The sequence below is a fragment of the Streptomyces sp. NPDC002926 genome, from assembly GCF_053591755.1.
Map to the genome: position 1 here is coordinate 336,429 of NZ_JBSFUK010000004.1, position 56,865 is coordinate 393,293.

Genomic DNA, 56,865 nt, shown 5'->3' on the forward strand with positions numbered 1-56,865 from the left:
CCGGCGTCCCAGTTCTGGAACGGGGTGTAGCCGAGCGCGCCCAGCAGCCATCCGAAGGAAGTGAGAGACCGCTCGAGGTCGGGGACCCAGATCTCGATGTGGTGCAGCGTCCCGCTGACCGGCCGCCTCACGGGCCGGCGCTCCTGGCCGGAGCCGGGGTGAGTCCGGCGTCGAGCCGGGCATGCCTGTGCCTCTCGTGGCCTCCGCCGGTCCCGCCCGAAGCGGGCGGCACCGCGAGCAGCGTGACCCCGGTCGGGCTCAACCGCGTCCTCCAGGTCCACTCGGCACAGCTGACAGCTGCTCAGATTCGCCGGTTCCAAAAAAAACCAGCTGGTCTCCGGTGCGAAATCCGCCCGGAGACCAGCTGCTCTGCTCACACCGCGTGAACGACGTCCTTCTCCTCGGCGAAGTGGCACGCCGATTCGTGCGCCACCGGGGAGTCCACGCCCTTGAAGCGTTCCGGGACCGCCAGCAGCGGGACATCGGTGGCGCACTTGTCCTGCGCCTTCCAGCACCGCGTACGGAACCGGCAGCCTGACGGCGGGTTCGCCGGAGACGGCACGTCGCCGGTGAGGATGATCCGCTCGCGGCCCTCGCGGGCCTCCGGGTCCGGCACCGGGACCGCCGACAGCAGCGCCTGGGTGTAGGGGTGCGTCGGGTGGTCGTAGATCTGCGTGTCCGTACCGATCTCGGCCATCTTGCCGAGGTACATCACGCCGACCCGGTCCGAGATGTGCCGGACGATCGACAGGTCGTGGGCGATGAAGATGTAGGAGAGGTTGAACTCGTCCTGCAGCTTCTCCATCAGGTTGATGACCTGCGCCTGGACGGACACGTCCAGAGCCGAGACCGGCTCGTCGCAGATGATGATCTCCGGGTTGAGCGCCAGGCCGCGGGCGATGCCGATGCGCTGCCGCTGACCGCCGGAGAACTGGTGCGGATAGCGGTTGATGTACTCCGGGTTGAGACCGACGACGTCCAGCAGCTCCTGCACCTTGCGGCGCCGGTCGCCCTTCGGAGCCACCTCCGGGTGGATCTCGTACGGCTCACCGATGATGTCGCCGACCGTCATCCGCGGGTTCAGCGAGGTGTACGGGTCCTGGAACACCATCTGGATGTTGCGGCGGACCGCCTTCAGCGCGCGCCCGGACAGCCTGGTGATGTCCTGGCCCTTGTAGAAGACCTCGCCCGCGGTGGCGGTCTCGAGCATCATCAGCAGCCTGGCGACGGTGGACTTGCCACAGCCGGACTCGCCGACGATGCCGAGCGTCTCACCCTGGTAGAGATCGAAAGAGATCCCGTCCACGGCCTTGACCGCGCCGATCTGCCGCTTGAACAGAATGCCCTGGGTCAGCGGAAAGTGCTTGACCAGGTTGCGCACCTGAAGAATCGGCTCGCCCTGGTCGACCGGGGCCTCGATGGCAGCTACGGCCTCGGCCTCGGTGGCCGCGTCGGCCGTCTCGACCTCGACGATGTTCGGAGTGGCGTCCACGGCCTCGTCCTTGTTGAGCTCAGCCATGGATCTGCTCCTCCCAGAAGTGGCACGCGCTGCCGCGGCCGGGCAGCTCGGAACCGTCCCGCTCCGACACCGGTACCAGTACCGGCGCGTCCGTACGGCAGATGTCCTGCGCCTTCGGGCAGCGCGGGTTGAACGGACAGCCGGCCGGCGCCTTCAGCAGGTTGGGCGGCAGGCCCTTGATTGCGTAGAGCTCCTGGCCCTTCTGGTCCAGGCGCGGGATCGAGTCCAGCAGACCACGGGTGTACGGGTGCGCGGGGCGCTTGTACAGCTCGTGGACCGGAGCGGTCTCGACGATGCGGCCCGCGTACATGACCGCGATCTTGTCGGCGACGTCGGCGACGACGCCGAGGTCGTGGGTGATCAGGATCAGGCCCATCTGGTACTCGCGCTGCAACTCCGCGAGGAGCTCCATGACCTGGGCCTGGACGGTGACGTCCAGCGCGGTCGTGGGCTCGTCCGCGATGATCAGGTCGGGCTCCAGGGCCATCGCCATCGCGATCATGATGCGCTGGCGCATACCGCCGGAGAACTGGTGGGGGTAGTCGTTGACCCGGGCCGCGGCGGCCGGAATCTTGACCTGGTCCATCAGCTCGATGGCCTTGGCCTTGGCGGCCTTCTTGGACATGCCCTGGTGGACGCGGAACATCTCGCCCAGCTGGTTGCCGACGGAGAACACGGGGTTCAGCGCCGACAGGGCGTCCTGGAAGATCATGGCCATCTTGGGGCCGCGCAGCTTGCGGCGCTCGCTCTCGGGGAGCGTGAGGATGTCCCGGCCCTGGAAGAGGATCTCTCCCTTGGCGACCCGCCCGGGAGGCGAGTCGAGGATGCCCATGATGGCCTGCGCGGTGACGGACTTACCGGAGCCCGACTCGCCGAGCACGGCGAGCGTCTCGCCGGACCTGACGCTGTAGTTGACGCCGTTGACCGCCCTGACCACGCCTTCGCGGGTCTTGAACTCGACGTGCAGATCGCGCACTTCGAGTACGGGGGTCTCCTCGTCGCCGGCCCGCTGGCGCGGCACATCGGCGGTGACGTGTGAAGTAGTCATAAGTGGTGCCGCCCTCCTCAGCGCAGCTTCGGGTCAAGGGCGTCACGCAGCCCGTCGCCGACGAAAACAAATCCGAGAACGGTCAGCACGATCGCGACACTCGGGTAGACCCACAGGTAGTCCTTGACTCCCAGGAAGTCCTTGGCGGACGCGAGCATGTTGCCCCACTCCGGAACCTCCGGGCTGACGCCGACGCCCAGGAAGGACAGCGACGCCTCGGCCACGATGGCGCCGCCGACGCTGAACGCGGCGTAAGCCATCACGGCGGCAATGGAGTTGGGGATGATGTGCCGGATGATGATCCGCGAGGTGCTCGCGCCCAGGGCGCGCGCGGCCAGCACATAGTCGGCTTCGCGGACCGAGAGTATCGAGCTGCGCAGCAGGCGGGAGACCGTCGGCCAGGAGAAGACGGCCAGCGAGATGATGACGGGCATCACGCCGCGGCCCATGGCGATGATGATCACGATGGCGCCGATGAGCAGGGGGAAGGCGAAGAAGACGTCGGCGATGCGCATCAGCACCGAGTCGGTGCCCTTGCCGAAGTAGCCGGCCAGCGCGCCGACGATGATGCCGATGAAGCAGGCCAGGAAGATCGACGCGAGGCCGACCTCGACGGCGATACGGGTGCCATAGATGATGCGCGAGAACTGGTCGCGGCCGAGCGCGTCGGTGCCCAGCCAGTGCGCGCCACCCGGGCTTTGCAGCGTGCTGTTGAGGTCCTGGTGGTACGGGTCCGCGGGGGCGATCAGCGGAGCGAAGATCGCGGTGAGGAAAAGCACGGTGACCAGCAGGAGGCCGACCACCGCGAGCCGGTTGGCCAGGAAGCGGTGGCGGATCTCGCCCCACTGGGTGACGCGTGCGATCGCGGGTTCGCCCTGTGTGGGACTGACCACCGATTGAGTGGCCGGTTCCCCCGCCCCCGCTGTGCTCTTGGTGAGCTCGGTCATGGGTGTAACTCCTAGAACGGGCTGCCTGGGATCAGGCGAGACGGATGCGCGGGTCGAGGACCGCGTACAACAGGTCGACCAGCAGGTTGAGCAGGACGAACACGGCGACACCGAAGGTCACCACGCCGATGATGATCGGGTTGTTCTGCTGCTGTACCGCTTGCACCAGAGCGAGCCCGATGCCGTCCCAGTTGAAGATCGCCTCAGTGATGAGGGCGCCGCCCAGCAGCGTGCCGAAGGAGATACCCAGGTAAGTGACCACCGGGATGATCGAGTTGCGCATCACATGCTTGAAGAGCACGGTCCGCCGCGGCAGCCCCTTCGCGATGGCCGTCTTGACGTAGTCGGCCTTCAGCACCTCGAGCATGGTGCCGCGCATGAGTCTCGCCACGAGCGCCGCGTCGAGGATCGCCAGAGTGAAGGCGGGCAGGATGAGCGAGTTGAACGAGCCGTCGGAGATCAGCGGGAACCAGTCCAGCTTCACCACGAAGGCGGACTGGAGGACCATTCCGATGACGAACGAGGGGAAGCCCACGGCCATCGTGGTGAGCAGGGTGATCAGCACGTCCCAGAACGAGTACCGGAAGAGCGCGGCGATCAGGCCCGCGAAGACACCGATGACGATGTCGATGACGATGGCGACGATGGCCAGTTCGGCCGTGTTCGCCAGCTTTGGCTTGAGGACCTCGGTCACCGGACGCCGCTGAGTGAAGTCCTCACCCAGATCGCCCTGTGCCAGGTTTTTGACGAAGTTTCCGTACTGCACGGGAAGCGGGTCATTGAGCCCGTACCGTTCCCTGAGCTGTTCGACGACCGCCGGATCGCGAGCCTTGTCGCCTCCGAGCGAGCCCACGGGGTCTCCCGGGAGAACGAAGAGACAGGCGAAGAGAACAACAGTCGCACCGAAGAGGACGACCACCATCTGCCCGAGCCGCCGGATCACGTATCTGCCCACGATGCCTCCTTCACATACTGAGCGTGGGGGTGGGCGGCATCATCCGATCGGGAGAGAGGCCGCGACCGGGCGCGGATCGAGGGGGCGCCCGGACCTGAGCAAAGGCCGTGGAGACCGAAGAAGATACTCCGACCTCCACGACCTTCGCTGAACTTGCTGTGAGAAGGCGCTACTTGAGCGTGATCTCGGCGAGGTTCGGGTCCTCGAAGAAGTTCATCGCAACGTTGCTGAACTTCGTGGTGTTGGCGAGGCGGTACTGGCTGCGCTTCCAGAGCGGGATGAGGCCCTGGTCGGTGTCGATCGCCAGCTTCTCGGCCTCCTGGTAGATCTTGGCGCGAGCAGCGGAGTCCTTGGTGGCGCGAGCCTTCTTCAGCAGCTCGTCGTACTTCGGGTTGCTGTAGCGGCCCCGGTTGTCACCGAGCGCCTTGCCTTCCTTGTCCTCGTTGATCGAGCCGGTCGCGAGCAGCGGGAACAGGAAGTTGTCCGCGGTCGGGTAGTCGGCACCCCAGGCGGAACGCCACAGACCGGCGGTCTTCTTGTCCTGCTGCTCGGCCAGGGCCTCCTTGAACGGCTTGCCGTTCAGCTTGACGTTGAGGCCGAGGACGTCCTTCAGCTGCTGCGCGATGGCCTGGACCCACTCCTCGTGGCCGGCACCGGTGTTGTAGCCGAAGTTGAGGACCGTGCCCGGCTTCAGGCCGGACTTGGCGGCCAGCTCCTTGGCCTTCACCTTGTCCTGCTTGGCGCAGGTGGTGCAGACGCCCTCCTGGTAAACCTCCGAGAACGACGGCGGCAGAACCGAGGTGGCGGGCTTCATCATGCCCTGGAAGACGCCCTTGGCGATCGCCTCACGGTCGATCGCGTACGAGATCGCCTTGCGCGCATCGGGCGTGTTCAGCGGAGCGTTCTGGTTGAAGGCCACCAGGTAGTTGACACCGCTGGAGTCCATCTCGAGCCACTGCTTCTTCGCCTCGTACTTCGCCTTGGCGACCGGAAGCTGCGGGGTGGGCATACGCGCCCAGTCGAACGTGCCCGACTGGAAGCCCTGGTACTCCAGGTTGGAGCTGTTGGCCGGGTTGAGGATGCTGATCTCAACCTTGTCGAGCTTGGCCTTGGTCAGACCGTAGTCGTCGTTGCGGACGAGCGTGATCGACTTGTTGTGCTGCCACGAGCCCTGCATCTTGAAGGGGCCGTTGCCGATGGGGGCGTCGTTGAACGCCTTGTTGTCGGCGGCGCCGGCCACCTTCGGGACGGGGCTGAAGACCGCGTGGACGGTCTTCTTGTCGAACTCGAAGTCGCCCTCGCTGAGCGTCACCTTGAGGGTGGTGGCGTCGGGCGCGGTGAGACCGGCGAACTTGGCGCTCTTGCCGGTGTTGAGGTCCTCGTAGCCCGCGATGCCGGCCATGTGGTACGCGACGTCGGAGGCCGAAGCCTTGGCGGCGACACGAGTCCAGCCACGGATGAACGACTCGGCGTCGACCGGCTCACCGTTGGTGAACTTGGTGCCGCTCTTGATCTTGAACGTCCAGGTCTTGCCGTCCTCGCTCGTGGTCGCGGACTCGGCGAGAGTCGGGACGAGCTTGCCGTCAACCTTCACGCCGTACAGGCCGGTGAAGAGGTTGTGGGCGACGAGCATGCCCTCCGATTCCTGCGCGTTGTACGGATCGATGGCCGTAGGCTCGGTGACGCCGAAGCGGAAAGTACCGCCGGCCTTACCCGCGCCCTTGTCGCCGTCCTTGTCTCCGCCACCGCAGGCAGTCGCAGCAAGGGCAATGATTGCCGCTCCCGCGACCCACTTGGCGCTCTTGGCACCACGCATGGGTTCCTCCTCATGAGTCCACTTGTCACAACAAGAGGGGCACATCTACGCGCGCTGACACCCCTGACAGCGCAATTCGTCAAGTGCCCCGAATGTGCTCGCGAGTCGGCACTCCCCACAGTGCATGACCCATTGACCCGAGCTCAACGGAGCCAACTATTGAGTACAGCCGGGCCGTAAACCACACTTAAAGGGTCTCGTTTTGACAACATCAGTCCTGGTCAACGGATCGAAATCCGGACAAACTGAGTGCAGACAGACACCCCCGAAACGGACCGTTAACACATCTTCCGGAGATCAGCGGCCGATAGTCGAACAGCACGCTCATGAAAACAACTTGACCCGGAAGGCACATCGCGCAGGTCATCGCGACGAACGGCCCGGCCCCCCGCAGTCGCTGCGGGGGGCCGGGCCGTCGTTACGGCATACTGCTGAGCTGACTCGATGTCAGTTGCGCTTGGCGCGGGAGGCGGTGCGGCCGCGCTCCTTCTGGTCCAGGACGACCTTGCGGATACGGACCGTCTCCGGGGTCACCTCGATGCACTCGTCGTCGCGGCAGAACTCCAGGGACTGCTCGAGCGACAGCTTGCGCGGCGGCACCACGTTCTCGGTGGTGTCCGCGGACGCGGCACGCATGTTGGTGAGCTTCTTCTCCTTGGTGATGTTCACGTCCATGTCGTCGGCACGCGAGTTCTCACCGATGATCATGCCCTCGTAGACCTCGGTGCCGGCCTCGGTGAAGATGACACCGCGCTCCTGAAGGTTGATCATCGCGAACGGCGTCACCGAGCCCGAACGGTCCGCCACCAGCGAGCCGTTGTTACGGGTGCGCAGCTCGCCGAACCAGGGCTCGTGGCCCTCGAAGATCGAGTGCGCGATGCCCGTGCCGCGGGTCTGGGTCAGGAACTCCGTACGGAACCCGATCAGGCCGCGGGACGGCACGATCCACTCCATACGGATCCAGCCGGACCCGTGGTTGGTCATGGTCTCCATACGGCCCTTGCGGGTCGCCATCAGCTGCGTGATGGCGCCGAGGTGCTCCTCGGGAGAGTCGATCGTCATGCGCTCGATCGGCTCGTACGTCTTGCCGTCGACCTGCTTGGTGACGACCTCGGGCTTGCCGACGGTCAGCTCGAAGCCCTCACGGCGCATCTGCTCGACCAGGATGGCCAGCGCGAGCTCACCGCGGCCCTGGACCTCCCAGGCGTCGGGGCGCTCGGTGTCCAGGACGCGCAGCGAGACGTTGCCGACCAGCTCCTTGTCCAGGCGGTCCTTCACCTGGCGGGCGGTGACCTTGTGGCCCTTGCCGCCCTTGCCGACCAGCGGCGAGGTGTTCGTACCGATGGTCATCGAGATCGCGGGCTCGTCGACCGTGATCAGCGGAAGCGCGATCGGGTTCTCGGTGTCGGCGAGGGTCTCACCGATCATGATGTCCGGGATACCGGCGATGGCGCAGATGTCGCCCGGGCCCGCCTTGTCGGCCGGCTTGCGGGTGAGCGCCTCGGTCATCAGCAGCTCGGTGATGCGGACGTTGGACATCGTGCCGTCACGCTTGATCCAGGTGACGGTCTGGCCCTTCTTCAGCTCACCCTGCTCGACACGGCAGAGGGCGATACGGCCGAGGAAGTTGTCGGCGTCCAGGTTGGTGACGTGGGCCTGGAGCGGCGCGGCCTCGTCGTACTCCGGGGCCGGGACGTGCTCGAGGATCGTGGTGAAGAACGGCTCCAGGTTCTCGCTGTCGGGCGGGACGGTGCCGTCCTCCGGCTTGGTCAGCGAGGCGACGCCGTCACGGGCGCAGGCGTAGACGATCGGGAACTCGATCTGCTCCTCGTCCGCGTCCAGGTCCAGGAACAGGTCGTAGGTCTCATTGACGACCTCGTCGATCCGGGAGTCCGGGCGGTCCGTCTTGTTGATGCAGAGGATGACGGGCATCCGGGCCTGGAGGGCCTTGCGGAGCACGAAGCGGGTCTGCGGGAGCGGGCCCTCGGAGGCGTCGACGAGGAGGACGACCGCGTCCACCATCGACAGACCGCGCTCCACCTCGCCACCGAAGTCGGCGTGGCCGGGGGTGTCGATGATGTTGATGGTGATCGGGGCCCCGCCGGCCTTGGGGTGGTACTTCACGGCGGTGTTCTTCGCCAGGATCGTGATGCCCTTCTCACGCTCCAGGTCGTTCGAGTCCATCATGCGGTCGTCGAGGTGCTCGGCGGCGTGCGCGGCGAAGGAGCCGGCCTGCTTCAGCATGGCGTCGACCAGGGTGGTCTTGCCATGGTCGACGTGGGCGACGATGGCAACGTTACGGATGTCGTGGCGCGTGGGCATGCTGGCTGGCGCTTCTCTCGATCGTGGGATGCGGCGTTGTTTTCCTCGTACGCCCGCCGGGCGGACACGCCACGGCTGGTCCCCATGGTACGGGGCCGTCGCGTCCGGGGCTTCCCGGGCCGATCGGGAGGGGGTTCTGGTGCGCTGGGGGTGCGAAAAAGCCTGGGTCAAGGGTTGGTACGAGCTTGCCCGCCGGCGCTGCCGGCGGGCAAGGGACTTGAGCCAGTTCTGAGGTTCTGACCTGCTACTTCTTAGTAGACTTCGAACTTTCCGCCTTCTTGAAACCAATGTCCTGGTACCTGGGTGCCGCGAAGCCGAAGGCTCCGGCGTTGACCACCTGAGGCTTGGCCGCCACCAGCTCGGGACGCTGGTAGAGCGGGATGGATCCCGCCGCGGCCCAGATCCGGGCGTCGGCCCGGCGTACCAGATCGCGTGACTCGTCCTGGTCCAGCTCGGCCGCGGCCTGGTCGAAGAGCTGGTCGATGTAGTCGCTGCCGACGCGGGTGTAGTTCTGCTCCACCAGGAGCGAGCCGTCACTGGCGGGCCTGGGCTTGGCGAAGATCGGCCGGGCGTCGGTCGCCGGGAAGGCGGTGGCGGGCCAGGAGTAGAGGGCCATGTCGTAGGCGCCCGAGGCGATGTGGTCCTTGAAGAAGGACTCGTCGGCGACCTTGGTGATCTCGGCGTGCACGCCGATGCGGTCGAGCATCTTGGAGATCTTGTCGCCTACGGTGCGCAGCGCCTCGGAGCCGGGCCCCGCGGGGAGGACGAAGCGCAGCGTGAGCGGCTTGCCGTTCTTGCCGAGCGGGCCGCCCGCGCGGGCCGGTGCGGCGGTGCCGAGCGGGGCGTACGCCCCGGCCACCCCGCCCTTCCGCTCCTGGGGCTTGATCCCACCCTTGTTCGCGAGGTCGTCGTGCAGGGCGTCGGCCCGCTGCCGCGGGGCTCCGCCCTGGAGGGCCGCGCCGGGGGCGGGGGCGAGGATGCGTGTACCGCCGGTGCCGGTCTCGGCGCGGTGGCCGCCATCGGCGGGCTTGTCGTCGCCGACGATGTACATCCCCTCGCTGGACGCCTTGTCCTCCTGCCCTTCCTCCGGCTTCGTCCTGAGCTCCGCCGAGCCCGGCGCTGCCTTCACGCTCGGTACTGCCTTCACACTCGGTACTGCCTTCACGCTCGGTGCTGACTTTGCCCCCGGCGCCGTCGTTGCGCTCGCGCTCGGCGCCGTCAGTGAGCCGGGTTCCGCTTTCTTGCTGCTGCCGCCCTCGCCGCCCGCCTTGGCCGGGTCGTGCTTCTCGAGCGCTCCGCCCCGGGTCCAGCCCGCGTCGGCCAGCAGCGCCTGCGCGTCCTGGGTGCTCTGCTTGCCGAGCGCGCCGCTGTTGTCGGCGTACGCCCGCTGGCCGGCCAGCGCCAGATGGCTGCCGGGCGGAACGGCGGGCAGCCCGAGCGGGGTCAGTACGGCCTCGGCGAGCTCCTTGCGGTTCAGAGCCCGGCCCACCGCGCGGCGCACCCGGTCGTCGGCGAGCGGGCCGGACTCACCGTTCAGCGCGAGCTGCGTGTACGCGGGCTCCAGCGACTTGCGGACCACGAAGCCGCGGAGGGCGGTCTGCTCATTTGCGTACACCTCGGCGGCCACGGCGCTCTGTCTGCGGGCTTCCCGAGCGGCCTGGGCCTTGCCGTCGTCGGAGCCGTTCGCCAGCGCCCAGGATTTGAGCGCGGCGGACGGGGTGATGTCGGCGCCCGGCCCGTGGGAGAGCGCCTTGCTGCCCGCGCCCTTGTCCCGCAGGGCGAGAGAGATACGGTCCGCCACGTGCCGGTCGACGGCCGCGAGGTCGAGACGGCCGGCGGCGAGCGCGGCGGCGCGGTTCTCGCGCGGCACCGCGGTCAGCACCAGCCGCTCCAGCTTGGCCGCCTGTCCCCACCAGCGGGGATTGCGTACGAGGGTGGCGGTGCCCGCCTTGGCGTCGGTCGACGCCAGCTGAAAGGGGCCGGCCATCGCCTTCAGCGTGGTGCGGGCTCCGTCGTTGAAGGAGTCCGGGGTCCCCGTCACTTCCTTGGGGTAGAGCGGGGTGAAAAGGGACTGCCAGTCCGCGTACGGCTTGTTGAAGGTGACTTTGACCTCAAGGTCGCTGGCACCCTTCTCGATCTTCTCGATCCGCTCGTAGCCGGAGTTGTGCGCGGTCCAGTACGCGGAGTCCCTGCCGTTCAGGGCGTGCCACTGGGCGACGAAGTCGGGCGCCCCGATCTCCCTGCCGTCGGTCCACACCGCCTGCTGATTGAGCTTGTAGAGCACGACCTGCTTGGGCTCGCGATCGATGATCTCGGCGGACTCGACGTAGTCGGGATTGCGCTGCGGGCGGCCGCGCCGGTCGAGCGTGAAGAGGGAGGGAAGTACCGCCCCGGCGATTCGGGTCGTGGTGGCGTCGGCATCGGCCTGGAAGGCGTTCAGGGTGGTGGGCAACGTGTCGACCGCCCAGCGCAGCGTGCCTCCGTCGGCGACCAGGTCCCGCGCGGCGGGGGCGATGTCCTGGGCTGCCGCCGGAGCATCGCTCTCGTCCTCGCCCGAGCTGCAGCCGGCCAGGACCGGCAGAGCGAGCATGCCGCTGGTCAGAAGCGCGACGGAGCGGAGCGTTCGGGAGCATGTCCTCCCGCGGGGGGCGTCGACCTGGGACATGGCATATACCTCTTTGTCCTGGTTCATGGAATTTAGAGATGATCACACCGATTCCCGTCCACTGAAGTGGACGGAACCGGACAGGCGACGGAGACACGGCGGCCCCACTCGCAAGGTCACCCGTGCAGCCCAATGCAAAATCCGACATATCTCATCGGAAAGGGAGAAAATGGGGGAGCAAAATACGAACTACGAGGGGCGCGCCACAAGCGCATGCGCCGGGAATCCCTGCACGTCCCTTCACAAGCGGGGATGTGACGCGCGACACTCGCAGGCGCATGAGCGATGCCACCGCACCCTGCGGAAGTGAGGGCAAGTCATGTCCGAGCAGGAAGAACTGACGGCGATCCAGCACCGTCTCGACGAGCTGCTTCAGCGCGTCGGGCAGCTGGAGCACACCGTCGATCAGCTGCGTGCCGCCGGCCCGGCCGCGCCGGCGCCCGCCCCGTTGAAATCACCGGGTCGCCCCGAGCTGGTCACCATCCCCGACACCCCGTACAACACCGCGCTGTGGACGGACACGGACGACGAGGGGCTCGGAGCGCGCGACCGGCACGCACCCTGACGGGCCCGGCCCGTAGGCAGACCGGAGCCCACACCCGACCCCACTCCATACGGAGCCTTCGTTGGCCACTGGTACCGAACCACCACAAATCAATACAGGCGTACACGGCGCCACGCGCGCCGCCATCGGCCCCCGCCATCTGCGGACGGACCGCTGGTGGCTCGCCCCGGCCCTGACTGCCGCCGGGCTGCTCGCGTTCATCGTCTACTCGACGTGGCGCGCATTCTCGAACGCCGACTACTACGCAGCGCCGTATGTCTCGCCGTTCTACTCGCCCTGCCTCGCCGAGAACTGCGAGCCCATGCGGGGCGGCCCCAACTGGGAGATCTTCGGGAGCTGGTGGGGCCTGTCCCCCGCGCTGCTGATCCTGATCTTCCCACTGGGCTTCCGGCTGACCTGCTACTACTACCGCAAGGCCTACTACCGGGGCTTCTGGGCGTCGCCCCCGGCCTGCGCGGTCGCCGAACCGCACAAGAAGTACACCGGCGAGACCCGCTTCCCGCTGATCCTGCAGAACATCCACCGGTACTTCTTCTACGCGGCGATCCCGGTCGCCGGAATCCTCACGTACGACACTGTGCTCGCCTTCCGCAACGAGCACTACGAGTGGGGCCATATGGGCCTCGGCACCCTCGTCCTCCTGGTCAACATCGTGCTGATCTGGGCGTACGCCTTCTCCTGCCACTCCTGCCGGCACATCATCGGCGGCCGGCTGAAACATTTCTCCGCACACCCGGTGCGCTACCGCCTGTGGGGCTGGGTCGGCAAGCTGAATGAACGCCACATGCTTCTCGCATGGACGTCGTTGTTCAGCGTCGCGCTCGCCGACTTCTACGTCTATCTCGTCGCGTCCGGTGCCTTCGACGATCCGAGGTTCTTCTGACATGACGCAACTCGAACGACAGCAGTGGGACGTCGTGGTGGTGGGTGCTGGCGGCGCGGGCCTGCGCGCCGCCATCGAGGCGCGCGAGCGGGGCGCCCGTACCGCGGTGATCTGCAAGTCCCTCTTCGGCAAGGCCCATACGGTGATGGCCGAGGGCGGCATCGCCGCCTCCATGGGCAATGTGAACTCCGGGGACAACTGGCAGGTGCACTTCCGCGACACCATGCGGGGCGGAAAGTTCCTCAACCAGTGGCGGATGGCGGAGCTGCACGCGCGCGAGGCGCCCGACCGGGTCTGGGAGCTGGAGACCTGGGGCGCGCTCTTCGACCGTACGGCCGACGGGAAGATCTCCCAGCGCAACTTCGGCGGGCACGAATACCCGCGCCTGGCGCACGTCGGGGACCGTACCGGCCTGGAGCTGATCCGGACCCTGCAGCAGAAGATCGTCTCGCTGCAGCAGGAGGACAAGGAAGAATTCGGGGACTACGAAGCCCGGTTGAAGGTCTTCCAGGAGTGCACGGTCACCCGCGTGCTGAAGGACGGGGACAGGGTCTCCGGCACCTTCTGCTACGAGCGCGAGTCCGGGCGCTTCTTCGTTCTCGAAGCGCCGTCCGTGGTGTTGTCCACCGGCGGCATCGGCAAGTCCTTCAAGGTGACGTCGAACTCCTGGGAGTACACCGGCGACGGGCACGCGCTCGCGCTGCTGGCCGGCGCGCCGCTGCTCAACATGGAGTTCGTGCAGTTCCATCCGACCGGCATGGTCTGGCCGCCCTCGGTGAAGGGCATCCTGGTCACCGAATCGGTGCGTGGCGACGGAGGGGTGCTTCGCAACTCCGAGGGCAAGCGGTTCATGTTCGACTACGTCCCGGACGTCTTCAAGGAGAAGTACGCGCAGTCGGAGGAGGAGGGTGACCGCTGGTACGAGGACCCGGACCACAACCGGCGTCCTCCCGAGCTGCTGCCGCGCGACGAGGTGGCCCGCGCCATCAACTCCGAGGTGAAGGCGGGCCGCGGCTCCCCGCACGGCGGGGTGTTCCTGGATGTCTCCACCCGTATGCCGGCCGAGGTGATCCGGCGCCGGCTGCCGTCGATGTACCACCAGTTCAAGGAGCTCGCGGACGTCGACATCACGGCCGAGGCGATGGAGGTCGGCCCGACGTGCCACTACGTGATGGGCGGCATCGCCGTCGAGTCCGACACCGCGGCGGCGGTCGGCGTCCCGGGCCTGTTCGCGGCGGGCGAGGTCGCGGGCGGGATGCACGGCTCCAACCGGCTCGGCGGGAATTCCCTGTCCGACCTGCTGGTCTTCGGCCGGCGGGCGGGGCTGCACGCCGCCGAGTACGCGCAGGGGCTCGGCGAGCGCCCGGCGCTGGAGGAGGCCCAGATCGACGAGGCCGCGGCGGAGGCACTGCGTCCGTTCAGCGCCGAGGGGCCGCAGCCGGGTGAGGAGAACGGGCGGCCGCCCGAGAATCCGTACACCCTCCACCAGGAGCTCCAGCAGACGATGAACGACCTGGTCGGCATCATCCGCCGCGAGGCAGAGATGCGGCAGGCCCTGGAGAAACTGGCCGACCTGCGGGTACGGGCCCGGCGGGCCGGAGTCGAGGGCCACCGGCAGTTCAATCCCGGCTGGCACCTGTCGCTGGACCTGCGCAACATGCTGATGGTCAGCGAGTGCATCGCGCGGGCGGCACTGGAGCGCACGGAGAGCCGCGGCGGACACACTCGCGAGGACTGCCCCACCATGGAGCGCGAGTGGCGGCGGGTCAATCTGCTGTGCCAACTGATCGATCCGACGGGAGGGTTGGCGGCCACCGATCCGGTGCGCGGCCAGATCTCGCTCGCACGGAAGACGACGGAGCCCATCCGACCCGACCTGCTCGCTCTCTTCGAGAAGGAGGAGCTGGTCAAGTACCTCGCCGAAGAGGAGCTCTACGAGTGAGCAGCTACGAAGCGGCCTTCAGGGTCTGGCGCGGTGATGCGGACGGCGGGGCGCTGGAGGACTTCACCGTCGAGGTGAACGACGGGGAGGTCGTCCTCGACATCATCCACCGCCTCCAGGCCACCCAGGCCTCCGACCTCGCGGTCCGCTGGAACTGCAAGGCGGGCAAGTGCGGTTCGTGCAGCGCCGAGATCAACGGCCGGCCGCGGCTGTTGTGCATGACCCGGATGTCGGTCTTCTCGCGGGAGGAGACGATCACGGTGACGCCGCTGCGGGCGTTCCCTGTGGTGCGGGACCTGGTGACGGATGTGTCCTTCAACTACGCGAAGGCGCGTGAGGTTCCCTCCTTCGTGCCGCCGCCCGGTGTGAAGGCCGGCGACTACCGGATGCAGCAGATGGATGTGGACCGCTCGCAGGAGTTCCGCAAGTGCATCGAGTGCTTCCTGTGCCAGGACACCTGTCATGTGGTGCGCGACCACGAGGAGAACAAGGCCGCGTTCGCGGGTCCGCGTTTCCTGATGCGGGTGGCGGAGCTGGACATGCATCCGCTGGACGCGGCGGCCGAAGCGGGCCTGGACCGCAAGAAGGCCGCCCAGGACGAGCACGGCCTCGGGTACTGCAACATCACGAAGTGCTGTACGGAGGTGTGCCCCGAGGGCATCAAGATCACGGACAACGCGCTGATCCCGCTGAAGGAACGGGCGGTGGACCGTAAGTACGACCCGCTGGTGTGGCTGGGCGACAAGATCAAGCGCCGCGGGGCGACCGACCGGGGGAGGGACTCCTAGGACACGCCCCGTCGAGGACCGGCGGCGGGGCTCCCCCATCCTTCCCGGTACGCCGTCCAGTCGCCCTCCTCCGCCGCGAAGTCGACATACAGCGCGACCCCGAACCGCTCACGGCCGCGGTCCGTGCGCCCCAGGCCCAGCCGGGTGCCACGGACCGCGGCCGCGACCGTCTCCGCGGACTCGTGGTGCCCGATGTCGTCCTCGTGGAAGAAGGGCAGCCCCATCAGCAAGTCGGTCTCCTGTGGGGTGACTTCCAGGGCGAGGCTGGTCTGCTGGGCGACATAGCCGCCGTACAGACTCTCCAGCGGCATGGAGGTGTCGTACGACATCACGGCGATCTGGTCGACCCGGCGGGCGACCTGGCCGAAGAACTCCTGCGACCACCACTTGGGGTGCCCTGTGAGCCCCCCGGCGACGGAGTGGAGCGCGGGCAGCGGGTCGATCTGGTGGGCCGCTATGGAGAGCGGGACCTTGCGGGCACGGGTGAGCTCGCGCAGATCGTCCAGCAGGGACAGATAGTCGCGGTCGCCCGAGTGCAGCGGCTCCAGGTCGTAGTGGATGCCGTCGAAGCCCGCGTCGAGGACCTGCCTGGTGGAGCGCACCACGGCGGCCCGGGTGCCGGCATCGGGCAGCCGCAGTCCGACCGGGCCCTCGCTCGCCAGCTTGTCGCCGAGCCAGGCCTGCACGCGTATACCAGGGAGCTTCCGGTGTACGGCGTCGATCAGCCACCGCGCACGTGCATAACGGTCGGCGGGAAGCGTCCCGTCGTGCTCGAGCGGCCCGGCGTGGACGTACAGGTCGCGTATCCCGGCGCCCCGTATACGTCGGGCGAAGGCGTCCAGGTCGGCGTCCTTCTTCCGGCCGTCCACCCAGGCGTGACCGAGCCAGATGGCGTCCTTGCCGCGCGTCCTGGTGCCTTCTTCGATGTCACCCGCGTAGTTGGCGCGCAGCGCGATCGCACCACCGAGGGCGGGGACAAGGAGGAGGAGGGCGAGGGCGAGCGCGATCCGCCTGGGCCACTTCAGGCGGGGGCTGCGCCACCCCCGTACGAGAGCACGCCCACCCGGAACGAGCGCACGCGCGCCCCGAGCCCCGCGCAGCGCCCGTACACGCTCGCGCATCCCCACCTGCTTGTTGATCCCCATGAGCCGCAAGGCTAGATCACGGGTCTGACAATCCGGGTGTCAGAACATGCTGAGCAGCTGCTCGACGGTGGGCTCGGCCGTCGAGTCACCATCGGGCAGGGCGAGTTCGAACCAGACCGTCTTGCCGCGTGGGGTCCGGCGCGAGCCCCAGGCAGCGCTCAGCAGTCCGACGAGCTGCAGTCCACGGCCGCCCTCGTCGGTGTCGCGGGCCCGTCGCCGTCTGGGCTGCACGAGGCCGGCGTCCCACACCTCGCAGACAAGGGTGCGGTCGCGCAGCAGCCGCAGCCGGATCTCGTCCTCGCCGTACCGCAGGGCGTTGGTGACCAGTTCGCTGACGAGCAGCTCGACCGTGTCCACCAGCGATTCGAGGTCCCAGGTGATCAGCTGGGCGCGGGCCAGCTCACGGGCCCGTCCCACCGATCGGGGCTCGCGCGGCAGCCGCCAGTCGCCCACCGCCTCCGTGGGCAACCCCTGGATGCGCGCCATCAGCAGCGCGATGTCGTCCTCGCCGTGCCGGGTGTCGAGAGTGTTCAGCACGTGGTCACAGACGTCTTCCAGGGAGCGTGAGGTATCGGCGCGCAGCGCCGTCGTCGAGGGGTGGAGGCCGGGCGACGGGCGGGAGGGATCGGTGAGCGCGGTCCGGAAGGCACGCAGGCCCTCGTCGAGCGGGTGGTCCCGGGATTCGACGAGCCCGTCGGTGTAGAGCGCGAGGAGCGCGCCCTCCGGGAGCTCGACCTCCACCTCCTCGAAGGGCTCGCCGCCCACACCGAGCGGCATCCCCGGCGGCACGTCGAGCAGCAGTGCCTCCTCGCCAGGTTCGACGAGGACGGGTGGCAGATGGCCGGCGTTGGCGAAGGTGCAGCGTCGGGTGACCGGGTCGTAGACGGCGTAGACGCAGGTCGCGAGATAGACCTCGGAGAGGTCGGCGTCACGGGACTTGTGGGCGACGCGCGAGGCCTGCTGGGTACCGCTGGGGCTGCCGAGGCCGCGGGCGATCTCGTCGAGCGCGGAGAGTACTTCCGCCGGCTCCAGGTCCAGCAGCGCCAAGGTCCGTACCGCTGTGCGCAGTTCACCCATGGCGACGGCGGCCCGCAGACCGCGGCCCATCACATCGCCCACGACCAAGGCTGTGCGGTGGCCGGGCAGTTCGATGACGTCGAACCAGTCCCCGCCGACCTCGGTGGCCGTATTGCCCGGGAGATAGCGGCAGGCGATGTCGAGTCCCGCGGCCTCCGGGTCGCCCGGCGGGAGCAGGCTGCGCTGGAGGATCAGCGCCCGCTCGTGCTCCCTGCGGTAGAGCCGGGCGTTGTCGATACAGACGGCGGCGCGGGCGGCGAGTTCGGTGGCGAGCGCCCGGTCCCGTTCCCCGAAGGGCTCGCTGCCCTTCGTACGGGAGAACTGGACAAGTCCGACGACGGTGTCGTGCGCGACCATCGGCACCGCGAGCGTGGACTGGACGAGGGTGCCTTCCTCGCCCGGGATCGACTGGACCCGGGCGGTGCGCACTGCGCTCGCACAGGGCGAGTTGAAGGGATAGCGGTGGACCTCGCCGACGGCGGTGGGGGTGCCGCCATCGGACCGGCAGCCGGGGGTGGTCACCAGCGGGGCGTCGGAGACGGCGCTGGCGAAGGCGACCCTGCGCAGCTCGGCGCTGCCGTCGGCCCGTCCGGGCGGGGCCTCGTCGCCGGTGAGGAGCCCCAGGAACAGGTCGACCGATGCGAGGTCGCAGAAGCCGGGGACGGCGACGTCGAGGAGTTCGCGGGCGGTGGTCTCCAGGTCGAGGGAGTTGCCGATGCGGGCGCTCGCCTCGTTGAGGAGCGCGAGATTCCGCCGGGCGTTCGCGGCCTCGCGGGCGGCGATGTTGCGGCGGGTGACATCGGTGCCCAGACCGGCGACGCCGATGGGCCGGCCGGTTCCGCTGTGCACCCGGTAGAGATTGATCGACCAGTGCCTGCGGTCCGCGCTGCCCGGGGCGCTCCCGACGATCTGGAGATCGATGGCGGATTCGCCGGTCTCCAGTACGCGGCGCAGTGAGGCGTTCATCCGCTCCGCCTCGGGGCGGGCGAGATAGTCGTGGACGGTGCGCCCGCGGTGGTCTTCGACGGCGCCCCCGAAGACCATGGCAAAGCGCTGGTTGGCGCGCTGCACCGTGAGATCCGTGCCGAAGAGGAGGAAGCCAAAAGGAGATTGGCCGAAAATAGCCTGCGAAGCGGCGAGATCAGTTTCGATCCGGCGCAGTGCCCGGACGTCGACCACGATGCAGAGCGCAGCCCTTTCGCCACTCTCCGTCTCGCTCGGCATCACATAGACCTCGGCTACGCCGTGCGCGCCGTCCCGACCCGGCATGCGGAAAGGGACCAGGCCGGTCCACTCCTTGCCGTCGAGTATCTCGGCGATCTTCCGGTGGCCGCGCGGGCGCAGCTCGGCGGGCATGAAGACCTCGATCGGGTCCTTGCCCCTGACCTCGTCAGGGGTGATGCCGAAGAGGTCTACGGCACGCCGGCTCCACTGGTCGACCAGCCCGTCGGCGCCGATCGAGAAAGAGGCAACCTTGATGTAGTCATAGATCGAGCCAGGCGGGCTGCTCTGCCACACGACACCGCTCGCCGTCCCAGGTATTTCGCTCACGCGACCGTCCCCTCCAGCTCACCGCACCGGACCGGCCATGACCGCAGTATTCAGCACTACGGCTCCGACCGACACGGCGTTCACGATCACAGCACGGTCTCGTTCGTTTTCGGCCGAGTCCGAACCGGCCGGAACCGTCTCCGACGTGATCGTTGTCCCCTGACTCTTCTAACCAGCGACGGGCAGCTCGAACCACACGGTCTTGCCGTTCCTGTCCCGCCGCGTTCCCCAGCGGCGAGCCGCATCGGCCACCAGTCGCAGTCCGCGGCCGCTCTCCTCGTCGGGCTCCGCGTTGCGTTCGGTGGGGGGATCCGGCAGGGGATCGGAGACTTCCACCAGCAGAGCGGGGGCGGTGGCGCCCCGTTCCGGCCGGACCAGCCGGACACCGATCGGGCCCGACGCGTACCGCAGGGAGTTGGTCACCAGCTCACTGACCAGCAGCACGGTGACATCACCGATCACCGAATCCAGTCCCCAGGCGCGAAGGGTGTCGCGGACGACGTGACGGGCGGTGCGCACGGCACCGGCCTCGGCAGGAAAGGTCCACTCGGCGCATTCGCCATCAGTGTCGATCACGCTGCCCACTTCCCGGACCAGCAGCAGATCCATGCCCCACTTCAAGGACTAACCAGGGCATACCCGATATTTGGTACGAGGCACCCCGGTCGCCGGACCAATGAGCCGCCGAGGCACGAACGGGCGCACGCGCCAGTCGCGCGCCGCCTTCGCACCCGGTGAGCGGTTCGGGCCGGACCGGCCGACAATTGGTGATCCGTCATGGCCCGGCCGAGCCTGGCTCAACAGGCTTACACAAAACTGACATGTCAGGCCGTAACGCGTCGGCCCTCGGCCCGTCTGCTCGCACGACGAGGGTCAGTCCAGTTCGCCCGATGCCTTGAGCTCATCGAAGAGCAGTTGGTCGACCGGAGGGACCTGGGCCCGGTCGAGGTAGGACAGCCAGGCGATTTCCTCGATCTCACTGCTGGCGATCAGCGTGCCCCGGTAGTCACCGGCGTAGCAGCTCATGCGCACGACAACGCCGTCCGAATGACCGTGAGCCTGGGCTTCGTAGGTGCCCACGTGCGACACGGTCGCCGGGAGGACGGCCACGCTCAGTTCTTCTTCCACCTCGCGGAGCAGGGTCTGCAGATCGCTCTCGCCGCCCTCCCGCTTCCCGCCGGGGATGTAGTAGACGTCCTTGCCCCGGGAGCGCGCGCAGAGGATCCTGCCGTTCTCCACCCGCACCCACGCCACCGTGTCGATCAAGACCGACATGCCCTGCCCTCACTCATGCGGAATCCGTCAGGCCGGACCTTACCCGCACGAAGTCCGGCCGGGAGAACGCCGCGGAAAAGGCTGTCGTGCCCCGGCTAATGGGCCGTCTGGCCTATACGCTCGACCCAGTAGAGCTGCTTGTGCCCGCGACCGTCGAGGGTGTCCGCGATCTGCTGCGCCTCGTCCCTGGTGGCGTACATGCCGACGCGGTAGCGGTTCCCGTTGTCGTCCCGCCGTATGACGAGCCAGGGGAGTAAAGCGCCACTGTCGTTCATCGCGCCCCTCCCCGGATCGGCCTGCAGGTCTGTAACGATCGCCAGGAAACCCCATTACGCATATGCCCGAGCCTACGCCTGACCTTTACTCAGCGGATACGGGTTTTCACAAAGAGATATGAGAGAGGGGGCGTATCCGGCCGGATGCGCCCCCTCTCACTTATGTCACCCCGGCCCCTCAGTCCGTGATTCCGCGGGCTCTGTGGACACCGCAGGCACAGTGGACCGGACCGGACAGTCCGCGATGTCCGGGAGCTCCTACGCCGTCTCGCACACGGAGCAGGTGTGCGTGGCGGTGATGTCCTGGATCTCGGCCTCGGTCCCGTTCGCCGGGTTCGGCCCGGCCAGGCAGGACTTGCCTTTCGTCGCCCAGGCGACCAACGGGCGGAGCACCAGGGCGAGTCCGGCCGCGACAAAGGCGGAGAAGGCCTCGGGGTACCGGCCGAGAGGCCGAAGACAGCGAGGATCAACACGGTCGAGGCGATCGCCATCGCACCGAAGCCGGCCGGATTCACCGCGTGGAGACAGGCCCGCTTGAACTCGATGCACTTGGGGCCGGCCGTCACCTCCTGCTACGCATCACCGGGCGCATCACCAGCCACATCGCAGGTCGCCTCCGGGGCCGCCTCGCGGGTCACTTCACCGGCAGGTGGTACGCGATCCGGTAGCGGTCCGCCGGGACGACCACGTCCGCCGTCTCGACCGCCCGCCCCGAGGCGTAGTACGTCCGCTCGACGACCATCACCACATGGCCCGGTACGCCGCCGAGCGCCAGGAGCTCCTCCGCCAGCCCCGGCCGCGCGCCGACCTCCTCCGCCACGTTGTCCACGACGATGTCGATGGCGGCCATCCGCTCGACCACACCGCAGCCGCCCAGCGGACCCTCCTCCGGCAGCATCACCGGCGTACGCCCGGTGACTTCGAGGGGCTCCCAGGAGGTGGAGAGCATCATCGCCTCGCCCGCGTCCCGGAACACATAGCGCGTACGCATCACCCGGTCGCCGAGCTGGATGCCGAGCCGGGCCGCGATCTCGGGGCTCGCCCCCTCCTGTTCGCTGCTGGACTCCCAGGTGCCCCGGGCCCCCTCCTCCGCCTGCTCCTGCCGAAAGGGGTTGGCGCCGGACGGCGGCCGGTAGCCGGAGCGGGAGACAGGGCGCGGGACGGGCCGTTCACGGACATACGTACCGGAGCCGGAGCGGCCCTCGACCAGGCCCTCCGCCATGAGGACCTTGCGCGCCTCGAGGGCGACGGTGTCCGAGACGCCGTACTCCGCGCGGATCCGCGCCTGTGAGGGGAGACGGGTATGCGGCGGCAGCGAGCCGTTGACGATCTTCTCGCGGAGATCGCTCGCAACGCGCAGATAGGCGGGCTGCTCACCGAATGTCACTGGCCACTCCCAACAGGTTGACAGACAGCAACAGCGTGGCAACCCTGGGTTGCTGACCGCAAGCATGGGCCAAAGTTTCACTCGAAGTGATGACTTGCCTGTACGCAGGGGTTTGCCGCAGGTATGCCCATCATTCGGCGCTGGCACCCTTGACCCTAATGGTCCAGACCAATACGTTCCTGGCCATGCGCCGAAACTGCCGAAGATCCCTTGCCAGAGCGGCCGTTGCCGCCTGCTCCCTCTCGCTCCTCGCCGCCCTCGCGCCCAGCGCCTCCGCCTCCGCCTCTGCCGGCGCCTTCGACTCCGCCGGTACCTCCGACGCTGCCTCCGCACATGGCGGGCAGCACCCGGGGCCCTCGTACAAACGCGTCGGCTACTTCACCCAATGGAGCGTCTACGGCCGGGACTTCCAGGTCAAGGACATGGAGACCAGCGGCCAGGCGGCCAAGCTCACCCACGTCAACTACGCCTTCGGCAACGTCAGTTCCGACGGCACCTGCTTCACCGGCAATGTCCCCGGCGAGGCCGACGCCTGGGCCGACTACGCCCGTCCGCTGGACGCCGCCGACTCCGTGGACGGCGTCGCCGACACCGCCGAGCAGCCGCTCGCCGGCAACTTCAACCAGCTGCGCGAGCTCAAGGCCAGGCACCCCGCCCTCAAGGTGCTCATCTCCCTGGGCGGCTGGAGCTGGTCCACCCACTTCTCGGACGCGGCCCGCACCCCCGCCTCCCGCAAGGCCTTCGTCTCCTCCTGCATCGACCTCTACATCAAGGGCAATCTGCCGGTCGACGGAGCGCGCGGCGGCGCGGGCGCCGCGGCCGGGCTCTTCGACGGCGTCGACATCGACTGGGAGTGGCCGGGCTCGGCGGGCGACACGGACACCGTCTTCCGCCCCGAGGACAAAAAGAACTTCACCGCTCTGGTACGGGAGTTCAGGACCCAGCTGGACGCCTACGGCAAGTCCCTCAAGAAGCGCAAGCACTACGAGCTGACCGCCTTCGTCCCGACCGCTCCCGCCAAGATCGACACGGGCTTCGAGGTCTGCAGGATCATGCGCGATCTGGACTTCGTCAACCTCCAGGGCTACGACTTCCACGGCTCCTGGGAGTCGACCACGGCCCAGCAGTCCGCGCTCTACGCACACAATGACTTCAGCGTGGACCAGACCGTCGACGCCTGGCGCGACCGCGGCGCCCCCGCCCGCAAGCTGGTGATGGGCATGCCGTTCTACGGCCAGGGCTGGACGGGCGTGACCGGTGGCGGCGACGGCCTGAATCAGCCGGCCGCGGCACCCGCACCCGCGACCTGGGCGGCCGGCTACGAGGACTACAAGGCCCTGAGGAAGCTCGCCGACTCGGGGACGTACACGCTCCATCGCGACCGGCGGAACGGCCACGCCTGGCTCTTCGACGGCACCACCCTGTGGACGTACGACGACCCTGAGGTGCTGCGCACCAAGACCTCGTACATCCGTGACCGGGGCCTGGGCGGCGCGATGTTCTGGTCCCTGGACGGAGACACGGCCGACGGTGAGCTGATCAGCGCCGTCGACCGGGGGCTCGCCCGCCGCTAGCGCTCAGCGGGATTCGGATGGGACCGGCGCCCGGGCGGTCGGTGGCTCAGGGGCCGGTCTCATCCGCCGGACGGGATGCCTCCGGGCCGCAGAGAGCCCTTCAGCTTTCCTTCCGTGACGGCGAAGGTGCAGGTCACCGTCCGGTCACCCAGGCGCCAACTGCGTCGGCTCGGCATGTAGTAGTACGTTTCCGCACTGTCCGGCACGGCCGGCGCGTCCGCCGCGTAGGCATTGTTGATCTCCGTGCAGCGCTTCTCGGCCAGCGGTTCGACAGCCGCCTCGCCGGGCCAGGCGTCGGACTTCTCGAGCTTGAAGGCCCCGGTGACCTCGGCGTCGTGCTCCTTGGCGCAGTCGACGACCCTGACGGACGCGGTCTCCCGCTCCAGCTCGTCGCCGGGGACATTGAAGCAGTCGCCCTTGTGCAGGTCGAGCGTGCTGCGCGAGCGCGACGCCTCGTCCATGCCCTTGCGGAAGCCGTCCCAGGCATCGCCGATCCCGCCGGTGGCGAATGCGACGAGCACCAGGAGCGTGCTGATCGAGGAGAGCACGATGCCCGCGACCGCCATGCCCTTGCCGCGCTGGCCCTTCCTCTTGATCTGCGAGAGGGCTATCAGTCCGAGCACCAGGCCGAGCGGGGGCAGACAGCACACGATGCCGAGTACGAGAGAGGCGACGGACAGGCCGTTCACGGACGGTCTGCGGGCGTACTGCGGATACGGCTGCCAGCTCTGGGCGGATGGGTCCACGGGTACGGTGCTCCTCGTCGAAATCATACGAACAGGCGCGCGGATCATACGCGTAGCGCGACGGGGGACGGAATGCAGCCGGCAGCAGCCGCGGTGCGGGCGGTGAACCGCCTGACGGCACAGTGGACTTCCGCGGAGGAGCGGCCGGACGGCACGGTCTTCTCCGCGGCCGGGGTCCGGCCGCTGCTCGCGCTCCGCGCGGACCGCCCGGACAGCGCGGACCGCCCGGACGACGCGGACGACGCGGACAGCGCGGACGACGCGGACGACGCGGACGACGCGGACAGCGCGGCCCGCCGCGGACGACGCGGACAGCGCGGCCCGCCGCGAGCCGGAGGAGGCCGTGGGCCTCCCCGCGGCCGGAGCCGCCGGGGCGCCCGCGGGCCGCTGTCCGCACTCGTGCGATGCGGGGCGTGGACGCGACACTCGGCCTGTGGACGAAGAAGTCACTTCCGCTGCACGGGAAGTGGGCCGCCGGGCTGCGAACCGGGCGCGCATGCGCTGCTCTTTGGCGACGAGGACACCGACCGCGCGGCACTGGACGCCTGGGCCTCGGAGCGGACGGACGGGCAGATCGAAGCGATGCCGGTGGTCGTCGACGGCGGAACAGAGCTGGTGCCGACGAGTGCGCCGGGCGCTGCGTACGGAGTGGTTCCGGCCCTTCACCGAGGGCGTGATGTGTGCCGGGCCGGGGCCCTGGGCCGCTCGTCGGCCGAGCTCATGCGTACGGCTGCTCCGCCGACGGCGCGAGCACGGTGAAGGGGGCGGCCGCCGCGGCGACCGCCCCCTCCCGTTCACTCAGAGATCGGACCTGAGCGAGTTCAGAACTGCAGTGCCCAGGAGTCGATCTTGCCGACGTCCTGCGCCGCGTTGTCACTGACCCGCAGCTTCCAGGTGCCGCTCGCGACCTCCGACGACGCGTTCACCGTGTACGTGGTGATCACATTGTCCGCGCTGCCGCCGGTAAGGTACGCCTTCAGGTTGTAGACCGTCCCGTCCGGAGCGACCAGGTCGATCTTCAGGTCACCGATGTACGTGTGCTTGATGTCGACCGGCACGCTCAGGCTCGCCGGCGCGTTCCCGGTGACCCCGCTGACAGTGACCGGCGACTCGGTGGTGGCGTTGTCGCTGATCGGGTAGTCCGCGGTGTTCTCGAACTTCTTGCCGGGCGGCGGGGTGTCGCCGGTGCCGACGTACAGCAGGCGGTTCGGCGAACCGGTGCCCGGGCTGCCGACGACGCCGCTCGTGGCGGCGGAGGTCAGGGCCGCGGAGACCTGGGCCGGGGTCGCCGTCCTGTTGGCCGCCAGGTAGAGCGCTGCCGCACCCGTGACGTGCGGCGTCGCCATCGACGTACCGGAGATGGTGTTCGTCGCGGAGTCGCTCGTGTTCCAGGCCGAGGTGATCGACGAGCCCGGCGCGAAGATGTCCAGCGCGGTGCCGTAGTTGGAGAAGCTGGAGCGGGCGTCGGTGCTGGTCGTGGAGCCGACGGTGATGGCCTCGGCCACGCGTGCGGGCGAGTAGTTCGAGGCGTTCGCTCCGTCGTTGCCCGCCGCGACCGCGTAGGTGACGCCGGAGGCGATGGAGTTGCGCACCGCGGTGTCGAGCGCGGTGTCGATGCCGCCGCCCAGGCTCATATTGGCGACGGCCGGCTTGCTGGCGTTCTGCGTCACCCAGTCGATGCCGGCGACGACCTGCGCGGTCGTGCCCGAGCCTGAGTTGTCGAGCACACGGACGCCGACGACCTTGGCCTTCTTGGCCACGCCGTAGGAGGATCCGGCGACGTTGGCGGCGACATGCGTGCCGTGGCCGTTGCCGTCCTGCGCGGTGTTGTCGTTGTCGATGGCGTCATAGCCGTACGACGCCCGGCCGCCGAAGTCGCTGTGGGTGATCCGTACACCGGTGTCGATGATGTACGCCGTCACGCCCTCGCCCGCGGTGTCCGGGTAGGTGTAACTCTGGTTCAGCGGCAGGGCCTTCTGATCGATCCGGTCCAGGCCCCAGGACGGCGGGTTCGGCTGGGTGCCCGTTGCCCTGAAGATGCGGTTCTGCACAACGGACTCGACAGCCGGGTCCGCGGCGAACTTCTTGGCCTGCGCCTCGGAGAGCTCGACGGCGTAGCCGTTCAGCGCGGCGTCGTACGTCTTCTTGATCTTCGCGCCGTATTCCTGCGCAAGGGCCTTGCCCGCCTTCGAGCCCGCGTCGGGCGCGGACTCGTCGAGCGTCACGATGTAGCTGCCCGCGATGGCTCCGGGTGCGCCGGCGTTCTGGATCACGCCTTCCGGAGCCGCCTCGACCGCGATGGCCGGGAGAGCGGACGCCGTGCCGAGCGCGAGCGCGGCGACGGCCATGGCGCTTGCCGCGGCGAGTCTTCGCCGCGAGTTACGCATCACAGACATGTGAGGGGTCCTCCTCATTGGTGGTGCGCTGCTGTGGGGGTTTCGACAGGGGCATGACAACGAATCGCAGCTGAATCCGCGGTGTCGTCGTCTCGCCTGCCGAGCGAAAGATTGGCGGATCCATAGGAATCCCACAAGAGTTCGGAGCGCGACGTAACACATGCGCCACACAACTGCCATGCTGGCGCACCATGACCTCGTATCACTGCCCCGACTGCGGCGCCGGCTCCCCCGTCGAGACGGCGCTCTGGTGCTGCCCCGACTGCCGCGGCCCATGGGACCTGGATTTCACCGCCGCGCCGGTGGACCTCAACTCTCTCCCGGGCCGGGTCAATTCACTGTGGAGGTACGAGGAGGCGCTGCCGCTCCCCACGCCCGCCGCCACCTCGCTCGGCGAGGGCCGCACCCCGCTCGTCCCGCTCACCACGACCGTCTCCGCCAAACTCGACTTCCTCATGCCGACGCTCTCCTTCAAGGACCGAGGCGCGGTGATGCTGGCGGAGCTCGCCCGCGGGCTCTCCCCCCGGCGGGTGATCGCCGACAGCAGCGGTAACGCGGGCACGGCGGTCGCCGCGTACTGCGCACGGGCCGGTCTCGACTGCACGGTGTACGTCCCCGAGGCCACCTCCGCCAAGAAGGTGGAGCAGATCCGGGCGCACGGCGCGCACCTCGAACTCGTCCCCGGCGACCGCGAAGCCACCGCCACGGCCGCCCGCGCCGCCGCGGACACGCCCGGCACCTTCTACGCGAGCCACGTCTACAACCCGTACTTCCTGCACGGCACAAAGACCTACGTGTACGAGCTGTGGGAGGAGCTGGGCGGCCGGCTCCCCGAGGCGATCGTCGTCCCCGTCGGCAACGGCACACTCCTCCTCGGCGCGTCCATCGCCCTCTCCGAACTCCACACTCACGGCCTGATCTCCGAGCGCCCCGCCCTGATCGCGGTCCAGGCCGAGGCCGTCTCCCCGCTGGCCGCGGCCTTCCACGCCGGCGCCGAGGAACTCCTCGACGAGAGCGTGGAGTCCGGGCCCACGCTCGCCGAAGGCATCGCCATCCCGCGTCCGCCGCGCGCCCGCCAGATCCTGCGGGCCGTACGCGAATCCGGCGGCACCTTCCTCACGGTGACGGAGGATCAGATCCGGGCCGCACAGCTGGATCTGGCCGCCCGCGGTCTCTTCGTCGAATCGACCGGAGTGGCCTGCTGGGCCGCCGTGGGCGACTGGAGGGACCGCACCGCCGTGGTCCCGCTCTGCGGCGCGGGCCTCAAGACCGGACTCGCGCCGGGTCAGTCCGTCCAGTAGGTGTCGTGCTTGACGAAGAACTCCGTCCGGTCCTCCGGCGACCACTCGGTGGCGACTTCGGCGACCTTCTCGAAGTACTCCTCGCGCGGCGCGCCCGGCGTGAACAGCAGCAGCATCGACGCGAGGGCGTCCGAGTCATTGCGGAAGGCATGCAGCCCGCCCTGCGGAACGTAGAGGAAGTCGCCCGCCGTTCCGTCGATCCAGCTGTCGCCGTTGTAGAGCCGGACGGTCCCCTCGAGGATGAAGAACGACTCCGAGATCGACTTGTGGAAGTGCGTCTTCGGGCCGCCGGCCTTCGGGGCCATGTCCATCCGGTAGAGCCCGAACTCCCCGCCGGTCGACCGGGTGGTGGCCAGATAGTGCGTACGGCTCCCGCTCGCCGACCGCAGATTCGCGGGCGTGTCCGCCGGCCGGAACTCCGCGGTGATCTCGCCCCTGCCGTCCAGGTATTTCGGGTCCGGATACGACATGCCGCTCTCCTCGCTGTCAGCCGTTCACCCGGGCGTCCGGGCGTGTCCCGCGCCGCTCGGCCTGCGACGAGCCTGTCGCGCGAACCTCTTCCCGCGCCGCCGTTCAGTCGGCGGTGAGGGCTCCGCGGCCGGCCGGGGAGTGCGCGCCCTTTCGTGCCGACTCGCCGCAGTGCGCGCAGATGACCACGGGATCGAGGGTCTCGCCGCACGAGTGCTGCCAGGTCACCGGCGGATCCTCGGGGTTGAGGTGCCGGTCGCCCCACTTCATGAGCGTGAGGAGTACGTCGCCGAGCTCCTGGCCGGCGGGGGTGAGGTGGTACTCGTACCGCGGCGGGTGTGCGCTGTACTGCTCGCGCCGGACGGCGCCCGCCGCCTCCAGCTTGCGCAGCCGGGCCGTGAGAATGTCACGGGACGCCCCGGTGTTGCGGACGATCTGGTCGAAGCGGCGGACGCCATGGCTGAGTTCGCGTACGGCGAGCAGCGTCCAGCGCTCGCCGACCAGGTCGAGCGCGTCGGCAATGGAGCACTCTCGGGGATGGATGCTCTTCGACATGCGGCTCATCCTAAAACGCTAAGTTGCGTATTCAAACGTTCCGGACGAGAGCGCGGCCGGCGCCGCCATCGCTGTCAGAGACGCTCGATGATCGTGGCGTTGGCCAGCCCTCCCGCCTCGCACATCGTCTGAAGCCCGTACCGCCCGCCGCGGTCTTCCAGGTTGTGCAGCAGGGTCGTCATGATGCGCGCCCCGCTGCCGCCCAGCGGATGCCCGATGGAGATCGCTCCGCCGCGCACATTGAGCCTGTCGGACTCGACGCCGGTCTCCCGCTGCCAGGCGAGCACCACCGACGCGAACGCCTCGTTCACCTCGTAGAGATCGATGTCGTCCGTGGTCAGGCCGGCCCTGGCCAGTACCTTCTCGGTGGCCGGCATGATCGCCGTGAGCATCAGCAGCGGATCGTCCCCGACAACGGCGAACGAGTGGAACCGCGCGCGTGGCCGCAGCCCGAGCCGCTCCGCGACATCGGCACCCATGATCAGCAGTGCCGCCGCGCCGTCGTTGACCGGCGAGCTGTTGCCCGCCGTGACGCGCCAGCCGATCTCCGGGAACCGCTCTTCCACGGCCGGGTCGTAGTACGCGGCCCTGAGCCCTGCGAGCGCCTCTGCCGACGTGCCGGGCCGTACGTTCTCGTCGCGCTGCCCGGTCCAGGCGACCTCCCGGTCGAACTCCCCGCGCTCCCAGGCGCCCGCGGCACGCCGGTGCGACTCCAGCGCGAAGGCGTCCAGCTCCTCCCGCGAGATCTTCCAGCGCGCCGCGATCAGCTCCGCGCTGATCCCCTGGCCGACCAGCCCCTGCGGATACCGCTCGCCGAGCCGCAGCCCGAACGGGTCGCTGCCCGGCAGCACATTGGACCCCATCGGCACCCGTGACATCGACTCGACGCCGCAGGCGATCGCGATGTCGTAGGCCCCGCTGATCACACCCTGGGCCGCGATATGCGCGGCCTGCTGGGACGAGCCGCACTGCCGGTCCACGGTCATGCCCGGCACGCTCTCGGGGAAGCCGGCGGCCAGCACCGCGTGGCGGGTGATGTTGAGCGACTGGTCCCCGACCTGGGTCACGCAGCCGCCGATGACGTCGTCGACGAGCCCCGGATCGATCCCGGCCCGCTCGACGAGCGACGCGAGTGTGCGCGCCAGCAGGTCCACGGGGCGCTCGTCGTGCAGCGCTCCTCCCGGCTTGCCCTTGCCGATCGGTGTACGAACCGCCTCGACGATCACCGCATCCCGCACCACGGCAGCCTCCCCGGCTCTCGTATCTGTGTGACGTCCCAGTCGGTTTGAAATCAAAACCGACTGTACTCAACACTGCCGCGCCCGGAGAGGGTTGTCAAATCCAACTAACTATTTTCTTCGTCACCGTACGGCTGTTCAACGGTTGCGCAGAACCCCCGCCGTACTGCCCGTCCGCTCACGCAGCAGGATCCGCAGGGTGTTCGCGTGCTCGTAGCCGACCTTGCGGGCGATGGAGTCCAGGGACATGTCCGTCGTCCGCAGCAGGTGCGAGGCCTGTTCGACCCGCAGGTCCTGGACGAAGCGCACGGGGGACGTGCCGAGTACGCGGCGTACGGTCCGCTGGAGCGTGCGTTCACTCACCCCCACCGCACGCGCCGCCGCGCTGACGCTGATCGGCTCCTCGAGATGAAGCCTGGCCCAGTGCTCGAAGGCGGCGACGACCGGATCGCTCTGGGCGAGCGCGCTCGGGATGGTGTACGCCGACTGGGACGGCCGCTCGTCGACGACCAGATAGCGGGCGACAAGATCGGCCAGGGCCGGGCTGCTCATCCGGACAACCGCCAGCGCGAGGTCGACGTGCCCGAAGGCCGCACCCGCCGTCGTCACGCCGTCCGACGCGGTGACCATCCGGGTCTCGTCGACGGTGACCGCCGGATAGCGCTTGCGGAAGACCGGCGCCAGCCACCAACTGGTGGTCGCCTTCCTCCCGTCGAGCACCCCCGCCTCGGCCAACAGAAAAGTGCCCGTACAGGCCGAGGCGACGGGTGTGCCGACCCCCCGCGCCTCAGCCACGAGACTCCGTACCGCCGCCGAGGCGGGTCCCGAGACATGGGCGAGAAGCGCCTCGGGCCGCCGCTCGGCGAGGGCAGGCACGATCAGCAGATCCGCACGCTCGGCCCCGGCCGCCGGCTCGGTGGTGACGACGTGGCCCGCACCGGTGCGGACCCGGCGGCGGAAGCCGACGGTCCGCACCCGCCAGGCGGGCGGCGGCTGCGGAAGCTCGTCCCGCATCGCGTTGGCCCCTTCGAGTACATCGAGGATCGCCGAGAGCCCTGAGTCGAATACGCCGTCGTACGCCAGCACTGCCACATCCATGGCGGAAACGGTATCGCACTAGTCGTTTGCGCCACTGGGAGAGCACTGGTCGCGGCCATAGGTTTGCGGACGTCCCACTGATCGGGACGCCGACGACGACGTACGGAGTGACACACGATGAACATCGGACTGCTGGCCAGGATCGAAGCCGAGCCGGAGTACGCCGACAAGGTCGAGGCCCTGTTGCGCGAGGCGCTGCAGCTCGCCCGCGAGGAGGAGCACACCGTCACCTGGTTCGCGTTCCGGGAGAGCGCCACGGTCTTCGGTGTCTTCGACACGTTCGAGAACGAGGAGGGCAGGACCGGTCATCTCCAGGGCCGGATCGCCGCGGCGCTGATGGAGGCGGCGGAGACGATGCTGAGCTCGGCCCCGGACATCCGCCCGGTGGACCTGCTGGCGGTCAAGCTCCCCTGACCGCGACCTGCCGCGGGCCGCGCACCGCGACCCGCGGCTCCGCTCTCTCAACCTCGCCGAGGAGACCCACCATGACCGAGCTCACCGGCCCGCCGTCCGCGGGCGCCACCGCCGCGCTCCGCTCACGCACCCACACCTGGGCCCGCCCGACAAGCTACGCCGACGCCGGCAGCCACTCCGGCCTCGAAGTGCTCCGGCGCAGCCTCGAAGGCGAATACCCGCAAGCGCCGATCTGCGGGACTCTCGGATTCCGCCTCGTGGAGGCGGACGACGGCCGCGCCGTCTTCGAGGGCGAGCCCGGGGAGCACCTGCTCAACCCGATGGGAAGCGTCCACGGCGGGTTCCTGGCCACACTGCTGGACTCGGCTCTCGGCAGCGCGGTCATGACGACGCTGCCGCCCGGCCGCGCGTACACCACCATCCAGCTCGGGGTGAATCTCGTGCGCCCGGTGTTCGCCGACACGCAGACCCTGCGCTGTGAAGGCACCGTCATCCACGCCGGCCGTACGACGGCGACCGCCGAGGCACGGGTGGTCGGCGCCACCGACGCCAAGCTGTACGCGCACGCCACCACGACCTGCGCGGTCTTCACCTGGCGGGACGCGGCCTGAGGCCGGAGGATCCAGGACATGAAGCGGACAACCGTCGTCAATCTCAAGGGCCATCGCGACGACCCCGACTATGCGGGCGTCGTATACGTCGGCCGCGCCATGCACCGCGGCGGCTGGCACCTCGACGGCTCCCCCCTGGCGAGCCCCTTCCGCCCCGGCCCCGACGGCACCCGCCAGGAGGTCGTCGACAAGTACCGCATCCACCTGCTGTCCCGCCCGGACCTCCTCGCGCTGCTCCCCGCCCTGCGCGGCCGCAGACTCGGCTGCTGGTGCGCACCGGAGCGCTGCCACGCCGAGGTCATCGCGGAACTGGCGGACGAGGCCCGCTGACCACTCGGGCACCGGTCAGGACCCGGTCAGGCACGGGCGCAATGTCCCGAAGCCGGGGCGGCAGACGTTGGCGCCGGCGGCGAGGCCAAGTCCCCCGGTCTCCGAGTCTCCTCCGGGATCACTTGAGGCTCGCCCCGGCCGTTCCCGGGTAAGTTCTGCGTACGCCGACGTGGCCGGGGCGAGTGAGGATCCGCGTCGATATTCGGGGGGAGATCGATGGACTTCATGTTCCATGCCGTGCCGGGACTGATCGCAGCCGTGGCGGCGTTCCTGGGGGTGAAGACGATTCGCCGCTCGCTGGAGCTGCGCAGGGCATGGACCAGCGGCCTGACCGCCGAGGCCCGCTGCCTGCGGACCTTCACAACGACCGGCGTAGCCGGCAACAACGGTCCCGTGCGGACGACGCTGCACCACGTCTACGAGTTCACCGCGCGCGACGGCCGCGCTGTGCGGTTCGAGGAGGCAAACGGGCCCAGCACCACCGTGGACGGGGACATCGTCGTTGTTCACTACTCAGCAGGCAGTCCCGAGCGGGCCACTGCCCAGCCGCCGAACCCCGTCAGGAACGCAGCGGGCACCGTACTGACACTGGCCTTCCTCGGCCTGATCGTCGCGTTCTGCGTACTCTTCATGACCAGCTATCAGACGGCGTTCGGTCCGGATACGGACCCGTTCTCGATGACGCCGTGACGACCGACGGGCAAGAGATTCCCGGCACCGGTCGGCCGGAACCGGCGACAGGAAGCGTTCCGCGGACCGCTGCGGACAGCAGAGCGGCCCGACCCGCTTCCTCGCAGGTCGGGCCGCTCTGGACACTCACACGTTGAAGCGGAACTCCACCACGTCGCCGTCCTGCATCACGTAGTCCTTGCCCTCCATACGCGCCTTGCCCTTCGCGCGGGCCTCCGCCACCGAGCCCGTCTCGACCAGGTCCCCGAACGAGATGACCTCGGCCTTGATGAAGCCCTTCTGGAAGTCGGTGTGGATCACGCCGGCCGCCTCGGGAGCCGTCGCGCCCTTCTTGATCGTCCAGGCGCGGGTCTCCTTGGGGCCCGCCGTCAGATACGTCTGCAGACCGAGCGTGTCGAAGCCGACGCGGCCCAGCACCGCCAGACCCGGCTCCTCCTGCCCCATCGACTGGAGGAGCTCCAGCGCTTCGTCGTCGTCGAGCTCGATCAGCTCGGACTCGATCTTGGCGTTGAGGAAGATCGCTTCGGCCGGGGCTACCAGCGCGCGCTGCTCGTTCTTGAAGTCCTCGTCGACCAGCTCGTCCTCGTCCACGTTGAAGACATAGAGGAACGGCTTCGTGGTGAGGAGGTGCAGCTCGTGCAGGAGGCGGCCCTTCTCCGTGCCCGCCGTGATGCCCGCGGCGAAGAGCGTGGTGCCCGCCTCGAGGAGCTTCTGCGCCTCCTCGACCGCCGCCAGGACCGCGACCTTCTCCTTCTGGAGGCGGGACTCCTTCGTCAGACGCGGCAGCGCCTTCTCGACGGACTGCAGGTCGGCGAGGATCAGCTCGGTGTTGATCGTCTCGATGTCGTCCTTCGGCGAGACCTTGCCGTCGACGTGCACGACGTTCTCGTCCTTGAAGGCGCGGATGACCTGGCAGATCGCGTCGGACTCACGGATGTTCGCCAGGAACTTGTTGCCCAGGCCCTCGCCCTCGCTCGCGCCGCGCACGATGCCGGCGATGTCGACGAAGTCGACCGTGGCCGGGAGGATCCGCTGCGAGCGGAAGATCTCGGCCAGCTTGGCGAGGCGGGTGTCCGGGACACCGACGACGCCGACGTTCGGCTCGATCGTGGCGAACGGGTAGTTGGCCGCCAGCACGTCGTTCTTGGTCAGGGCGTTGAACAGGGTCGATTTGCCGACATTCGGCAGACCGACGATTCCGATCGTGAGCGACACGTTGGCGACTTCCTGGAGTAAGGACTGGCAGATGGCCGTACGGCCCGGAGGTGGGCCGATCCCCCAGTTTACGGGCGGGTCAAGCCGGGCAGCGACGGCAGCCGGGAGTCGAACTCAACGCCAAGGTCGGCCAAAGCGCGTGTCCCGTGCCTGATTCCTCCCACATCGCGACCTACGTTGTTCGGGTGGAGCAGCACAGGACAGGTCACTCTCAGCGCCGACAGCGCCCGCAGGCCCCTCTTACCCCGCAAGCCCCTCTCTCCCCCCAGGGCGCGCTCGCCGAGGGCGCCCCCGCCGTGTACCGGGTGCCGGCCAGGCCCGTACGGTCCGTGCCTCCCGTGGTGCTAGCGCTGCGCAGACTGCCCAATCCCCGGCTGACGGGCCTCGGCGGCGGGCTGTTCGGCGCCGCGACGATGTTCGCGCTCGGCTGTCTGGACTGGCTGCTCTTCGACGGCTCCGCCGTGGTGTTCGGGCTGCTCTTCCTGCCCGTCAGCGCGCTGACCGCGCTCTGGGTGCGGGAGGCCGACCTGGTCACCGCGCCGATCAGCGTGCCGATCGCCTTCGCGGTCGGGGTCGTGCCGATCTCCGGCGGGCCCGCGGGTTTCGGTGGGCAGACGATGGCCCTGGTCACCGCGCTGGCGGTGCACGCCGGCTGGCTCTACGGCGGCACGCTGGTCGCCGGGCTCATCACCTGCGTACGGAAGGTACGGATGATGGGGCGCCGTCAGCGGCACGCGCGGCCCGGTGGCGGCCCGGTCCGGCGCGGCTGAGTCGCGAGCACGGGGCGATTGCTGCGCGGCTGAGCACGGGGTGCGTGCGGTGCCCTCGCCCGCACACCGGCCGCGGCCTCTGTGCGAGGTGCGCGCGACCCCCGCCCGTACCGGCCGAGGACCGCCCGCCGCGCTCGCCGCCCCTACCTGTCCGCCGCCGCCATCGCCGCGCCCACGATCCCCGCGTTGTTCTGCAGTTCCGCCGGGACGATCTCCGCCCTGATGCCCTCGATCAGCGGCACGAACTTGTCCGCCTTACGGCTCACGCCGCCGCCGATGATGTAGAGCTCCGGTGAGAACAGCATCTCCACATGGGCGAGATACTTCTGCACCCGGTGCGCCCAGTGCTGCCAGCTGAGGCCCACGTCCTCCTTGACCTTTGTGGAGGCGTGCTTCTCGGCCTCGTGGCCGTGCAGCTCGAGGTGGCCCAGTTCGGTGTTCGGGACCAGCCGGCCGTCGATGAAGACCGCGCTGCCGATGCCTGTACCGAAGGTCAGCAGTATCACCGTGCCCTTGCGGCCACGGCCCGCCCCGAATGTCATCTCCGCGACGCCCGCCGCGTCCGCGTCGTTCAGGATCGTCACCGGCAGGCCACCGAGGCGCTCGCCGAGCAGCTTCGACGCGTCCACGTCGACCCAGCCCTTGTCCACATTGGCGGCGGTACGGGTGACGCCGCTCGTGACGACGCCGGGGAAGGTGATGCCTACCGGGCCCGACCAGCCGAAATTCCCGACCACCTCGGCTACGCCGTCCGCCACGGCCTCGGGCGTCGACGGGTGTGGGGTCAGGACTTTGTGGCGCTCCTGCGCCAGGTCTCCGCGCTCAAGGTCCACTGGTGCGCCCTTGATGCCGGAACCGCCGATGTCCACTCCGAACACGTTCATGGACACAACGTTACGGGCAGCCGCTGACAGCCACTTCCCGGACTGCCGAGCGAGCCGCGGCCCTGACTACTTTCCCGACAGCTCTGCCGCCTCCGCGCGCAGATCGCGGCGGAGCTCCTTCGGCAGCGAGAAGGTGATGGACTCCTCGGCCGCCTTGACGATCTCGACATCCTCGAAACCGCGCTGCGACAGCCACTCCAGTACGCCCTCGACCAGGACCTCGGGCACCGAGGCACCGGAGGTGACGCCGACCGTCGAGACGCCGTCCAGCCAGGCCTCTTCGATCTCCGAGGCGTAGTCCACCAGATGGGCGTCGCGCGCACCCGCGCCCAGGGCCACCTCGACCAGCCGGACGGAGTTCGAGGAGTTCTTGGAGCCGACGACGATGACCAGGTCCGCCTCGGCGCCCATCTGCTTGACCGCGATCTGGCGGTTCTGCGTGGCGTAGCAGATGTCGTCGCTCGGCGGGGAGATCAGCTGCGGGAACTTCGTCTTGAGCGCGTCGACCGTCTCCATCGTCTCGTCGACCGAGAGCGTGGTCTGGGAGAGCCAGACGACCTTCGACTCGTCCCGTACGGAGACGTTCGCGACGTCCTCGGGACCGTCCACGAGCGTGATGTGTTCGGGGGCCTCGCCGGACGTACCGATGACTTCCTCGTGACCGTCGTGGCCGATCAGCAGGATGTCGTAGTCCTCGTCGGCGAACCGGACGGCTTCCTTGTGGACCTTGGTCACCAGCGGGCAGGTCGCGTCGATGGTCGCGAGCTTGCGCTCGGCGGCCTCCTCGTGGACGACCGGGGCCACGCCGTGCGCCGAGAACATGACGATCGATCCCTCGGGGACCTCCGCCGTCTCGTCGACGAAGATCGCGCCCTTCTTCTCCAGGGTCTGTACGACGTACTTGTTGTGGACGATCTCGTGGCGGACGTAGATCGGCGACCCGTACTGCTCCAGGGCCTTCTCCACGGCGATCACGGCACGGTCCACGCCCGCGCAGTAGCCACGGGGAGCGGCGAGCAGGACGCGTCGGGCAGGAGTCGTAGCAGTCATGCCCCCCATCGTAAGGCCGCGTCGTGGAGCCAGGAGATCACCCTCAGGGGGAAGACTGGGGCGGGACGTGAGCGACGGAGGACGCGATGGCGGCAGCTGGAGGGTCCGGGACGGGGGGCGGCAGCGACGGCGAGCTTCGTCGGACGCTCGGATTCCGTGATCTCGTCGTCTACGGTCTGCTCTTCATCGCGCCCATGGCGCCGGTAGGTGTGTTCGGCACGCTCGACGCGAAGTCGCACGGGGCCGTGGCGCTCGTCTATGTCGTCGCGACGATCGCCATGGCGTTCACCGCCTTCAGTTACGCGCAGATGGTGCGGGTCGCGCCGCAGGCGGGCTCGGTCTACACGTACGCGCGCAAGGGACTGGGCGACGCGCCGGGGTTCATCGCCGGGTGGATGGCGATGCTCGACTATCTACTGATCCCGGCCGTCGCCTATCTCTTCTCCGGGATCGCGATGGAGGCGCTGGTTCCGGAAGTGGACCGGTGGATCTGGACCGGGATCGCCGTGGTGGTCACCACGCTGCTCAATCTGTGGGGCGTACGGGCCGCGGCCCGGGTCGGCTTCGCGGTGCTGGCGATGGAGATCGTGGTGCTGCTGGTGTTCATGGTCTCGGCCGTCGTGGTGCTCGGGCGGGACGGGGCGCAGCGCGGCTGGCTGTCCCCGCTGACCGGTGACGCGGGCTTCTCGTTGACGGCGGTGTTCAGCGCGGTGTCGGTGGCGGTGCTGTCGTATCTCGGCTTCGACGCGATCACCTCGTTCGCGGAGGAGGCCACGGGCGGTTCGCGGAAGGTGGCCAGGGCAGTGCTCTTCTGTCTGGCGCTGGCGGGTGTCCTGTTCGTGGCGCAGACGTATCTGGTGGCGCTGCTCGAGCCGCTGTCGTCGGCGGCGCTGGCGGCCGAGCCGGCCAGGCAGGGGGCGGCCTTCTACGACGCGGTGGACGCCTCCGTCGGGGGCTGGCTGCACGACCTGGTCGCGGTGAGCAAGGCGATCGGGGCGGCGTTCGCGGCGCTGGCCGGGCAGGCGGCGGCCGGCCGGCTGCTCTTCGCGATGGCGCGGGACCGTCGGCTGCCGCGCGCGCTCGCCCGTACGGATTCGGGTGTGCCGCGGCTTGCGCTGCTGCTGGCCGCGGCCGTGACGATGGTGGCGGCGCTGTGGGCGGCGCGGCGTGCCGACGGTCTGGATCATCTGGTGTCGGTGGTGGACATCGGCGCCTTGACCGCCTTCACGCTGCTGCACGCCTCGGTGGTCGGCTGGTTCGTGGTGAAGCGGAGTGAGGGCACCCCCGACTGGCTGCGGCATCTGGTGATGCCGACGCTGGGCGCGGCGGTGACGATCGCGGTGATCGAGGAGGCGGCCGGGACGGCGCAGGTGGTGGGTGTGCTGTGGCTGGGGGTTGGGCTGACCGTGCTCGCGGTGCAGTGGGAGCGGCACGGTTCGTCGGCGTAGCCCGCGGCGCGGTGGGAACGGCACGGTTCGCCGGCGTAGCCCGCGGCGCGGTGGGAACGGCACGGTTCGTCGGCGTAGCCCGCGGCGCGGTGGGAACGGCACGGTTCGCCGGCGCAGCCCGCGCTCGGCCGCGTTGTCGTACGCGGCCGATACGCTCGCCCGTATGGCTCTCAACACGTCCGCGGAAGCGCCGCTGCCGGTCGGCGAGGTGTCACGGCTCATCGGAGGGTGGATCGACCGGCTCGGGACGGTCTGGGTGGAGGGACAGATCACCCAGCTGTCGCGGCGGCCGGGCGCCGGCGTCGTCTTCATGACGCTGCGCGACCCGTCGTACGACATCTCGGTGGGTGTCACCTGCTTCCGGCAGGTCTTCGACGCGGTCGCGGATGTGGTGGCGGAGGGCGCGCGGGTCGTGGTGCTCGCCAAGCCGGAGTGGTACGCGCCGCGGGGGCAGCTGTCGCTGCGGGCCGTGGAGATAAGGCCCGTGGGCATCGGTGAACTGCTCGCCCGGCTCGAGCAGTTGAAGCGGACGCTGGGCGCGGAGGGGCTGTTCGCCGCCGACCGTAAGAAGGCACTGCCGTTCCTGCCGCACCGGGTGGGGCTGGTGTGCGGGCGGGCGTCCGCCGCCGAACGGGACGTCCTGGAGAACGCCCGGCGGCGGTGGCCTGCTGTCCGCTTCGAGGTGCGCAATGTCGCGGTGCAGGGCGTGCACGCGGTGACCCAGGTCGTCCAGGCGGTCAAGGAGTTGGACACGCTCCCGGACGTGGACGTGATCATCGTGGCGCGCGGCGGCGGCAGTGTGGAGGATCTGCTGCCGTTCTCGGACGAGCAGCTGGTGCGTGCGGTGTTCGAGTGCCGTACGCCGGTGGTGTCGGCGATCGGGCACGAGCCGGACGCACCGCTGCTCGACCTGGTGGCGGATCTGCGGGCTTCGACGCCGACGGACGCGGCGAAGAAGGTCGTCCCTGACGTCGGCGAGGAGCTGGACCGGGTGCGGCAGCTGCGGGACCGTGCGCTGCGCACCGTCCGTGGGCTGCTGGACCGGGAGGAGCGGGGTCTGGCCCATGCGCTGGCCCGGCCGTCGATGGAGCACCCGCACCGGATGGTGGACGAGCGCGAGGCGGAGGCCGACGCGCTGATCGCCCGCAGTCGGCGGGTGCTGGGGCATCTGCTGGACCGGGCGGACTCGGAGCTGGCGCACACCCGGGCGCGGGTGGTCTCGCTGTCGCCGGCGGCGACGCTGGAGCGGGGGTACGCGGTGCTGCAGCAGGCGGACGGATCGGTGGTCCGCTCGCCGGAGGAGGTCGCGGCGGGCGACGAGCTGCGGGCGCGGGTCTCGGAGGGCGAGTTCGCGGTGCGGGTCGCCGAGTGAGCGCGGCCGGAGCCTCGTGAACAGGGTGAACGTCGTTGTCGTACCTCACACATAGGGTGGAACGCATGGCTGCCAAGACGGACGAGGCCGCGCTCGGTTACGAGGAGGCGCGGGACGAGCTGATCGAGGTCGTACGCCGCCTGGAGGCGGGCGGCACGACGCTCGAGGAGTCGCTGGCTCTCTGGGAGCGCGGGGAGGAGCTGGCGAAGGTCTGTCGCCACTGGCTTGAGGGCGCCCGCGCGCGGCTCGACGCGGCGCTCTCCGAGGGCAAGGGCGAGGGCGGGAGTACGGGCGAGGGCAAGGACACGGCTGCCGGGGCCGACGAAGACTGAGCGGGCCGGGGGCGCTCCCGGGTGTGAGGCGGGTCACTCTGGGCATGTAGTTGAAATTTAATCCACCTGGGTGCGGTTGGAGCCGTCGTAAAGATCCTCCGCACGCCCCCGGAAGGTACGTCAGAATGACCCTCGCCCTTGACTCCGCCGCCCAGGACCTCCTCTTCCGTGAGGCCCGTACCGCCAACACGTTCACCGAAGAGCCGGTGACCGAGGAGCAGGTCCAGGCGATCTACGACCTGGTCAAGTTCGGCCCGACCGCCTTCAACCAGAGCCCGCTGCGCGTCGTCCTGGTCCGCTCCGACGAGGCCCGTGAACGCCTGGTCGAGCACATGGCCGAGGGCAACCGGCCGAAGACCGCCACCGCCCCGCTGGTCGCGATCCTCGCCGCCGACAACGAGTTCCACGAGGAGCTCCCGGCCCTGTTCCCGCACTTCCCGCAGGCCAAGGACATGTTCTTCGCCGAGCGCCCGGCCCGTGAGCAGGCCGCCGCCTTCAACGCCGCCCTGCAGGCCGCTTACTTCATCGTCGGCGTCCGCGCCGCCGGCCTGGCGGCGGGCCCGATGACCGGCTTCGACTTCGCCGGCGTCCAGAAGGAGTTCCTGGACGGCGACCACACCCCGCTGATGATCGTCAACATCGGCAAGCCCGGCGACGACGCCTCGTTCCCGCGCTCGCCGCGGCTGTCCTACGACGAGGTCGTCACCACCGTCTGATCCCGCACAAGCAGAAGGCCGCCGCACCCGCTCCGGGTGCGGCGGCCTTTTCGTTCAACGGGAGGGGACGAGAGGGGACGGGATGCGACGGGAGGGGACGGGATCAGGACTTCTTCGTCTCCAGCGCGGCGGCCAGTTCCGCCAGCCGCTCCGGTGACGCCGTGCCCGTGATCACCGTTGTCGAGCCCTTGTCCTCGCGCACCAGCGCGTCGTACTTCGGGCCCTCCCAGAGCTGCCAGGCCACACCGCCCACCTGCTGTGTCCTCCCGGTCTCCCGAGCCTGCTGGCTGACCTTCGCGATGTACTTGCCGGCCGGCGCGGTGGACTGCTCGACCGCGACGTACTCGCCGTCCGGGTCCCGGAAGCCGAGGTGCCAGGCGTCCGCATCGGCGCGCTCGTACGAGACCGACGTCGGCTTCCACTCCTTCGCCAGACCCTCCGGTGCCACCACCGGGTACGGCGCCGCGCGCCGTGCTGTCAGCAGCTCCACCCGGTAGTCGACCCTCTTGACCGGGTCCGCCTTGTCGTCGTGCGGAATGAACATGTAGATCACTGCGACGACGGCGCCGATCACCGCCATCGACAGCACCATGTCCCGCACCGTCTGTCTGCCTCGCATACCTGCCACGCCCCCATGGTCGCATTATGGAGGTGTGCTCAAACGTGGCCCCCTCTGCTCAATTTGTCGACGTACCGATAGAGTCGCATCACCCTCTTTTCCGGCCGTCGTCGTACAGAAAGGTGCGCTCCGATGACCGAGCATCATCTGCCGTCCCCGCTCGAGGTCTCTCCCGAAGCTCCCGACCGCAACCTGGCCCTGGAGCTCGTCCGGGTCACCGAAGCCGCCGCCATGGCCGCGGGCCGGTGGGTCGGCCGCGGCGACAAGATCGGCGCGGACGGAGCGGCCGTCAAGGCCATGCGGACCCTTGTCTCCACCGTCTCGATGAACGGCGTCGTCGTCATCGGCGAGGGCGAGAAGGACGAAGCCCCGATGCTGTTCAACGGCGAGCGGGTCGGCGACGGGACCGGCGCCGAGGTCGACATCGCCGTGGACCCGATCGACGGCACCACGCTCAACGCCAAGGGCATGCCGAACGCCATCGCCGTGCTCGCCGCCGCCGACCGCGGCACCATGTTCGACCCGTCCGCGGTCTTCTACATGGACAAGCTGGTCACCGGCCCCGAGGCCGCGGACTTCGTGGACATCAACGCCCCCGTCTCGGTCAACATCCGCCGGGTCGCCAAGGCCAAGCACTCCTCGCCCGAGGACGTCACGGTCGTCATCCTGGACCGCCCGCGCCACGAGGGCATCGTCAAGGAGATCCGCGAGACCGGCGCACGGATCAAGTTCATCTCGGACGGCGATGTCGCGGGCTCGGTCATGGCCGTACGCGAAGGCACGGGCGTCGACATGCTCATGGGCATCGGCGGCACGCCCGAGGGCATCATCTCCGCCTGCGCGATCAAGTGCCTCGGCGGCACGATCCAGGGCAAGCTCTGGCCGAAGGACGACGCCGAGCGGCAGCGCGCGCTCGACGCAGGGCACGACCTGGACCGGGTGCTGCACACGAACGACCTGGTCAGCGGGGACAACGTGTTCTTCGTCGCCACCGGCATCACGGACGGCGAACTGCTGCGTGGAGTGCGCTACCGCGCGGAGACCGCGACCACCCAGTCGCTGGTGATGCGTTCCAAGTCCGGCACGATCCGCCAGATCGACTCGACCCACCGGCTGTCGAAGCTGCGCGCCTACAGCGCCATCGACTTCGACCGCGCCAAGTAGGACGGGCCGAGCCGGACAGGCAGGAGCAGCGGGTACGGGAAGGGGCGCCCCCGAATGTGGGGGGCGCCCCTTCCCGTCCCTGCCCGGCGCTCAGGCGGCCGCCGACTTCTTGAGCTCCACCTCGCGCCGCCTGCGCCGGGCCAGCACCACGCGGCGCTCGGCCGCGGTCAGCCCGCCCCACACGCCGTACGGCTCGGGCTGGAGCAGCGCGTGCTCCCGGCATTCGACCATCACAGGACAGCGGGCGCAGACCCGCTTCGCGGCCTCCTCGCGCGACAGCCGTGCGGCCGTCGGTTCCTTGGACGGGGCGAAGAACAGTCCGGCCTCGTCCCGGCGGCACACCGCCTCCGCGTGCCAGGGTCCGGCCTGATCTTCCCGAGCGGGAATTCGCTGGGGCGGAACGGCGGCGACCTGCAAGGACTGATGCGGCAGTTGCAGCACGGTCTACTCCTGACGACGGCTTCGCGAGCGAGAGACGATGCAGCACTCCCTACCCGCTGTGCGCACTCCTATTCACTGAGTGGCACTGAGTTCCGGGGCGCGGAATTGCGGGCGGGCGCTCGCGGCCGGAAAGTGCTCCGGAGCGGAGCCGTCAGCCGAGGTGTTTGCGCAGGCGGTCATGGAGATCGGCGATGAGCCGGCCCCGTTTGGGTTTGGCCTCGACATTGCCGAAAACCGCGTACCCGTTCACGACGACCACCGGGGCCTCGGGATCGGCGGCCTCCAGGGTGCGGACCTCGAAGTTGCCGAAGAACCCGGTGCCGCTGCCGCGCAGCGAGATGTTCTCGGGGACCCGCACTTCGACACTGCCGAAGATGGAGGTGGCGTTGATGACGGTCAGCCGCTGCTCGAAGAGCGCCTCGGTGAGGTCGATCTCGACACTGCCGAAGAGCGAGAAGGCATTGGTGCGGCGGCCGACGCGCCAACGGCCCTTGCGGGTGGAGCTGGAGAAGACGGCGATGAGATTCTCGGCGGGGCCGACGGGCTCCTCGGGCCCGTACCCGTACGACATGGCGTCGCTACGGCTGCCGTTGCGGGCCACGGGCAAGTCCCGGACCAGTGGCTCCAGTTCACCGACGGTCTTGGCGCGGTAGACGGCGTCGATCCGCTCGGAGTGCTCCTCGGCGTCCAGGCGGCCCTCGGCCAGGGCGTCCCTGAGGATGTCGGCGATCCGGTCGCGATCGGCATCGGAAGCGCGGATGGCGTCGTTGGGCTCCGCCGGGGCGACCGGCTTCTGGGGGTGCTTTTCGAGGTCCACGGATCCAGCGTAGCGAAACGCGATAGATCGCGACTAGGGGTACGGGGGCGGGGCGCGGCGCCGGGCATTGCGGCTCGGTCCCGGACCCGCACCCCAGGAATCGGCCGGTCCGGATGCCGGCCCGTCCGGCGATTCCGGCCCGCCCGGCCCGCCCGGCGATCAAGGACACGCCCGGAGGGCGTCCGGGCCGCGAGGGCACGGGTGAGCCCTACCTCACAGACCGCGCCGCCTCGCCGCGTTCTACGCTGAAGGGCGCGCTGCCAATGGACGTCAGCGCCGCTGTCTGCCGAGTGAGGAATGGCCGTAATGCCAGAGTTTCAGTACTCCGATCTGCTCCCGCTGGGAGAGGACACCACGCCGTACCGGCTGGTGACCTCCGAGGGTGTCTCCACCTTCGAGGCCGACGGGCGTACGTTCCTCAAGGTCGAGCCGGAGGCGCTGCGGACCCTCGCCGCCGAGGCCATGCACGACATCTCGCACTACCTGCGGCCCGCGCACCTCGCGCAGCTGCGCCGTATCGTCGACGACCCGGAGGCCTCCTCCAACGACAAGTTCGTCGCGCTGGACCTGCTGAAGAACGCCAACATCGCGGCCGCCGGCGTACTCCCCATGTGCCAGGACACCGGCACGGCGATCGTCATGGGCAAGCGCGGCCAGAACGTCCTGACGCGGGGCGGCGACGAGGAAGCCCTCTCGCACGGCATCTACGACGCCTACACCAAACTCAACCTGCGCTACTCGCAGATGGCTCCGCTCACCATGTGGGAGGAGAAGAACACCGGCTCCAACCTCCCCGCCCAGATTGAGCTGTACGCGACCGACGGCGGCGCGTACAAGTTCCTCTTCATGGCGAAGGGCGGCGGCTCCGCCAACAAGTCCTTCCTCTACCAGGAGACCAAGGCGGTCCTGAACGAGGCCTCCATGATGAAGTTCCTGGAGGAGAAGATCCGCTCGCTCGGTACGGCCGCCTGCCCGCCGTACCACCTCGCCGTCGTCGTCGGCGGCACGTCCGCCGAGTTCGCACTGAAGACCGCGAAGTACGCCTCCGCGCACTACCTCGACGAGCTGCCCGCCGAGGGCTCGCCCACCGGCCACGGCTTCCGGGACAAGGAACTGGAGGAGAAGGTCTTCGAGCTCACCCAGAAGATCGGCATCGGCGCGCAGTTCGGCGGCAAGTACTTCTGCCACGACGTCCGTGTCGTCCGCCTGCCGCGCCACGGTGCCTCGCTCCCCGTGGCCATCGCCGTCTCCTGCTCGGCCGACCGCCAGGCCACCGCGAAGATCACCGCCGAGGGCGTGTTCCTGGAGCAGCTGGAAACGGACCCGGCGCGCTTCCTGCCGGACACCACCGACGAGCACCTCGACGAGGCCGGGGACGTCGTGAAGATCGACCTGAACCGGCCGATGGACGACGTGCTCGCGGAGCTCACCAAGTACCCGGTAAAGACCCGGCTGTCCCTCACCGGCCCACTGGTCGTGGCGCGCGACATCGCGCACGCCAAGATCAAGGAGCGCCTGGACGCGGGCGAGGAGATGCCGCAGTACCTGAAGGACCACCCGGTCTACTACGCCGGTCCGGCCAAGACCCCCGAGGGCTACGCCTCCGGCTCGTTCGGCCCGACGACGGCCGGCCGTATGGACAGCTACGTCGAGCAGTTCCAGGCGGCGGGCGGCTCCAGGGTCATGCTCGCCAAGGGCAACCGGAGCAAGCAGGTCACCGACGCGTGCGGTGCGCACGGCGGCTTCTACCTGGGCTCGATCGGCGGCCCCGCGGCCCGGCTCGCCCAGGACTGCATCAAGAAGGTGGAGGTCGTCGAGTACGAGGAGCTCGGCATGGAGGCGGTGTGGCGGATCGAGGTGGAGGACTTCCCGGCGTTCATCGTGGTGGACGACAAGGGCAACGACTTCTTCACGGAGCCGGCACCCGCGCCGACGTTCACCTCGATTCCGGTACGGGGTCCGGGGCTGGCGTAACGCCTGCGGCGAGGCTCCCGGCCGGGGCTCCGGCCCCGGCCCAGGCCCCGGAGGCCCTGCGGGCGTGTCCTCGATCGCCGGACGGGCTGAAGTTCAGCCCCTCCGGCGACTGAGGAGCGGGGTCCTTGCGGAGCCCCGGCGGAAGGCCTACGCGAAACGCTGATTCGCCGCGCCGCTGCACGCCTGGAGCCGCACCGCGTCCTTCGCCGACGCCAGTGTCACGCAGAGCCCCGTCGCCGCCGCCGGCCGCACCGTGCCCGCATCACGCACGAACTGCTGGTTCGCCGCGCCCGAGCAGTTCCAGACGATCAGCGCCGCGCCCGCCGCATACCTCCCGCCCGGCACGTCGAGGCAGCGGTCCTGCGTCAGCTCCGTGTGCAGCGACCTGCGCGCCGAGTCGTACCACCACCCCTGGTTACGGCCGCCGTGACAGTCCCAGCCCAGGACTCCTGTGCCATTGCGGCTGACAGCGGCTTTGACGTCCACGCACGAGCCCGTCGCCTCGTTCTTCAGCGGCCGGTACGCCTCGTCCCAGGCGCCCGCGTACAGCTGAGGCTTCCCGCTGGAGGCCGAATCCGCGCAACTGGCCTCCCGCAGGCCGGAGTTGTACAGCTGGGTGAGGCAGGAGGCGAAGGCCGCATGGCCGCGCACATTGGGGTGGAAGGACTGACGGACCGAATTGGAGTCCGGCGGGAAGGGGTTGGAGAGATCGATGTACAGCCCGCGCGCCCAGGTGTCCTCCATGCAGACCTCATGGCCGTGGAAAAGCCGGGAATTGTCGAGATAGACCGCCCCGGTGGACTGCGCGACCCTGCGCATACCGCGCTCGAAGGCGGGGACGGCGGTGTTCCGGCCCCATACGGTGTCGGAGTCGTAGCCCATACCGCCGCAGATCAGCTTGCCGGGGAAGCCCGGATTGTCGCGGAAGTCCGGGCCGATGGGGCTCGGGTAGCCCATCACGACCAGCTTGTAGTCGGCGTCGGCGTATCCGGCGTCGCTCATCACGGTGCGCAGGTCCCTTACGGTCTGCTCGACCTTGGGGACCAGGCCGTCGACGCGGCCCTGCCAGCCCGCCGCGTACTTCGGCTCGCACGGCCCCTGGAACAGCACATAGCGCGTGACGCAGTCGGTCATCACCGGGCCGAAGTGCAGATCGTCATTGGCGCCGGCCACCAACAGCACCATCTCGATCCGGGTGTTGCGTGCCTTGATGGCGAGATTGTCGCTCTGGACCAGTTCGTCGGCGTACTGCTTCGAGCCGCCGATCCGGATGTTCCCGGTGTCCGCGCCGGAGCAGGCGACGTTGTACGTGAGGTCAGCGGCGATGCCCGTACGGTGGATGGCGGCATCGGGCGAGCGGTGGCACCAGTTGTCGGGGCCGTTCGTTCCTGGTTCGTAGGTGCCGACGCCCTCACCGGAGATCTCGCTGTCACCGAGCGAGATCAGGCCGGTCCTGCGGTCGGCGAGCGGGCGTTCGGCGGGGCTGCCGTAGAGCTTGACGGCCTCGGCCGCGCGGATGGACTCCAGTTCGGGCGGGAGCGGTACGGATGCTGCGGTACGGATCGCGTCGGGCCGAGCGGCCCGGGCAGTGGTGGCCGTGGCGGCCATTGCCCCAAGTGCTGCCGCCAGTGCGGTGGCGGCCGCGACCGTACAGCGAAGTCTGTGCCTGGTGCGCCTCATTGCGCCTCCCCGGTTTGCTGTTGGTCCGGGTATTTACTTGCGGGTAGCGCAGTTGGGAATAGCCAGAACAAGACAAGTGCTCATCTTTTCGAGAGTTCCGAGGAGGCATGGCAGTGATGGACGACGCGAGCGAGTACCGGATCGAGCACGACTCCATGGGTGAGGTGCGGGTACCGGCGCACGCCAAGTGGCGCGCCCAGACCCAGCGGGCCGTGGAGAACTTCCCCGTGTCCGGACAGCGGCTGGAACGGGCCCATATCGAGGCCCTGGCCCGGATCAAGGCGGCCGCGGCCCGTGTGAACGCCGAACTGGGCGTGCTCGAGACGGACATCGCGGAGGCCGTCGCCGACGCGGCCGCGGAGGTGGCCGACGGCCGCTGGGACGAGCACTTCCCGGTGGACGTCTTCCAGACCGGCTCCGGCACCTCGTCGAACATGAACATCAACGAGGTACTCGCCACGCTCGCCACCGACCGTCTCGGACGCGATGTACACCCCAACGACCATGTGAACGCGTCCCAGTCGTCCAACGACGTCTTCCCCTCCTCCATCCACATCGCGGCGACGGCGGCCGTGACGGGCGATCTGATCCCGGCGCTGGAGCATCTGGCGGCCTCGCTGGAGCGCAAGGCGGCCGAGTTCTCACTGGTCGTCAAGTCCGGCCGTACGCATCTGATGGACGCCACCCCCGTCACGCTGGGCCAGGAGTTCAGCGGCTACGCGGCGCAGATCCGGTACGGCGTGGAACGGCTCACCGCTTCGCTGCCCCGCCTCGCCGAACTTCCGCTCGGCGGTACGGCGGTGGGCACCGGCATCAACACCCCGCCCGGCTTCTCCGCCGCGGTCATCGCCGAGGTCGCCCGCGCGACCGGGCTGCCGCTGACCGAGGCCCGCAACCACTTCGAGGCGCAGGGCGCGCGCGACGGGCTGGTCGAGACGAGCGGCCAGCTGCGTACGATCGCGGTCTCGCTCACCAAGATCTCCAACGACCTGCGCTGGATGGCGTCGGGCCCGCGCACCGGCCTCGCCGAGATCAGCCTTCCCGACCTCCAGCCCGGCTCCTCGATCATGCCCGGCAAGGTCAACCCGGTGATCGCGGAGGCCGTGCTGATGGTGGCGGCCCAGGTGATGGGCAACGACGCCACGGTAGCGGCGGCCGGCGCCGCCGGGAACTTCGAGCTGAACGTCATGATGCCCGTGATGGCCAGGAATCTGCTGGAGTCGATCCGGCTTCTCGCCCATGCCTCGCGGCTGCTGGCCGACCGTACCGTCGACGGCATCACGGCGAACGTCGAGCGGGCCCGTGAGTACGCGGAGTCCTCGCCGGCCATCGTCACGCCACTGAACAAGTACATCGGGTACGAAGAGGCGGCGAAGGTCGCCAAGAAGTCACTGGCGGAGCGGAAGACGATCCGCGAGGTCGTCCTCGAGTCCGGCTATGTGGAGCGTGGAGCGCTGACCCTCGAGCAGCTGGACGAGGCGCTCGACGTGCTCCGTCTGACCCGTCCGTGAGCCGGTGGCCGTGACCTGCGTCGCAGCGGGGCCCCGGCCGTACTCCTAGGATCTGCGCATGACAGGTACGGAACGCATCGCACGCTGGACGCCCGGGGACCACATCCTCTGGCGCTATCGCGGTCATGCCCCGGATCCGTCGGGTGGAAGCGTCCATATCTGCCGGCCCGTGACAGTCGTGGAGGACACGGACGAGCTGCTCGCGGTCTGGATGGCGCCGGGCACGGAGTGCGTGAAGCCGGTACTCGCGGACGGCACCCCGGTGCACCAGGAGCCGCTCGCCACCCGCTACACCGCACCGCGCACCACCGCCCGCGCCCGCTGGTTCGGCACGGGCGTACTGAAGCTGGCGCGACCCGGTGAGCCGTGGTCGGTCTGGCTGTTCTGGGAGCGCGGCTGGCGGTTCAAGAACTGGTATGTGAACCTCGAGGAGCCCCATGCCCGTTGGGCGGGCGGCGTCGACTCCGAGGACCACTTCCTGGACATCGCCGTCCACCCGGACCGCAGCTGGCACTGGCTGGACGAGGACGAGTTCGCCGAGGCCCAGCGGGTCGGCCTGATGAACGCGGAGAAGGCACAGGGCGTACGGGAGGCGGGGCAGGCGGCCGTCGAGGCGATCAGGGCCTGGAAGGCGCCGTTCTGCGCGGGCTGGGAGGACTGGCGGCCGGACCCGGCGTGGCGGGTGCCGCGGCTTCCGGCGGACTGGGGACGTACGGCAGTGCAGGTGACGTCATGAGTCCGACGTCGTGAGTCCGTGCGCGGGCGTCGGCGAAGTGACTGATTCCGGTACGGGAACACCCACCGGCTCATACGACCTCGTGAGACTCTTGATGTGCCCCCAGGGGGCAAACGTAGGATCGTCGTCCGCAAGGCTGCGCCGTTTGAGCAACTATTGAGCGCAGCGCACGGCCTGACCGTAAGTCATCACGAGTCATTTCAAGGGGGTGGAGCTGTGCCGGATGCCCGCCATCCTGTCGGCGCCGCCCGTAGAGCGGGTATACCGCCTCACGAGGCGATTGCATCGCACAACCGGCCCGGACGGACGGAATACCACGCGTGACGGAGCAGCCCACCTCCCATGAAGGCCGGCAGCCCCTGGCTGCCCGGCCGCAGGAACGCACCCGGCCGCGGTCCGAGGCGACCGGCGGCTCGAGCGTGCCGCCGCCTGCCGGTCCGCCGCAGGACCTGGCGGGGACCGCACGCCGCGAGGGCGACCGGCTGCGTTTCGTGGGGGCCGCCACCCGCCGGATCGCGCGCGGCATAGACCTCGACGAGATCGTGCTCGGGCTGTGCCGGGCGACCGTGCCGACCTTCTCCGACGCGATTCTGGTCTATCTCCGCAGCCCGCTGCCGGTGGGCGACGAGCGGCCGGTCTCGCCGTTCGTGCTGCGGCTGCGCCGTACCGACCGGCTGCGTTTAGCCGGTGAGGACGCCGATCCCGGCACCGTCCCCCTCCCGGTCGTCGACCCGCAGACCGACCTCATGCCCGCCGCCGAGCTGTGCGAGGTGCGGTCCGGTGGTGCGCTCTCCGAGGTGCTGCGCGGCGTACGGCCCGTCTTCGGCGACTCCGCGGCCGCCCGGGCCGCCCTGCCCGAGCTCCTCGGCGCCGACCGCACCGTACCGAGCGGACATCGCGCGATACTCGCCCCGCTCCGCGGCAGGCGGCGGGTGATCGGCGCGGCCGTCTTCCTCCGCCGGCCGGACCGGCCCGCCTTCGAGCCCAACGACCTTCTGGTGGCAGCACAATTGGCCACGCACACGGCGCTCGGGATCGACAAGGCCGTGCTGTACGGACGTGAGGCCTACATCGCCGACGAGCTGCAGCGCACCATGCTGCCCGACTCGCTCCCGCAGCCCACCGGCGTCCGTCTCGCGTCCCGCTATCTGCCGGCCGCCGAGACGGCCCGGGTCGGCGGCGACTGGTACGACGCGATCCCGCTGCCGGGCAGCCGGGTGGCGCTGGTGGTCGGCGACGTCATGGGGCACTCCATGACCTCCGCCGCGATCATGGGCCAGCTGCGCACCACCGCGCAGACCCTGGCCGGCCTCGATCTGCCCCCGCAGGAGGTTCTGCACCACCTGGACGAGCAGGCCCAGCGGCTCGGCACGGATCGCATGGCCACCTGCCTGTACGCCGTGTACGACCCCGTCTCGCACCGCATCACCATCGCCAACGCAGGCCACCCGCCGCCCATTCTGCTGCACCTGGGCGGGCGGGCCGAGGTGCTGCGCGTACCGCCCGGCGCACCCATCGGTGTGGGGGGCGTGGACTTCGAGGCCGTGGAGCTGGACGCCCCGGCCGGCGCGACTCTGCTGCTGTACACCGACGGTCTGGTCGAGTCCCGGCTGCGGGATGTGTGGACGGGGATCGAGCAGTTGCGGGAGCGGCTCGCCGCCACCGCCCAGCTGACCGGTCCCGACCATTCGCCGCCGCTGGAGGCGCTCTGCGACGACGTGCTGGACGTGCTCGGCCCGGGCGACCGGGACGACGACATCGCGCTGCTCGCGGCCCGCTTCGACGGGATCGCGCCGAGCGATGTCGCGTACTGGTTCCTGGAGCCGGAGGACGCGGCTCCGGGCCGGGCCCGCCGCCTCGCCCGCCGGGCGCTGACCCGCTGGGGCCTGGAGGAGCTGAGCGACTCGGTGGAGCTACTGGTCAGCGAGGTGGTGACCAATGCCGTGCGGTACGCCGAGCGGCCGGTGACGCTCCGGCTGCTGCGTACGGACGTGCTGCGCTGCGAAGTCGGCGACGACTCCCCGCAGCTGCCGAGGCAGCGCCGGGCCCGCGACACGGACGAGGGCGGCCGCGGGCTGTTCCTGGTGAACCGGCTGGCCAGACGGTGGGGGGCGACCCGCCTGTCGACCGGCAAGGTGGTGTGGTTCGAGCTGCCCACGCCCGCGTAGAACGGCACAGCTCGTACTTGGGCCAGATCTGGACCTTGTCCAAATGTTGCCGACGGGGTGTCGTGGAGGTTGACTGGGGCATGCGGCCGAAGCGACCTCAATCCCTCTATCGACGGGAGGACGCTCGTGACCGAGTTATCCCCGAAGGCCTCGTACACGACCAACAATGCAGGCATCCCGGTGGAGAGCGACGAGCATTCGCTCACCGTGGGAGCCGACGGCCCGATCCTGCTCCAGGACCACTACCTCATCGAGAAGATGGCCCAGTTCAACCGGGAGCGGGTCCCCGAGCGGGTGGTGCATGCGAAGGGTGCGGGGGCGTACGGCACCTTCGAAGTCACCAATGACGTCAGCCAGTTCACCAGGGCGGACCTCTTCCAGCCGGGCAAACGCACCGAGATGCTGGCCCGCTTCTCCACGGTCGCGGGTGAGCAGGGCTCCCCCGACACCTGGCGTGACCCGCGCGGCTTCGCGCTGAAGTTCTACACCGAACACGGCAACTACGACATGGTCGGCAACAACACGCCGGTCTTCTTCGTACGCGACACGATCAAGTTCCAGGACTTCATCAGGTCCCAGAAGCGCCACCCGGCCACCGGGCTGCGCAACAACGACATGCAGTGGGACTTCTGGACACTGTCCCCCGAGTCCGCGCACCAGGTGACATGGCTGATGGGCGACCGCGGCATCCCGAAGACCTACCGTCATATGAACGGCTACAGCTCCCACACCTATATGTGGATCAACGGCGGTGGCGAGCGGTTCTGGGTGAAGTACCACTTCAAGACCGACCAGGGCATCGACTTCCTCACGCAGGCCGAGGCCGACGAGCTGGCCGGCGCGGACGCGGACAAGCACCGGCGCGATCTGTACGAGTCGATCGAGTCCGGCGACGCGCCGACCTGGAGCCTCAAGGTCCAGATCATGCCGTTCGAGGACGCGGCCGACTATCGCTTCAACCCCTTCGACCTGACCAAGGTGTGGCCGCACGGCGACTACCCCCTGATCGACGTCGGCCGGATGACGCTCAACAGGAATCCGGAGGACTACTTCATCCACATCGAGCAGGCCGCCTTCGAACCGTCGAACATGGTGCCGGGTATCGGTCCCTCGCCGGACAAGATGCTGCTCGGCCGGCTCTTCTCCTATCCGGACACCCACCGGTACCGGATCGGCCCGAACTACGCCCAGCTGCCGCCCAACCGGTCGCACGCGCCGGTGAACTCGTACGCCAAGGACGGCCCGATGCGGTACGTGCCGTCGAACGCGGCGAGGCCGTACGCGCCCAACTCCTACGGCGGTCCCGCCGCCGACTACCAGCGCTACGGCGAACCGGCGAGCTGGGAGGCCGCCGGAGAGCTGGTGCGCGAGGCGTACAAGCCGCACCGCGAGGACGACGACTGGGGCCAGCCGGGCACCATGGTCCGTCAGGTGCTGGACGACGAGGCCCGTGACCGGCTGGTGTCGAACGTCAGCGGGCATCTGAGCGACGGCGTGACCCGGCCGGTCGTGGACCGGGCGCTGCAGTACTGGCGCAATATCGACAAGAAGATCGGCGACCGTGTCGCCAACAAGGTGAACGGCGGCTGACAGCGAGTACGACCGTGCCCGCGGACCCGGAAACGGGTACCGCGGGCACGGTCGTACGTGTCGCCTGAGGTTGCGTCAGGGCCTGAGACTGCGGCCAGCGCACGAGGTTGCCGTCAGGGCTTGACTCTGCCGTCGGCACCCTGTGTCCCGCCGGGGTCACCGCCCGGGTCGGTCGGCGGGGTGAAGCTCGGCGGATCCGACGGTGTCAGTGTCGGATCGTCCGAAGGCGTCCTGGTCGGCGTCTGCGTCGGCGTCCTGGTCGGCGTCTGCGTCGGATCGTCCGTCGGCGTCTCCGAAGGGGTCTGCGAGGGCGTCTCGGACGGGGTCTCCGTCGGAGTCGGGTCCGGTTCCACCGTCGCGCCCTCCTCGATCTCCAGGTCGAACTCGGCGGCGGCGGCCTCGTCGTCGAGGGCGCCCGTCGTGTACTGCTTCCAGATCTTCGCCGGGACGCCACCACCGTTGGCGCGGCCCTCGTTGACGGTGTTGCTCAGCGTGACCTGCCCGCCCTTGGGGTCCTCTCCGAACAGGGCGACGGCGGTGACCAGTTCGGGGGTGTAGCCCACGAACCAGGCCGAGCGGTTGTTCTCCGAGGTGCCGGTCTTTCCCGCGGCCTCGTAGTCGCCGGCCGCGTTGACGCCCGAACCGGACTTCACGACGCCCGTCATGGCCGCTGTCGTGGTGTCAGCCGCCTCACGACTGACCACCTGGCCACCGGCGGTCTGGTCCTTGAGATCGGCCTCACGGACCTGGTGCTCGGCGGACTGCACGATGGTCGGCGTGACCTTCTTGCCATGGTTGTCGAAGGTCGCGTACACCCCGGCCATGTCCCAGGTGGAGGCCCCCATCGTGCCGAGCGACATCGCGGGCTGCTCCGGCCAGCCCTTGCCGTCCTTCATACCGAGGTCGAGCGCGGTCTTCTTCGCCTTCGCCGGGGTGACGTCCACGATCATCTGCGCGAAGACGGAGTTGATCGAGCTGTTCGTCGCCCGCTGGACGCTGACCGGGCCGTAGTCCTTGTCGTCCTCGTTCTCCGGGGCGAAGGGGACGTCGCTGCCCACGACGGGCCGCTTGCTGGTGCCGTCGTACTTGGTGTTGAGGCCGATCTTCGCGCCGTCCTGGGTCTCGGCCCCGTTCTCGAGGGCCGAGGCGAGAACGACCGGCTTGAAGGTCGATGCGGGCTGGTAGTCGCGGCGGGTGGCGTTGGACAGCCAGTGCTCGGTGGCTCCGGCGCCGCCGTAGAGCGCGACGACATGGCCGGTCTTCGGGTCGACCGAGGTCGCGCCCGCCTGGACGGTCGCCTGGGCCTTGTCCTTCTTGCGGTCCAGCTTCTCTTCGAGTTGCTTGTCGACCGCCTTGACCAGTGCCTTCTGGCGCTTCTCGTCGATGTTGAGGGTGATCGTCCAGCCGCCGGCCTTGATCTCCTCCTCGCTGACGTTGTGGCGCTCGAGCTCGGCGTTGGCCGCGTCGACGAGATAGCCGGTCTGGCCCTCCATGCCGGGGGCGGCCCTCGGCTCCTTCGGCACGGGGAACTTCAGACCGGTTCGCTTGCCCGAGTCCAGCCAGCCCTCTTCGACCATGTTGTCGAGTACGTAGTTCCAGCGCTCCCTGACCAGCTTCTTGCCGGTGTCCGAGGCGACCGCCCAGTCGTACTGGCTCGGGGCCTGGAGGAGGGCGGCGAGGTACGCGCCCTCGGCGACGTTCAGGTCCTTGGCGTCCTTGCGGTAGTACGCCTGGGCCGCGGCCTGGATGCCGTACGCGCTGCGCCCGTAGTAGCTGGTGTTGATGTACCCGGCGAGGATCTCGGGCTTTTCCTTCTTCTGGTCGACCTTGAGCGAGATCACCAGCTCTTTGAGCTTGCGGGTGACCGTCTGGTCCTGGTTCAGGTAGTAGTTCTTGACGTACTGCTGGGTGATGGTCGAGCCGCCCTGCTTGCCCTTGCCCGTGAGGGTGTTCATCAGGCCGCGGGCGGTGCCCTTGAAGTCGACTCCGGAGTCCTTGAAGAACGTCTTGTTCTCGGCGGCGACGAAGGTGTTCTGGACTTCCTTGGGGATCTTCTCGAGCCCGACGATCTCCCGGTTGATCTTGCCGGTTCGGGTGAGAATCTTGCCGTCGCTGTACTTGTAGACGTTGCTCTGCATCTCGGCCTGGGCGTTGGCCTCGGGCACGGGAACGAGCAGATAGATCACGAAGAAGGCGCTCATCACCAGCAGGCAGAGGCCGAAGAAAGTACCGAGCAGCTTCTTCCAGGTGAAGAAGCGCCGTATGCCAGTGGGCTTTGCTTTCTTCGCCCGGCGCGCCCCGCGCTGCCGGGCCTGTCGCGCTTCCGCTCGGCCCATCGCTTCGCTGCTCCGCTCGTAGTCACTGTCGTCGCTGGTCGTGCTTGCCGTGCTTGCCGTGCTTGCCGTGGTCGGCCCGGCGTCGGGCCGGAATCAGCTCAGAAAGCTAACACCGCTCACTCAGACAAAGGGCCATCGATCCGGTCTTTTCCGGACGTGAGAATCAGCACCCCGTCTCATGGAACCGACTCATGAGACGTGCACAGGGTTGCGATGCCAGTTAAAGTGATATCACTTTGCTAGAAGGTCGGCGGCTGTCGCCGACCCGGGAAACGGGGAGCGATCATGCCTGCCACCAGCACAGCGACCGCGGAAGACGTGCCACAGATGCCGGCGCCACAGGTTCGTGAAGTTCCGGCGCACAGCATCGGCGGGGGCGCCGCCCTGCTGCTCGGTCTGCTCGGAATAGCCGTCGGGGTCGTGCTGATCGTCGCCGGCTCGGCGGTCGGCCCGACCGGCGC

At 69.1% G+C, this 56,865-nt stretch carries 52 protein-coding genes (2 of these 52 running past the window's edge); 23 read left to right on the forward strand and 29 right to left on the reverse strand.

Annotated elements, in window-relative coordinates; translation table 11 throughout:
* From ACWDZ6_RS10645 to ACWDZ6_RS10680, 8 genes are all read right to left on the reverse strand, one after another.
* Positions 1-131, reverse strand: the 5' end (the start) of a protein-coding gene (locus tag ACWDZ6_RS10645; protein WP_451502561.1) for a VOC family protein. 292 nt of this gene lie to the left of the window's left edge; only the first 131 of its 423 coding nucleotides appear in the window; it begins with the start codon at positions 129-131; the stop codon falls past the left edge of the window.
* Between the two features lie 242 nt (positions 132-373).
* Positions 374-1,519 carry an ABC transporter ATP-binding protein gene (locus ACWDZ6_RS10650; RefSeq protein ID WP_366732849.1) on the reverse strand — a complete coding sequence of 382 codons (1,146 nt, stop codon included), beginning with the start codon at positions 1,517-1,519 and terminating at the stop codon, positions 374-376.
* On the reverse strand, positions 1,512-2,567 hold the full coding sequence (locus tag ACWDZ6_RS10655; protein WP_366732850.1) for an ABC transporter ATP-binding protein: 1,056 nt from the start codon (positions 2,565-2,567) through the stop codon (positions 1,512-1,514). Before ACWDZ6_RS10655 ends, ACWDZ6_RS10650 begins: the two co-directional genes overlap by 8 nt.
* A 17-nt stretch (positions 2,568-2,584) precedes the next feature.
* Positions 2,585-3,514: an ABC transporter permease gene (locus ACWDZ6_RS10660; RefSeq protein WP_451502562.1), complete on the reverse strand. Its 930-nt coding sequence runs from the start codon at positions 3,512-3,514 to the stop codon at positions 2,585-2,587.
* A gap of 31 nt (positions 3,515-3,545) precedes the next feature.
* Complete coding sequence (locus ACWDZ6_RS10665) at positions 3,546-4,469, reverse strand: ABC transporter permease (protein WP_326652352.1); 924 nt, start codon at positions 4,467-4,469, stop codon at positions 3,546-3,548.
* A gap of 169 nt (positions 4,470-4,638) precedes the next feature.
* Positions 4,639-6,285 (reverse strand): peptide ABC transporter substrate-binding protein, encoded by a 1,647-nt coding sequence (locus ACWDZ6_RS10670; protein WP_326652351.1) that lies wholly within the window; start codon positions 6,283-6,285, stop codon positions 4,639-4,641.
* A 447-nt stretch (positions 6,286-6,732) separates the two neighbouring features.
* Positions 6,733-8,607, reverse strand: a complete 1,875-nt coding sequence (typA, locus tag ACWDZ6_RS10675) for a translational GTPase TypA (RefSeq protein ID WP_389174906.1) — start codon at positions 8,605-8,607, stop codon at positions 6,733-6,735.
* 244 nt (positions 8,608-8,851) lie between these two features.
* Positions 8,852-11,272 (reverse strand): ABC transporter substrate-binding protein, encoded by a 2,421-nt coding sequence (locus ACWDZ6_RS10680; protein WP_451502687.1) that lies wholly within the window; start codon positions 11,270-11,272, stop codon positions 8,852-8,854.
* Positions 11,273-11,591: 319 nt separating this feature from the next.
* On the opposite strand from ACWDZ6_RS10680, the gene ACWDZ6_RS10685 reads away from it, so the two are divergent.
* The 4 genes from ACWDZ6_RS10685 to ACWDZ6_RS10700 all read left to right on the forward strand — a co-directional run bounded on the left by ACWDZ6_RS10685 (position 11,592) and on the right by ACWDZ6_RS10700 (position 15,450).
* Entirely contained in the window at positions 11,592-11,837 is a 246-nt protein-coding gene (locus ACWDZ6_RS10685; protein ID WP_451502563.1) for a hypothetical protein, read from the forward strand.
* A gap of 61 nt (positions 11,838-11,898) precedes the next feature.
* The gene (locus ACWDZ6_RS10690; RefSeq protein ID WP_451502564.1) at positions 11,899-12,720 is read left to right on the forward strand and encodes a hypothetical protein; all 822 of its coding nucleotides are present in this window, start codon (positions 11,899-11,901) and stop codon (positions 12,718-12,720) included.
* Position 12,721: 1 nt separating this feature from the next.
* On the forward strand, positions 12,722-14,662 hold the full coding sequence (locus ACWDZ6_RS10695; protein ID WP_366732854.1) for a fumarate reductase/succinate dehydrogenase flavoprotein subunit: 1,941 nt from the start codon (positions 12,722-12,724) through the stop codon (positions 14,660-14,662).
* Positions 14,659-15,450 carry a succinate dehydrogenase/fumarate reductase iron-sulfur subunit gene (locus tag ACWDZ6_RS10700; protein WP_451502565.1) on the forward strand — a complete coding sequence of 264 codons (792 nt, stop codon included), beginning with the start codon at positions 14,659-14,661 and terminating at the stop codon, positions 15,448-15,450. The genes ACWDZ6_RS10695 and ACWDZ6_RS10700 overlap by 4 nt, the downstream gene beginning before the upstream one ends.
* Here the strand turns inward: ACWDZ6_RS10700 and ACWDZ6_RS10705 are convergent.
* The 7 genes from ACWDZ6_RS10705 to ACWDZ6_RS10735 all read right to left on the reverse strand — a co-directional run bounded on the left by ACWDZ6_RS10705 (position 15,447) and on the right by ACWDZ6_RS10735 (position 22,160).
* Complete coding sequence (locus ACWDZ6_RS10705) at positions 15,447-16,595, reverse strand: hypothetical protein (RefSeq protein ID WP_451502566.1); 1,149 nt, start codon at positions 16,593-16,595, stop codon at positions 15,447-15,449. The genes ACWDZ6_RS10700 and ACWDZ6_RS10705 overlap by 4 nt on opposite strands.
* Before the next feature lie 39 nt (positions 16,596-16,634).
* Positions 16,635-19,223 carry a SpoIIE family protein phosphatase gene (locus tag ACWDZ6_RS10710; protein ID WP_451502567.1) on the reverse strand — a complete coding sequence of 863 codons (2,589 nt, stop codon included), beginning with the start codon at positions 19,221-19,223 and terminating at the stop codon, positions 16,635-16,637.
* 168 nt (positions 19,224-19,391) lie between these two features.
* Positions 19,392-19,808, reverse strand: coding sequence for an ATP-binding protein (locus tag ACWDZ6_RS10715; RefSeq protein ID WP_451502688.1), 417 nt, complete (start codon positions 19,806-19,808; stop codon positions 19,392-19,394).
* Positions 19,809-20,096: 288 nt separating this feature from the next.
* Positions 20,097-20,498 (reverse strand): NUDIX hydrolase, encoded by a 402-nt coding sequence (locus ACWDZ6_RS10720; RefSeq protein ID WP_351452133.1) that lies wholly within the window; start codon positions 20,496-20,498, stop codon positions 20,097-20,099.
* Between the two features lie 95 nt (positions 20,499-20,593).
* Positions 20,594-20,773 carry an SPOR domain-containing protein gene (locus ACWDZ6_RS10725; RefSeq protein WP_351452135.1) on the reverse strand — a complete coding sequence of 60 codons (180 nt, stop codon included), beginning with the start codon at positions 20,771-20,773 and terminating at the stop codon, positions 20,594-20,596.
* Between the two features lie 258 nt (positions 20,774-21,031).
* Positions 21,032-21,166 (reverse strand): hypothetical protein, encoded by a 135-nt coding sequence (locus ACWDZ6_RS10730; protein WP_451502568.1) that lies wholly within the window; start codon positions 21,164-21,166, stop codon positions 21,032-21,034.
* A 241-nt stretch (positions 21,167-21,407) separates the two neighbouring features.
* On the reverse strand, positions 21,408-22,160 hold the full coding sequence (locus tag ACWDZ6_RS10735) for a GntR family transcriptional regulator (RefSeq protein ID WP_326652340.1): 753 nt from the start codon (positions 22,158-22,160) through the stop codon (positions 21,408-21,410).
* Positions 22,161-22,318: 158 nt separating this feature from the next.
* Between ACWDZ6_RS10735 and ACWDZ6_RS10740 the strand changes: the two genes are divergently transcribed.
* The gene (locus ACWDZ6_RS10740; RefSeq protein ID WP_451502569.1) at positions 22,319-23,734 is read left to right on the forward strand and encodes a glycoside hydrolase family 18 protein; all 1,416 of its coding nucleotides are present in this window, start codon (positions 22,319-22,321) and stop codon (positions 23,732-23,734) included.
* A gap of 59 nt (positions 23,735-23,793) precedes the next feature.
* Here the strand turns inward: ACWDZ6_RS10740 and ACWDZ6_RS10745 are convergent, their stop codons facing one another.
* Positions 23,794-24,480: a DUF4190 domain-containing protein gene (locus tag ACWDZ6_RS10745; protein WP_451502570.1), complete on the reverse strand. Its 687-nt coding sequence runs from the start codon at positions 24,478-24,480 to the stop codon at positions 23,794-23,796.
* 72 nt (positions 24,481-24,552) lie between these two features.
* Between ACWDZ6_RS10745 and ACWDZ6_RS10750 the strand changes: the two genes are divergently transcribed.
* Positions 24,553-25,239, forward strand: a complete 687-nt coding sequence (locus ACWDZ6_RS10750) for a hypothetical protein (protein WP_451502571.1) — start codon at positions 24,553-24,555, stop codon at positions 25,237-25,239.
* A gap of 62 nt (positions 25,240-25,301) precedes the next feature.
* Here ACWDZ6_RS10750 and ACWDZ6_RS10755 read toward each other — a convergent pair whose 3' ends face one another.
* Positions 25,302-26,876 (reverse strand): S8 family peptidase, encoded by a 1,575-nt coding sequence (locus tag ACWDZ6_RS10755; protein WP_451502572.1) that lies wholly within the window; start codon positions 26,874-26,876, stop codon positions 25,302-25,304.
* A gap of 191 nt (positions 26,877-27,067) precedes the next feature.
* Here ACWDZ6_RS10755 and ACWDZ6_RS10760 point away from each other — a divergent pair, with 191 nt between their 5' ends.
* Positions 27,068-28,177 (forward strand): pyridoxal-phosphate dependent enzyme, encoded by a 1,110-nt coding sequence (locus ACWDZ6_RS10760; protein ID WP_451502573.1) that lies wholly within the window; start codon positions 27,068-27,070, stop codon positions 28,175-28,177.
* On the opposite strand, the gene ACWDZ6_RS10765 is transcribed toward ACWDZ6_RS10760, so the two are convergent.
* The 4 genes from ACWDZ6_RS10765 to ACWDZ6_RS10780 form a co-directional block, all read right to left on the reverse strand.
* Positions 28,162-28,647 carry a cupin domain-containing protein gene (locus tag ACWDZ6_RS10765; RefSeq protein ID WP_451502574.1) on the reverse strand — a complete coding sequence of 162 codons (486 nt, stop codon included), beginning with the start codon at positions 28,645-28,647 and terminating at the stop codon, positions 28,162-28,164. The two genes, ACWDZ6_RS10760 and ACWDZ6_RS10765, sit on opposite strands and share 16 nt — an antisense overlap.
* Before the next feature lie 103 nt (positions 28,648-28,750).
* Positions 28,751-29,200 (reverse strand): winged helix-turn-helix transcriptional regulator, encoded by a 450-nt coding sequence (locus ACWDZ6_RS10770; protein WP_451502575.1) that lies wholly within the window; start codon positions 29,198-29,200, stop codon positions 28,751-28,753.
* Between the two features lie 74 nt (positions 29,201-29,274).
* Positions 29,275-30,438, reverse strand: coding sequence for a thiolase family protein (locus ACWDZ6_RS10775; RefSeq protein WP_451502689.1), 1,164 nt, complete (start codon positions 30,436-30,438; stop codon positions 29,275-29,277).
* A 138-nt stretch (positions 30,439-30,576) separates the two neighbouring features.
* A complete protein-coding gene (locus ACWDZ6_RS10780) occupies positions 30,577-31,536 on the reverse strand; it encodes a GlxA family transcriptional regulator (protein ID WP_451502576.1) in 960 nt (319 codons plus the stop codon).
* A 117-nt stretch (positions 31,537-31,653) separates the two neighbouring features.
* On the opposite strand from ACWDZ6_RS10780, the gene ACWDZ6_RS10785 reads away from it, so the two are divergent.
* The 4 genes from ACWDZ6_RS10785 (at position 31,654) to ACWDZ6_RS10800 (ending at position 33,581) form a co-directional block, all read left to right on the forward strand.
* Positions 31,654-31,950, forward strand: coding sequence for a putative quinol monooxygenase (locus ACWDZ6_RS10785; RefSeq protein WP_366732868.1), 297 nt, complete (start codon positions 31,654-31,656; stop codon positions 31,948-31,950).
* Positions 31,951-32,021: 71 nt separating this feature from the next.
* Complete coding sequence (locus ACWDZ6_RS10790; RefSeq protein ID WP_451502577.1) at positions 32,022-32,561, forward strand: PaaI family thioesterase; 540 nt, start codon at positions 32,022-32,024, stop codon at positions 32,559-32,561.
* 18 nt (positions 32,562-32,579) lie between these two features.
* Positions 32,580-32,891 carry a DUF4326 domain-containing protein gene (locus ACWDZ6_RS10795; protein ID WP_451502578.1) on the forward strand — a complete coding sequence of 104 codons (312 nt, stop codon included), beginning with the start codon at positions 32,580-32,582 and terminating at the stop codon, positions 32,889-32,891.
* Between the two features lie 216 nt (positions 32,892-33,107).
* Positions 33,108-33,581 carry a hypothetical protein gene (locus ACWDZ6_RS10800; RefSeq protein ID WP_451502579.1) on the forward strand — a complete coding sequence of 158 codons (474 nt, stop codon included), beginning with the start codon at positions 33,108-33,110 and terminating at the stop codon, positions 33,579-33,581.
* Positions 33,582-33,707: 126 nt separating this feature from the next.
* Here ACWDZ6_RS10800 and ychF read toward each other — a convergent pair whose 3' ends face one another.
* Positions 33,708-34,796: a redox-regulated ATPase YchF gene (gene ychF / locus ACWDZ6_RS10805; protein ID WP_366732872.1), complete on the reverse strand. Its 1,089-nt coding sequence runs from the start codon at positions 34,794-34,796 to the stop codon at positions 33,708-33,710.
* Positions 34,797-34,981: 185 nt separating this feature from the next.
* Between ychF and ACWDZ6_RS10810 the strand changes: the two genes are divergently transcribed.
* The gene (locus ACWDZ6_RS10810; RefSeq protein WP_451502580.1) at positions 34,982-35,566 is read left to right on the forward strand and encodes a DUF6542 domain-containing protein; all 585 of its coding nucleotides are present in this window, start codon (positions 34,982-34,984) and stop codon (positions 35,564-35,566) included.
* 143 nt (positions 35,567-35,709) lie between these two features.
* Here ACWDZ6_RS10810 and ppgK read toward each other — a convergent pair whose 3' ends face one another.
* Positions 35,710-36,450, reverse strand: coding sequence for a polyphosphate--glucose phosphotransferase (gene ppgK, locus ACWDZ6_RS10815; RefSeq protein WP_366732873.1), 741 nt, complete (start codon positions 36,448-36,450; stop codon positions 35,710-35,712).
* Between the two features lie 66 nt (positions 36,451-36,516).
* Positions 36,517-37,509, reverse strand: coding sequence for a 4-hydroxy-3-methylbut-2-enyl diphosphate reductase (locus tag ACWDZ6_RS10820; protein ID WP_366732874.1), 993 nt, complete (start codon positions 37,507-37,509; stop codon positions 36,517-36,519).
* A 77-nt stretch (positions 37,510-37,586) separates the two neighbouring features.
* On the opposite strand from ACWDZ6_RS10820, the gene ACWDZ6_RS10825 reads away from it, so the two are divergent.
* From ACWDZ6_RS10825 to ACWDZ6_RS10840, 4 genes are all read left to right on the forward strand, one after another.
* Positions 37,587-38,948 carry an APC family permease gene (locus ACWDZ6_RS10825; protein ID WP_451502581.1) on the forward strand — a complete coding sequence of 454 codons (1,362 nt, stop codon included), beginning with the start codon at positions 37,587-37,589 and terminating at the stop codon, positions 38,946-38,948.
* A 163-nt stretch (positions 38,949-39,111) separates the two neighbouring features.
* Positions 39,112-40,320 carry an exodeoxyribonuclease VII large subunit gene (xseA, locus tag ACWDZ6_RS10830; RefSeq protein WP_451502582.1) on the forward strand — a complete coding sequence of 403 codons (1,209 nt, stop codon included), beginning with the start codon at positions 39,112-39,114 and terminating at the stop codon, positions 40,318-40,320.
* Positions 40,321-40,385: 65 nt separating this feature from the next.
* Positions 40,386-40,652, forward strand: a complete 267-nt coding sequence (locus ACWDZ6_RS10835) for an exodeoxyribonuclease VII small subunit (protein ID WP_451502583.1) — start codon at positions 40,386-40,388, stop codon at positions 40,650-40,652.
* Between the two features lie 125 nt (positions 40,653-40,777).
* Positions 40,778-41,368, forward strand: coding sequence for a malonic semialdehyde reductase (locus tag ACWDZ6_RS10840; RefSeq protein WP_451502584.1), 591 nt, complete (start codon positions 40,778-40,780; stop codon positions 41,366-41,368).
* 103 nt (positions 41,369-41,471) lie between these two features.
* Here the strand turns inward: ACWDZ6_RS10840 and ACWDZ6_RS10845 are convergent, their stop codons facing one another.
* Positions 41,472-41,987, reverse strand: a complete 516-nt coding sequence (locus tag ACWDZ6_RS10845) for a DUF4245 domain-containing protein (protein ID WP_451502690.1) — start codon at positions 41,985-41,987, stop codon at positions 41,472-41,474.
* Between the two features lie 132 nt (positions 41,988-42,119).
* Between ACWDZ6_RS10845 and glpX the strand changes: the two genes are divergently transcribed.
* A complete protein-coding gene (glpX, locus tag ACWDZ6_RS10850; protein ID WP_326652321.1) occupies positions 42,120-43,151 on the forward strand; it encodes a class II fructose-bisphosphatase in 1,032 nt (343 codons plus the stop codon).
* Positions 43,152-43,241: 90 nt separating this feature from the next.
* Here glpX and ACWDZ6_RS10855 read toward each other — a convergent pair whose 3' ends face one another.
* Positions 43,242-43,592, reverse strand: coding sequence for a WhiB family transcriptional regulator (locus ACWDZ6_RS10855; RefSeq protein WP_326652320.1), 351 nt, complete (start codon positions 43,590-43,592; stop codon positions 43,242-43,244).
* A 151-nt stretch (positions 43,593-43,743) separates the two neighbouring features.
* Positions 43,744-44,409: a DUF1707 SHOCT-like domain-containing protein gene (locus ACWDZ6_RS10860; protein WP_451502585.1), complete on the reverse strand. Its 666-nt coding sequence runs from the start codon at positions 44,407-44,409 to the stop codon at positions 43,744-43,746.
* Positions 44,410-44,706: 297 nt separating this feature from the next.
* On the opposite strand from ACWDZ6_RS10860, the gene ACWDZ6_RS10865 reads away from it, so the two are divergent.
* Positions 44,707-46,383, forward strand: a complete 1,677-nt coding sequence (locus ACWDZ6_RS10865; RefSeq protein WP_451502586.1) for a fumarate hydratase — start codon at positions 44,707-44,709, stop codon at positions 46,381-46,383.
* A gap of 147 nt (positions 46,384-46,530) precedes the next feature.
* Here the strand turns inward: ACWDZ6_RS10865 and ACWDZ6_RS10870 are convergent, their stop codons facing one another.
* Positions 46,531-48,063, reverse strand: coding sequence for a ricin-type beta-trefoil lectin domain protein (locus ACWDZ6_RS10870; protein ID WP_451502587.1), 1,533 nt, complete (start codon positions 48,061-48,063; stop codon positions 46,531-46,533).
* Between the two features lie 107 nt (positions 48,064-48,170).
* Here ACWDZ6_RS10870 and ACWDZ6_RS10875 point away from each other — a divergent pair, with 107 nt between their 5' ends.
* The 4 genes from ACWDZ6_RS10875 to ACWDZ6_RS10890 all read left to right on the forward strand — a co-directional run bounded on the left by ACWDZ6_RS10875 (position 48,171) and on the right by ACWDZ6_RS10890 (position 54,068).
* Positions 48,171-49,574, forward strand: coding sequence for a class II fumarate hydratase (locus tag ACWDZ6_RS10875; protein ID WP_451502588.1), 1,404 nt, complete (start codon positions 48,171-48,173; stop codon positions 49,572-49,574).
* Positions 49,575-49,632: 58 nt separating this feature from the next.
* Positions 49,633-50,310 (forward strand): cytidylyl-2-hydroxypropylphosphonate hydrolase, encoded by a 678-nt coding sequence (fomD, locus tag ACWDZ6_RS10880; protein ID WP_326652313.1) that lies wholly within the window; start codon positions 49,633-49,635, stop codon positions 50,308-50,310.
* Between the two features lie 320 nt (positions 50,311-50,630).
* Positions 50,631-52,478, forward strand: coding sequence for a SpoIIE family protein phosphatase (locus ACWDZ6_RS10885; RefSeq protein WP_451502589.1), 1,848 nt, complete (start codon positions 50,631-50,633; stop codon positions 52,476-52,478).
* A gap of 126 nt (positions 52,479-52,604) precedes the next feature.
* A complete protein-coding gene (locus tag ACWDZ6_RS10890) occupies positions 52,605-54,068 on the forward strand; it encodes a catalase (protein WP_451502590.1) in 1,464 nt (487 codons plus the stop codon).
* A 113-nt stretch (positions 54,069-54,181) separates the two neighbouring features.
* On the opposite strand, the gene ACWDZ6_RS10895 is transcribed toward ACWDZ6_RS10890, so the two are convergent.
* Positions 54,182-56,404, reverse strand: a complete 2,223-nt coding sequence (locus ACWDZ6_RS10895) for a transglycosylase domain-containing protein (RefSeq protein ID WP_451502591.1) — start codon at positions 56,402-56,404, stop codon at positions 54,182-54,184.
* A gap of 285 nt (positions 56,405-56,689) precedes the next feature.
* Here ACWDZ6_RS10895 and ACWDZ6_RS10900 point away from each other — a divergent pair, with 285 nt between their 5' ends.
* Positions 56,690-56,865 carry the beginning of an SPFH domain-containing protein gene (locus tag ACWDZ6_RS10900; protein ID WP_451502592.1) on the forward strand. 760 nt of this gene lie beyond the right edge of the window, so the window shows 176 of its 936 coding nt (coding positions 1-176); its start codon is at positions 56,690-56,692; its stop codon lies off the right edge, out of view.

Coding starts and splice junctions, on each gene's coding strand:
- ACWDZ6_RS10875 (WP_451502588.1), top strand. CDS start 48,171: ATGGCAGTGATGGACGACGCGAGCGAGTACCGGATCGAGCACGACTCC.
- ACWDZ6_RS10655 (WP_366732850.1), bottom strand. CDS start 2,567: ATGACTACTTCACACGTCACCGCCGATGTGCCGCGCCAGCGGGCCGGC.
- ACWDZ6_RS10750 (WP_451502571.1), top strand. CDS start 24,553: ATGCAGCCGGCAGCAGCCGCGGTGCGGGCGGTGAACCGCCTGACGGCA.
- ACWDZ6_RS10795 (WP_451502578.1), top strand. CDS start 32,580: ATGAAGCGGACAACCGTCGTCAATCTCAAGGGCCATCGCGACGACCCC.
- ACWDZ6_RS10895 (WP_451502591.1), bottom strand. CDS start 56,404: ATGGGCCGAGCGGAAGCGCGACAGGCCCGGCAGCGCGGGGCGCGCCGG.
- ACWDZ6_RS10650 (WP_366732849.1), bottom strand. CDS start 1,519: ATGGCTGAGCTCAACAAGGACGAGGCCGTGGACGCCACTCCGAACATC.
- typA (WP_389174906.1), bottom strand. CDS start 8,607: ATGCCCACGCGCCACGACATCCGTAACGTTGCCATCGTCGCCCACGTC.
- ACWDZ6_RS10755 (WP_451502572.1), bottom strand. CDS start 26,876: ATGTCTGTGATGCGTAACTCGCGGCGAAGACTCGCCGCGGCAAGCGCC.
- ppgK (WP_366732873.1), bottom strand. CDS start 36,450: ATGAACGTGTTCGGAGTGGACATCGGCGGTTCCGGCATCAAGGGCGCA.
- ACWDZ6_RS10865 (WP_451502586.1), top strand. CDS start 44,707: ATGGCCGTAATGCCAGAGTTTCAGTACTCCGATCTGCTCCCGCTGGGA.
- ACWDZ6_RS10685 (WP_451502563.1), top strand. CDS start 11,592: ATGTCCGAGCAGGAAGAACTGACGGCGATCCAGCACCGTCTCGACGAG.
- ACWDZ6_RS10740 (WP_451502569.1), top strand. CDS start 22,319: ATGGTCCAGACCAATACGTTCCTGGCCATGCGCCGAAACTGCCGAAGA.
- ACWDZ6_RS10695 (WP_366732854.1), top strand. CDS start 12,722: ATGACGCAACTCGAACGACAGCAGTGGGACGTCGTGGTGGTGGGTGCT.
- ACWDZ6_RS10785 (WP_366732868.1), top strand. CDS start 31,654: ATGAACATCGGACTGCTGGCCAGGATCGAAGCCGAGCCGGAGTACGCC.
- ACWDZ6_RS10670 (WP_326652351.1), bottom strand. CDS start 6,285: ATGCGTGGTGCCAAGAGCGCCAAGTGGGTCGCGGGAGCGGCAATCATT.
- glpX (WP_326652321.1), top strand. CDS start 42,120: ATGACCGAGCATCATCTGCCGTCCCCGCTCGAGGTCTCTCCCGAAGCT.
- ACWDZ6_RS10870 (WP_451502587.1), bottom strand. CDS start 48,063: ATGAGGCGCACCAGGCACAGACTTCGCTGTACGGTCGCGGCCGCCACC.
- ACWDZ6_RS10840 (WP_451502584.1), top strand. CDS start 40,778: ATGACCCTCGCCCTTGACTCCGCCGCCCAGGACCTCCTCTTCCGTGAG.
- ACWDZ6_RS10770 (WP_451502575.1), bottom strand. CDS start 29,200: ATGTCGAAGAGCATCCATCCCCGAGAGTGCTCCATTGCCGACGCGCTC.
- ACWDZ6_RS10825 (WP_451502581.1), top strand. CDS start 37,587: ATGGCGGCAGCTGGAGGGTCCGGGACGGGGGGCGGCAGCGACGGCGAG.
- ACWDZ6_RS10765 (WP_451502574.1), bottom strand. CDS start 28,647: ATGTCGTATCCGGACCCGAAATACCTGGACGGCAGGGGCGAGATCACC.
- ACWDZ6_RS10835 (WP_451502583.1), top strand. CDS start 40,386: ATGGCTGCCAAGACGGACGAGGCCGCGCTCGGTTACGAGGAGGCGCGG.
- ACWDZ6_RS10760 (WP_451502573.1), top strand. CDS start 27,068: ATGACCTCGTATCACTGCCCCGACTGCGGCGCCGGCTCCCCCGTCGAG.
- fomD (WP_326652313.1), top strand. CDS start 49,633: ATGACAGGTACGGAACGCATCGCACGCTGGACGCCCGGGGACCACATC.
- ACWDZ6_RS10845 (WP_451502690.1), bottom strand. CDS start 41,987: ATGCGAGGCAGACAGACGGTGCGGGACATGGTGCTGTCGATGGCGGTG.
- ACWDZ6_RS10820 (WP_366732874.1), bottom strand. CDS start 37,509: ATGGGGGGCATGACTGCTACGACTCCTGCCCGACGCGTCCTGCTCGCC.
- ACWDZ6_RS10705 (WP_451502566.1), bottom strand. CDS start 16,595: ATGGGGATCAACAAGCAGGTGGGGATGCGCGAGCGTGTACGGGCGCTG.
- ACWDZ6_RS10725 (WP_351452135.1), bottom strand. CDS start 20,773: ATGAACGACAGTGGCGCTTTACTCCCCTGGCTCGTCATACGGCGGGAC.
- ACWDZ6_RS10780 (WP_451502576.1), bottom strand. CDS start 31,536: ATGGATGTGGCAGTGCTGGCGTACGACGGCGTATTCGACTCAGGGCTC.
- ACWDZ6_RS10720 (WP_351452133.1), bottom strand. CDS start 20,498: ATGTCGGTCTTGATCGACACGGTGGCGTGGGTGCGGGTGGAGAACGGC.
- ACWDZ6_RS10790 (WP_451502577.1), top strand. CDS start 32,022: ATGACCGAGCTCACCGGCCCGCCGTCCGCGGGCGCCACCGCCGCGCTC.
- ACWDZ6_RS10680 (WP_451502687.1), bottom strand. CDS start 11,272: ATGTCCCAGGTCGACGCCCCCCGCGGGAGGACATGCTCCCGAACGCTC.
- ACWDZ6_RS10660 (WP_451502562.1), bottom strand. CDS start 3,514: ATGACCGAGCTCACCAAGAGCACAGCGGGGGCGGGGGAACCGGCCACT.
- ACWDZ6_RS10800 (WP_451502579.1), top strand. CDS start 33,108: ATGGACTTCATGTTCCATGCCGTGCCGGGACTGATCGCAGCCGTGGCG.
- xseA (WP_451502582.1), top strand. CDS start 39,112: ATGGCTCTCAACACGTCCGCGGAAGCGCCGCTGCCGGTCGGCGAGGTG.